At 35.3% G+C, this 57,671-nt stretch carries 52 protein-coding genes, 1 pseudogene, 1 riboswitch and 1 other annotated feature (1 of these 55 running past the window's edge); of the genes and pseudogenes, 39 read left to right on the forward strand and 14 right to left on the reverse strand.

The annotated features are described in order from the left end of the window. Window positions 1-149: 149 nt before the first annotated feature. Together ACFHWD_RS12685 and ACFHWD_RS12690 are read left to right on the forward strand one after the other, a co-directional pair. Window positions 150-1,562, forward strand: coding sequence for an amino acid permease (locus tag ACFHWD_RS12685; protein ID WP_179977516.1), 1,413 nt, complete (start codon window positions 150-152; stop codon window positions 1,560-1,562). A gap of 133 nt (window positions 1,563-1,695) precedes the next feature. After that, window positions 1,696-2,133 carry a hypothetical protein gene (locus tag ACFHWD_RS12690; RefSeq protein WP_150355837.1) on the forward strand — a complete coding sequence of 146 codons (438 nt, stop codon included), beginning with the start codon at window positions 1,696-1,698 and terminating at the stop codon, window positions 2,131-2,133. A gap of 119 nt (window positions 2,134-2,252) precedes the next feature. Here ACFHWD_RS12690 and ACFHWD_RS12695 read toward each other — a convergent pair whose 3' ends face one another. Then, window positions 2,253-2,453 (reverse strand): alpha/beta-type small acid-soluble spore protein, encoded by a 201-nt coding sequence (locus ACFHWD_RS12695; protein WP_150355836.1) that lies wholly within the window; start codon window positions 2,451-2,453, stop codon window positions 2,253-2,255. Window positions 2,454-2,658: 205 nt separating this feature from the next. Here ACFHWD_RS12695 and ACFHWD_RS12700 point away from each other — a divergent pair, with 205 nt between their 5' ends. From ACFHWD_RS12700 to ACFHWD_RS12710, 3 genes are all read left to right on the forward strand, one after another. Then, window positions 2,659-2,862 carry a hypothetical protein gene (locus tag ACFHWD_RS12700; protein ID WP_378062167.1) on the forward strand — a complete coding sequence of 68 codons (204 nt, stop codon included), beginning with the start codon at window positions 2,659-2,661 and terminating at the stop codon, window positions 2,860-2,862. Between the two features lie 165 nt (window positions 2,863-3,027). Then, the gene (locus tag ACFHWD_RS12705) at window positions 3,028-3,363 is read left to right on the forward strand and encodes a PadR family transcriptional regulator (protein ID WP_378062169.1); all 336 of its coding nucleotides are present in this window, start codon (window positions 3,028-3,030) and stop codon (window positions 3,361-3,363) included. A gap of 3 nt (window positions 3,364-3,366) precedes the next feature. Beyond that, window positions 3,367-4,263: a permease prefix domain 1-containing protein gene (locus tag ACFHWD_RS12710; protein ID WP_378062171.1), complete on the forward strand. Its 897-nt coding sequence runs from the start codon at window positions 3,367-3,369 to the stop codon at window positions 4,261-4,263. A 140-nt stretch (window positions 4,264-4,403) separates the two neighbouring features. Here the strand turns inward: ACFHWD_RS12710 and ACFHWD_RS12715 are convergent, their stop codons facing one another. After that, window positions 4,404-6,566, reverse strand: coding sequence for a YhgE/Pip family protein (locus ACFHWD_RS12715; RefSeq protein WP_378062173.1), 2,163 nt, complete (start codon window positions 6,564-6,566; stop codon window positions 4,404-4,406). Between the two features lie 26 nt (window positions 6,567-6,592). Further along, window positions 6,593-8,758, reverse strand: a complete 2,166-nt coding sequence (locus tag ACFHWD_RS12720; protein ID WP_179977513.1) for a YhgE/Pip domain-containing protein — start codon at window positions 8,756-8,758, stop codon at window positions 6,593-6,595. A 429-nt stretch (window positions 8,759-9,187) separates the two neighbouring features. Between ACFHWD_RS12720 and ACFHWD_RS12725 the strand changes: the two genes are divergently transcribed. Both ACFHWD_RS12725 and ACFHWD_RS12730 read left to right on the forward strand, forming a co-directional pair. Further along, window positions 9,188-10,369, forward strand: a complete 1,182-nt coding sequence (locus ACFHWD_RS12725) for a DUF362 domain-containing protein (RefSeq protein WP_229981698.1) — start codon at window positions 9,188-9,190, stop codon at window positions 10,367-10,369. Window positions 10,370-10,432: 63 nt separating this feature from the next. Beyond that, window positions 10,433-11,236, forward strand: a complete 804-nt coding sequence (locus tag ACFHWD_RS12730) for a hypothetical protein (protein WP_378062175.1) — start codon at window positions 10,433-10,435, stop codon at window positions 11,234-11,236. Between the two features lie 115 nt (window positions 11,237-11,351). Here ACFHWD_RS12730 and proB read toward each other — a convergent pair whose 3' ends face one another. Further along, the gene (gene proB / locus ACFHWD_RS12735) at window positions 11,352-12,200 is read right to left on the reverse strand and encodes a glutamate 5-kinase (RefSeq protein ID WP_378062177.1); all 849 of its coding nucleotides are present in this window, start codon (window positions 12,198-12,200) and stop codon (window positions 11,352-11,354) included. 160 nt (window positions 12,201-12,360) lie between these two features. Continuing rightward, window positions 12,361-12,603: a binding site (T-box leader), on the reverse strand. 216 nt (window positions 12,604-12,819) lie between these two features. On the opposite strand from proB, the gene ACFHWD_RS12740 reads away from it, so the two are divergent. The 14 genes from ACFHWD_RS12740 to ACFHWD_RS12805 all read left to right on the forward strand — a co-directional run bounded on the left by ACFHWD_RS12740 (window position 12,820) and on the right by ACFHWD_RS12805 (window position 29,616). Beyond that, a complete protein-coding gene (locus tag ACFHWD_RS12740; protein WP_106010450.1) occupies window positions 12,820-13,506 on the forward strand; it encodes an ABC transporter ATP-binding protein in 687 nt (228 codons plus the stop codon). Window positions 13,507-13,527: 21 nt separating this feature from the next. Beyond that, window positions 13,528-16,083 carry an ABC transporter permease gene (locus tag ACFHWD_RS12745; RefSeq protein WP_229981696.1) on the forward strand — a complete coding sequence of 852 codons (2,556 nt, stop codon included), beginning with the start codon at window positions 13,528-13,530 and terminating at the stop codon, window positions 16,081-16,083. A gap of 183 nt (window positions 16,084-16,266) precedes the next feature. Then, the gene (locus ACFHWD_RS12750) at window positions 16,267-16,938 is read left to right on the forward strand and encodes a GntR family transcriptional regulator (protein WP_150355825.1); all 672 of its coding nucleotides are present in this window, start codon (window positions 16,267-16,269) and stop codon (window positions 16,936-16,938) included. A gap of 218 nt (window positions 16,939-17,156) precedes the next feature. After that, window positions 17,157-18,770, forward strand: a complete 1,614-nt coding sequence (locus ACFHWD_RS12755) for a mannitol dehydrogenase family protein (RefSeq protein ID WP_268253891.1) — start codon at window positions 17,157-17,159, stop codon at window positions 18,768-18,770. A 24-nt stretch (window positions 18,771-18,794) separates the two neighbouring features. Then, window positions 18,795-19,874 (forward strand): mannonate dehydratase, encoded by a 1,080-nt coding sequence (gene uxuA, locus ACFHWD_RS12760; protein WP_229981695.1) that lies wholly within the window; start codon window positions 18,795-18,797, stop codon window positions 19,872-19,874. Window positions 19,875-20,012: 138 nt separating this feature from the next. After that, entirely contained in the window at window positions 20,013-21,035 is a 1,023-nt protein-coding gene (locus tag ACFHWD_RS12765) for a zinc-binding alcohol dehydrogenase family protein (protein WP_229981694.1), read from the forward strand. An 86-nt stretch (window positions 21,036-21,121) separates the two neighbouring features. Continuing rightward, entirely contained in the window at window positions 21,122-22,465 is a 1,344-nt protein-coding gene (locus tag ACFHWD_RS12770; protein WP_229981693.1) for an MFS transporter, read from the forward strand. Between the two features lie 264 nt (window positions 22,466-22,729). Next, complete coding sequence (locus ACFHWD_RS12775; RefSeq protein WP_229981692.1) at window positions 22,730-23,233, forward strand: RNA polymerase sigma factor; 504 nt, start codon at window positions 22,730-22,732, stop codon at window positions 23,231-23,233. 69 nt (window positions 23,234-23,302) lie between these two features. After that, a complete protein-coding gene (locus ACFHWD_RS12780) occupies window positions 23,303-24,073 on the forward strand; it encodes a hypothetical protein (protein ID WP_229981691.1) in 771 nt (256 codons plus the stop codon). A 58-nt stretch (window positions 24,074-24,131) separates the two neighbouring features. Continuing rightward, window positions 24,132-25,019, forward strand: coding sequence for an ABC transporter ATP-binding protein (locus ACFHWD_RS12785; RefSeq protein ID WP_347562615.1), 888 nt, complete (start codon window positions 24,132-24,134; stop codon window positions 25,017-25,019). 1 nt (window position 25,020) lies between these two features. Beyond that, a complete protein-coding gene (locus ACFHWD_RS12790) occupies window positions 25,021-26,250 on the forward strand; it encodes an ABC transporter permease (protein ID WP_150355817.1) in 1,230 nt (409 codons plus the stop codon). A gap of 115 nt (window positions 26,251-26,365) precedes the next feature. Beyond that, a riboswitch (cobalamin riboswitch) is annotated at window positions 26,366-26,550 on the forward strand. Window positions 26,551-26,722: 172 nt separating this feature from the next. After that, window positions 26,723-27,754: an ABC transporter substrate-binding protein gene (locus ACFHWD_RS12795; protein WP_150355816.1), complete on the forward strand. Its 1,032-nt coding sequence runs from the start codon at window positions 26,723-26,725 to the stop codon at window positions 27,752-27,754. Window positions 27,755-27,827: 73 nt separating this feature from the next. Beyond that, window positions 27,828-28,832 carry an iron ABC transporter permease gene (locus ACFHWD_RS12800; RefSeq protein WP_150355815.1) on the forward strand — a complete coding sequence of 335 codons (1,005 nt, stop codon included), beginning with the start codon at window positions 27,828-27,830 and terminating at the stop codon, window positions 28,830-28,832. A 1-nt stretch (window position 28,833) separates the two neighbouring features. Further along, complete coding sequence (locus ACFHWD_RS12805; protein ID WP_150355814.1) at window positions 28,834-29,616, forward strand: ABC transporter ATP-binding protein; 783 nt, start codon at window positions 28,834-28,836, stop codon at window positions 29,614-29,616. Here the strand turns inward: ACFHWD_RS12805 and ACFHWD_RS12810 are convergent. Then, on the reverse strand, window positions 29,613-30,803 hold the full coding sequence (locus ACFHWD_RS12810) for a multidrug efflux MFS transporter (RefSeq protein WP_150355813.1): 1,191 nt from the start codon (window positions 30,801-30,803) through the stop codon (window positions 29,613-29,615). The two genes, ACFHWD_RS12805 and ACFHWD_RS12810, sit on opposite strands and share 4 nt — an antisense overlap. Window positions 30,804-31,020: 217 nt before the next feature. Here ACFHWD_RS12810 and ACFHWD_RS12815 point away from each other — a divergent pair, with 217 nt between their 5' ends. From ACFHWD_RS12815 to ACFHWD_RS12825, 3 genes are all read left to right on the forward strand, one after another. Continuing rightward, a complete protein-coding gene (locus tag ACFHWD_RS12815) occupies window positions 31,021-31,605 on the forward strand; it encodes a TetR/AcrR family transcriptional regulator (RefSeq protein ID WP_150355812.1) in 585 nt (194 codons plus the stop codon). Window positions 31,606-31,702: 97 nt separating this feature from the next. Further along, entirely contained in the window at window positions 31,703-32,398 is a 696-nt protein-coding gene (locus tag ACFHWD_RS12820; RefSeq protein WP_378062185.1) for a response regulator transcription factor, read from the forward strand. Window positions 32,399-32,403: 5 nt separating this feature from the next. Continuing rightward, window positions 32,404-33,645: an ATP-binding protein gene (locus ACFHWD_RS12825; protein ID WP_378062187.1), complete on the forward strand. Its 1,242-nt coding sequence runs from the start codon at window positions 32,404-32,406 to the stop codon at window positions 33,643-33,645. Here the strand turns inward: ACFHWD_RS12825 and ACFHWD_RS12830 are convergent. Further along, the gene (locus tag ACFHWD_RS12830; RefSeq protein WP_229981690.1) at window positions 33,642-35,579 is read right to left on the reverse strand and encodes an ABC-F family ATP-binding cassette domain-containing protein; all 1,938 of its coding nucleotides are present in this window, start codon (window positions 35,577-35,579) and stop codon (window positions 33,642-33,644) included. The two genes, ACFHWD_RS12825 and ACFHWD_RS12830, sit on opposite strands and share 4 nt — an antisense overlap. A gap of 101 nt (window positions 35,580-35,680) precedes the next feature. On the opposite strand from ACFHWD_RS12830, the gene ACFHWD_RS12835 reads away from it, so the two are divergent. Beyond that, window positions 35,681-36,538 carry a thermonuclease family protein gene (locus ACFHWD_RS12835; protein ID WP_378062189.1) on the forward strand — a complete coding sequence of 286 codons (858 nt, stop codon included), beginning with the start codon at window positions 35,681-35,683 and terminating at the stop codon, window positions 36,536-36,538. A gap of 128 nt (window positions 36,539-36,666) precedes the next feature. Here the strand turns inward: ACFHWD_RS12835 and ACFHWD_RS12840 are convergent, their stop codons facing one another. Continuing rightward, window positions 36,667-36,918 (reverse strand): hypothetical protein, encoded by a 252-nt coding sequence (locus ACFHWD_RS12840; RefSeq protein WP_150355807.1) that lies wholly within the window; start codon window positions 36,916-36,918, stop codon window positions 36,667-36,669. A 250-nt stretch (window positions 36,919-37,168) separates the two neighbouring features. Continuing rightward, window positions 37,169-37,669 (reverse strand): amidase domain-containing protein, encoded by a 501-nt coding sequence (locus ACFHWD_RS12845; protein WP_378062191.1) that lies wholly within the window; start codon window positions 37,667-37,669, stop codon window positions 37,169-37,171. 140 nt (window positions 37,670-37,809) lie between these two features. On the opposite strand from ACFHWD_RS12845, the gene ACFHWD_RS12850 reads away from it, so the two are divergent. The 4 genes from ACFHWD_RS12850 to ACFHWD_RS12865 all read left to right on the forward strand — a co-directional run bounded on the left by ACFHWD_RS12850 (window position 37,810) and on the right by ACFHWD_RS12865 (window position 44,142). After that, window positions 37,810-41,061 (forward strand): DEAD/DEAH box helicase, encoded by a 3,252-nt coding sequence (locus ACFHWD_RS12850; RefSeq protein WP_378062194.1) that lies wholly within the window; start codon window positions 37,810-37,812, stop codon window positions 41,059-41,061. Window positions 41,062-41,188: 127 nt separating this feature from the next. Then, window positions 41,189-42,397, forward strand: coding sequence for an S-methyl-5-thioribose kinase (gene mtnK, locus ACFHWD_RS12855; RefSeq protein WP_378062196.1), 1,209 nt, complete (start codon window positions 41,189-41,191; stop codon window positions 42,395-42,397). A gap of 19 nt (window positions 42,398-42,416) precedes the next feature. After that, entirely contained in the window at window positions 42,417-43,460 is a 1,044-nt protein-coding gene (mtnA, locus tag ACFHWD_RS12860) for an S-methyl-5-thioribose-1-phosphate isomerase (RefSeq protein WP_378062198.1), read from the forward strand. Window positions 43,461-43,491: 31 nt separating this feature from the next. Beyond that, entirely contained in the window at window positions 43,492-44,142 is a 651-nt protein-coding gene (locus ACFHWD_RS12865) for a class II aldolase/adducin family protein (protein WP_378062200.1), read from the forward strand. Between the two features lie 137 nt (window positions 44,143-44,279). On the opposite strand, the gene ACFHWD_RS12870 is transcribed toward ACFHWD_RS12865, so the two are convergent. The 5 genes from ACFHWD_RS12870 to ACFHWD_RS12890 form a co-directional block, all read right to left on the reverse strand. Further along, entirely contained in the window at window positions 44,280-45,437 is a 1,158-nt protein-coding gene (locus ACFHWD_RS12870) for an aldo/keto reductase (RefSeq protein ID WP_229981685.1), read from the reverse strand. Window positions 45,438-45,621: 184 nt separating this feature from the next. Further along, window positions 45,622-46,260 (reverse strand): ABC-2 transporter permease, encoded by a 639-nt coding sequence (locus ACFHWD_RS12875; RefSeq protein WP_378062202.1) that lies wholly within the window; start codon window positions 46,258-46,260, stop codon window positions 45,622-45,624. Further along, window positions 46,260-47,120 carry an ABC transporter ATP-binding protein gene (locus ACFHWD_RS12880; protein WP_150355799.1) on the reverse strand — a complete coding sequence of 287 codons (861 nt, stop codon included), beginning with the start codon at window positions 47,118-47,120 and terminating at the stop codon, window positions 46,260-46,262. The genes ACFHWD_RS12875 and ACFHWD_RS12880 overlap by 1 nt, the downstream gene beginning before the upstream one ends. A 15-nt stretch (window positions 47,121-47,135) precedes the next feature. Then, window positions 47,136-47,510, reverse strand: a complete 375-nt coding sequence (locus ACFHWD_RS12885; RefSeq protein ID WP_150355798.1) for a GntR family transcriptional regulator — start codon at window positions 47,508-47,510, stop codon at window positions 47,136-47,138. A gap of 132 nt (window positions 47,511-47,642) precedes the next feature. Continuing rightward, entirely contained in the window at window positions 47,643-48,545 is a 903-nt protein-coding gene (locus ACFHWD_RS12890; protein WP_378062205.1) for a LysR family transcriptional regulator, read from the reverse strand. Between the two features lie 215 nt (window positions 48,546-48,760). On the opposite strand from ACFHWD_RS12890, the gene asrA reads away from it, so the two are divergent. The 9 genes and pseudogenes from asrA (at window position 48,761) to ACFHWD_RS12935 (ending at window position 55,952) form a co-directional block, all read left to right on the forward strand. Then, window positions 48,761-49,819, forward strand: a complete 1,059-nt coding sequence (gene asrA, locus ACFHWD_RS12895; protein ID WP_378062207.1) for an anaerobic sulfite reductase subunit AsrA — start codon at window positions 48,761-48,763, stop codon at window positions 49,817-49,819. Next, entirely contained in the window at window positions 49,809-50,609 is an 801-nt protein-coding gene (gene asrB, locus ACFHWD_RS12900) for an anaerobic sulfite reductase subunit AsrB (RefSeq protein WP_150355840.1), read from the forward strand. The genes asrA and asrB overlap by 11 nt, the downstream gene beginning before the upstream one ends. Window positions 50,610-50,621: 12 nt before the next feature. After that, window positions 50,622-51,647 (forward strand): sulfite reductase subunit C, encoded by a 1,026-nt coding sequence (asrC, locus tag ACFHWD_RS12905; protein ID WP_378062209.1) that lies wholly within the window; start codon window positions 50,622-50,624, stop codon window positions 51,645-51,647. 92 nt (window positions 51,648-51,739) lie between these two features. Beyond that, a complete protein-coding gene (locus tag ACFHWD_RS12910; RefSeq protein ID WP_179977499.1) occupies window positions 51,740-52,213 on the forward strand; it encodes a methylated-DNA--[protein]-cysteine S-methyltransferase in 474 nt (157 codons plus the stop codon). Window positions 52,214-52,227: 14 nt separating this feature from the next. Then, window positions 52,228-53,064: a deoxyribonuclease IV gene (locus ACFHWD_RS12915; RefSeq protein ID WP_150355793.1), complete on the forward strand. Its 837-nt coding sequence runs from the start codon at window positions 52,228-52,230 to the stop codon at window positions 53,062-53,064. 42 nt (window positions 53,065-53,106) lie between these two features. Beyond that, a complete protein-coding gene (locus ACFHWD_RS12920; RefSeq protein WP_150355792.1) occupies window positions 53,107-53,760 on the forward strand; it encodes an HAD family hydrolase in 654 nt (217 codons plus the stop codon). 115 nt (window positions 53,761-53,875) lie between these two features. Beyond that, complete coding sequence (locus ACFHWD_RS12925) at window positions 53,876-54,481, forward strand: viroplasmin family protein (protein WP_150355791.1); 606 nt, start codon at window positions 53,876-53,878, stop codon at window positions 54,479-54,481. Window positions 54,482-54,581: 100 nt separating this feature from the next. Continuing rightward, window positions 54,582-55,400, forward strand: a complete 819-nt coding sequence (locus ACFHWD_RS12930; RefSeq protein WP_150355790.1) for a sulfite exporter TauE/SafE family protein — start codon at window positions 54,582-54,584, stop codon at window positions 55,398-55,400. A gap of 124 nt (window positions 55,401-55,524) precedes the next feature. After that, window positions 55,525-55,952 (forward strand): annotated as a pseudogene (locus tag ACFHWD_RS12935) (DUF134 domain-containing protein). 204 nt (window positions 55,953-56,156) lie between these two features. Here ACFHWD_RS12935 and ACFHWD_RS12940 read toward each other — a convergent pair. Beyond that, window positions 56,157-56,822, reverse strand: coding sequence for a TetR/AcrR family transcriptional regulator (locus ACFHWD_RS12940; RefSeq protein ID WP_229981682.1), 666 nt, complete (start codon window positions 56,820-56,822; stop codon window positions 56,157-56,159). Window positions 56,823-57,114: 292 nt separating this feature from the next. Between ACFHWD_RS12940 and ACFHWD_RS12945 the strand changes: the two genes are divergently transcribed. Then, window positions 57,115-57,671, forward strand: partial view of a glycine/sarcosine/betaine reductase component B subunit gene (locus ACFHWD_RS12945; RefSeq protein ID WP_150355788.1) — the 5' end (the start) only. 769 nt of this gene lie beyond the right edge of the window; 557 of the gene's 1,326 nt are visible here — the first part of the coding sequence; its start codon is at window positions 57,115-57,117; its stop codon lies beyond the right edge, outside the window.

The raw sequence follows: 57,671 nt of genomic DNA on the forward strand, positions 1-57,671 counted from the left end.
TGACTAAGAAGCCATCCACTTCTATAAGTGGTGGTAGTTCACAATCCAATTTACAAATATTTCATTAGCTATTTATATGAAAGACAGAATGTTTTTCATATTTTAAGAAATACTATACTCAAGATTATATAAACTTGAGGTGGTATTAAGTGGAAAACAAACGCAAAGGTCTGTCTGCATGGCAGGTCACTATGATGGCACTGGGTACCATAATTGGAGGATCTTTTTTTATCGGATCATCAGTTGCTATTCATGCTGCAGGACCTGCTATTATGATATCCTATGTAGTAGCAGGAATTTTAGTCTATTTTATACTTTCCGCACTCTCGGATATGACGGAAAAATATCCATCATCAGGATCTTTCAGGTCATTTGCTGCGAAAGCTTTTGGATCAGGTGCTGGGTTCACCTTGGGATGGGTTTACTGGACTGGCATGATCCTGGCTATGTCCAGTGAGGCAGCTGCTATTTCCATTTTAGTGCGCAGCTGGTTTCCGGGAGTGCCCATTGGACTATTTGGAAGTGCTGTAATTGTTGTGGTTACACTGCTTAATTTACTTGGAGCCGATAAATTGAGCAAGTTTGAAAGTGGATTGGTTGCATTTAAATTATTGGCTATAGTGTCATTTATAATTATCGGTCTGCTTTTAATTATGGGACTTATTGGAAGAAATTCTCCGGTGGGTGTAGGTGAATTGAGATATGAACCACTGCTTTCGGGTGGTATAAAAGGTATACTGGGAAGTATGATTACAGTTATGTTTGCCTATGCAGGATTTGAAATAATAGGCCTGGCTGCTGCAGATACCGACAATCCTAAAAAAACAATTCCAAGAGCCATCAATTATACTGTTTTGAGCTTATTGGGACTTTACATAGTTTCTGTAGCTGTGCTTCTTCCGTTGATACCTACAGGAATACTTACTGAAAATGCAAGTCCTATGGTTGTGGCTCTGGATAGGTGGGGAATAAGCTGGGCCGGGAATGCAATAAATATAGTTATGTTTACTGCCATACTTTCGACTATGCTGGCAGCTATGTTTGGCCTGGGGAGAATGATTCGTTCTCTTGCAGAGGAAGGTCTTGCACCTAAATTATTGAAGGACAAAAGAGATGTCCCCTATAGGGGGATGATTTTTTCAGGTGCTGCAATGCTTTTGGGATTGATGCTGGGACTTTTATTTCCAAAAGTTTATTTATTTTTAGTGAGTTCGGGAGGATTTGCACTGCTTTTTACCTATGTCATGATTCTGGCTTCAGAAATTAAACTTTCTAAAAGAAGAAAGATAAAAAATAGATATGCATATTGGTTCACAATGGCAGCCCTTGTTGCTGTTATTTTTAGTATGCCTTTTGTTCCGGGGCAATCTCAGGGACTTATAGCAGGAATAATAATAATTTTATTTTATTCGCTGATCTATTCAGGAATAAAATATTATGAAAATATAAAAAAATTCAAGTATCAAAATGTAAAGAGAAATACTGCAGGACTATCTACTGAGTTTTCTGAAGAGTTGATGGAGGATGAGAAAAACCCAAAACAAAATATGGATGATAAATAATAATTATGAGAATGAGAGAGTTGAAATAAAAGGTGCTGCTGCATTAGCGATTTTTTAAATCGCTGTGAACAGCACTTTTATTATGATATAATATTATAATAATGTATGTTAAATTTAAAATGAGGTGACCAATATGTTTATAAATGAATTTAATAAAAGAGAATCCATTATCTTTATTAACTTAGTTCAGGCTCTAGCTAATGCAGATGAAGTGTTTGCTCATAGTGAGCAAATATTGATAGATGACTATATCAAAGAACTTTCTTTAAACAATGAAACTATAGAAAAACTAACATATGAATCAGCTATTGAAGAATTAGCATCATCTACAGACAGAATTAAAAATATACTTTATTTTGAATTACTTGGATTGGCTTTAGCAGATGGATCATATGATGAGAAAGAAATAAAATTTTTAGATAATATTGCATATAAACTTAATATAGATAATGCTAAGCAGCAGGATTTTATAAATTATTTTAAAATGACCAAGAATATCAATGACTTTATAACTATGAATCCTGAATGCAAAATAAAATTATTAAAAGAGACAGCTATGGATTTAATATAATATGGAATTAATATCAGAAGTGAACTGTATCATAGATAAACTGGGATCTTTAAATTTAAAATCGTATCTTATTGTCTACAATCTGAAAAGTCCATGCTCAAATTGAGTATGGACTTTTATTACTTAAATCTGTTTTTGTAAGACTGGACCATTTTTTTGACCATCTGTCCGCCAATAGTGCCGCCTGATTTTCCAGCATCTTTTGAGGTTAAGCCTGCAATATATTTTTTGTTCAAATCAATCCCCAATTGATTTGCTGTTTCCATTTTAAGCTTGTTTAATCTTTCTTTTGCCTCTGGAACCAAAGGTTTATTTGACATGAACAAAAGCCTCCTTTAATTTGTAATATATTTTTGGTGACATTTTAGTTTTTGTATATATGAGTAAGTTAGTCTATGAAATTGGAGAAATATTTAGCAGATATTTGCAAGAACAAAAACAGATAAACATGGAAAATTTATATACATTAGAGTATAATGGTTATTATAAAATAATTGATTTTAATTAGTGCGAGAAGGTGTTCATATGTCAAAAATTAAAGTGTGCAAGCATACCCTGAATTACAAGGATTTAATCAGGATTCTAAAGGATAATGAAATTGAATTCAAAACAAAAGATTGTCTCCACAAATGCTCAAAATGTCATGAGAAAGTTCTAGTTAAAAAGGGTGATAAATATATATCTGCAAAAAATGTTGAAAGTTTAATAGAGAAATTATCCAAAGTTTAGAGCTTAAAATTCAGTATTGTTTATCTTACAGGTTTTAAAAGAGCTGGTCAAAATTATACTTAAATGATTTTGACCAATTTTTTCATCAAAGTATATTGACAATCATAATAATATGATATACATTATAATTGGATGGTCAAAGAAATATACCGGGGAGGTGATGAGATGGTTTTAAAAACACCGTCAGATCTGCTTAGGGGACATACAGATACCATTGTGTTGGCCATTTTGAGAAAAGGTGACAGCTATGGATATGAAATTCACAAATCTATCATGGAAAAAACTCAAAATCAATTTGAAATGAAAGAAGCGACCCTTTATTCAAGCTATAGGAGGCTGGAGGAGAGTGGATACATTACTTCCTACTGGGGAGATGAATCTCAGGGAGGGAGGCGTAAATACTATAAAATTACTGAAAAGGGAAAAGAACTTTACAGGCAAAATAAGGAAGATTGGGAATTCTCTCAGAGGATACTCAATAAATTGTTGGAGGAGGAATGAAAAATGGATGTGAAAGTTCAGGTTTATATAGATAGACTTTTCCGGGATTATGAAGATACTCCCGAGCTCAAGGATTTCAAGGAAGAAATTGCAATCAATCTGCAGGAGAGAATTAAAGAGTTTAAAAATCAGAGCGAGTCTGATGAAAAAGCCTTTGAAAAGGCAGCAGCTGAACTAGGTGATATTACTAAAATTGCAGATCAGATAAGCCGGCAGAAGAGGAAGGAGGTCATTGACCAAATGTATGTACATTCAAGAATACAGGTTGACAAAAAGCATGCTGTTGGTTATGCAGCTGCAGGTGCCATTGCGCTGTTTGCTATAATATCAGCATTCACAACTTATTTTAGCACAGGTGAAATATCCACGGGGGTATCTACTCTAACGGTATTTATTTCAATTTCCACAGCCATGTTTGTATTTTTGGGCCTTACTCAGGAAACAAACACCGATTTCCCTATGGAATGGAAACGTGCCCTGATATATGGCATTTCATCTGCTGTGATTGTGTTTGGAGTTTGTGTTTCGGCCATGCTGTATTTTATGGAGGGAATGGGGCTTGAATCCGTATCTGGAAGTCTTATGCCTTTTGTAATTCCAGGTCTCTGTGTGCTTGTATTTTTACTGCTCACTGAAAAAGAAAGACATAAACCCTGGGTATTGGAGAGAGAAAGAATGTTTAAGGAGAATTATGCTACTGCATGTGGAGATGCAAAAACCCTGGAGCAGAGAGGGCTTTTATCCGGAGCACTTTGGCTGTTTTCGGCGGCGCTTTTTGTATTATTGGGTTTTATAATTGGTTTTAAATATTCCTGGGTTGTATTTTTATTTGCAGTTGCCTGTGAAGTACTTATAGAACTCTGGATGAGTTCAAAGATCAAAATGAAAAATAGATCCTGATTGTAGAAGAAATATGCTGGCAAAACTGTAATGCCAGCGGGAATTACAACTGTAATATTTGCTGATAAATATGGGTGTGATGCTGCCGTGGAATGTATGATTATAAATATTTTTTTGTTGTAGGCACAAATAAACTCACATTATAGCTGTGATTTTTTAAAGTCATTTTCCATCTGCTGTATCTGTCTTTGAAATACCTTTTTAAGGGGGGCAATCAGAAGAAATGTTCCTGTAAAACAGCCAAGCATTCCAAATATTTTAAGAAGATGATCCCAGTTGGGGCCTCCAATTGCCTCCCTGAAACCATTTATGGAATAGGTAAATGGTAAAAATGGCGCCATGTTGGCAAGCCTTGCTGAAATAATTTCAAGAGGGTATATGCCGCCTGTTCCAAAAATCTGGAATATCATAAGAACTGTAACCAGGGCCTTTCCTACATTTCCCAATATAAATATACATGTAAATATTATTATGGAAAATGTTATGCTTACCACAAATGCAACTTCTATCATGGCAGGTGTATTCACAGGTCTTATTCCCAGAAGCAAAAATTCTCCAAGCAGGGTTATAGATGTCTGTATTAAAGAAAGTCCCGTGAAAAGAAACAGTTTTCCACAATATTCCTGAATCATGCTGACCTTTGTTCCATCTCCAAATTTTTTGCATTTCAGCGTAAGTATAATTGAAAGAAGAAGTATACCTACCCATATTGACAGCGTAGTATAAAAAGGAGTGACTCCATATCCAAATAATCCGAGATTATAGAGCTGAACATTTTTCAACTCTACCGGAGATGACAATAGGCTTGAAATTTCAGGGCTTTTTTCCAGTATTTCTATTATATGATCAATATTCTTTTCATTTATCATATTCGTATCTTCGCTTAGCTGGTTTAATCTGTTCTGAATATCTCCAAGCCTTTTGTTTATCTGGTTTACATGTGATATTGATATTTCGCTGATAGAGGCACCTGCGTTTGCCAGTGAATTGAGCTGAGGAATAATCGTTCTTGTAGATTGAAGTATACCCTCATAAATTTCCAGACTCCTATCAATATTACTGCTCATGTCGTTCAGAGTCTGGCTGGTATTTGAATAAAAAACATTGGATATATTCACTGCATCTGATGACAATTCATTTCTCATTTTAGAGAGCTGAGCTATAATTGAATCTCTACTTTCGTTTGAACCATTACTGTTCACAAGCTGCTTCAATTGTGCAAGATAACCTTTTTCCATCTGTACGGAGTTCTTCATTCTAGCTAGGGCATTTATGAGTTCCACTGCACCATTGTTTGGCAGTACATCATCTATGGCATTGAGTATTTTGAGACTGCTGTCAATTTTTTCAGTCATCGAATCATTTAGATTATCTAGCTGATCTATAGTATTGTTTATGACAGCAGGATTTACAAATTCACTGCCCGTATTTTCAAGACTTGACAAACGGGATTGAAGCTGAGTGTTTTGGTTCTGAAGTTCATTTATCCCGCCTGACAGATTATTCTGTGCTGAACTTATAGCCTTTTTTGAGAACTGTACAAGGGATTTGCCATGATTTACAATATCTTGAAGGTTTTCAATTTGTCTGGAAAGTCTTGGGGTGTCATTTTTAAGCTTATTTAAATAATCCTGTATCTCCCTTGAATTTTCGTTTACCTCCGACAGATATTTTTTTGCTTTATCTATAGCTGTGATGGAATCCTCCAGCGAATCTTTAATTTGTAAAATTTCAGGTTTATAATTGTTTAACTTTTTGCCGATAGAATTCATCTGTTTGAGAGCTTCTCTGCTGCTTATCTTTACAAAGTTTGATTTAATCTGATCTGCCAGTACATCTTTTGCCTGGCTTGTAATTTCAGTAGCCGCTGCATTCAATTTCTCATTGGCTCTGTATACTATATTTGGCTTTTGAGGCTCCGAGGTGGCAAGCGTGAGAAGTCTACTTGAAAAATCTTCAGGAATTTCTATCAATGAATAGTACTTTCCAGTATTGAGCCCGTAATTTCCCTGCCATTCATCTATGATAACCCAGTTGATACTCCTGTCTTTTTTTAACTCGTTTATAATCTCATTTCCTACATTTATAGTCCTTTCATTAATGCTGCCGCCCTCATCTTTGTTGACAACTGCAATGGGAAGTCTGCTGGTATTGGCCTTTGAGTAGGGATCCCAGGACGCTTTTATATTTACAAGTGCATAGGAGGATGGGAGAAAGCAGAATACTATAATCGTTATGAGCACAGCAAAATTTTTTGTTATGTTTTTAAGATCCCTCTTTAATATTTTAAATACAGTATTCATGCTGGTGTCACTCCTATTATCAATATTTATATTCCAATACCTGACTCTATAAATTTACTATGAAATCTATTCATTATCCCATAGAGAGGCTTTTTCAAGAACAATCCCACCAATACGGCAATTACAGACATAAGAACAAGTATTGAAAAATCTATGACTACAGTACTTATAAGAGGCCCTCCAATCGATTCTCTAAATCCGCTTAGGCTGTAGGTAAACGGAAAGAAAGGCTGAAATATTCTAAAAATTAATGGGTTAAGCTGTATAGGATAAGTAGCACCGCTCCCTGCAAGCTGTACTACAACTAATAAGACAGCAATTGCCTTTCCAAGATTTCCAAATATGGACACCATACTGTATACTATTGTCGAAAATGCCAGGGATGAAATCAATCCAAAAATTATCATAAGGAAGAAATTTTCAGTATAAACATGGAGTATAAATTTAGTGGTAAATACAATTATAAGAGATTGTATTATAGAAATTGAAACGAAAAGCAGCATCTTTCCAAAATACTCCTCTTTCAATGATAGATTTTCAGATCCTTCAAATTTGGCTGCAGTTGTTTTAAGCATTGCTGCAAGCATGGTACATCCAACCCATATGGAAATTGTCATATAAGTAGGTGCAAATGCTGATCCGAAGTTTGGAATTGTATAAATATTTTCCTCCTTTATATTAAATGGATTGGCCATAAAATTTCCCATTATTTCAGGATCGTTTTGAAGTATGGTTATTATTTTCACTATATCCTTGTTATTTGTAAGTTTTAGTTTGTTACTGGCATTTATAATAGGCTTTTTAAATTGAAGAAGCTGATTCTCAAGTTTTCCAGAGGAATCAGCTATAAGTCTGCTTCCATCTATCAAGGTATTTATAGATTTGATGCCCCGCTTATTCATAAATTCTGCAGTCTTTAAAATATCGGCAGAATTATTTGAGGATGCTATTAAATCATCAGTTATTGCATCTAACTCTCCTTTTACTTCATTATTGTACTGGTTGACAGAATCAATGAGCTTCAAACTCACATTCCATGTATTGTGAACTATAGAATTATTCAAGCTGCTGTTTATCTGATTTGTATTGTTTAAACTCTGCTGAAGATTATTTATATTATTCCTCTCAATATTCAAAAGACTTTTTACATCATTTAAGGAATTTAAAAGATTTGATATTCTGCTGTTGTGTGCAAACCCGTTTACTGTCTGCAAAAAATCTATTATGGAGTCAACTTCTCCATTTAACATATCTATCTGATAATTCATCTTGTCCGCTGTGGAGTTTATGTTAGAGAAATTTACATCTTCAATTGATGAATTCAAATTGTCCGCAAGGGTCTGAAGTCTATAAATATCTGCTTTGGCATTGTTGAAGTTTACTTGAATGTTGTCAAAGGAATTGTTTAGGGAAGATTTTATTGATTTTATAAGTTCTTTATTGCCGACAGGTACTTGATTTGTTATATTTATATTTCCGGCCGTAGAAATAATGGGTTTTAATTGAGTAAGAATCAGTGCAATATCACTGGCATTGTCATTTATGCCTCCAAGTACAGCTGTAACGAGGTCCATATTGTCACCTAGAGCTATTATTGAATTCTTTAGGTCTATTATCTGAAATTTATTTTTTTCTGCTTTTTTCCCTATAATATTCAGAGAAGAAAATATAGCTTTGTTTACTGAATATACAAAATTGGATTTTATGGAGCTCACAAGGGAGTTAACTGCACCTTCGGTGATTTTGCTTCCCATAGGACTGGTCTTTGTATTTGATTTATAAAATATCTGAGCCTTTCTTGGATTATCCGTAATTATACTTGAAAGATCGTAGGAAAAATCTTCAGGTATCTCAATTTCAGCATAGTATTTTCCATCCATCATTCCCTGATCGGCTTCTTTTGAGTCGACAAATTTCCATCCAATATTATGATTTTTTTTTAGATTATTTACAATTTCATCTCCCATGTTGATATTTCTATCCTGAAATAGAGCACCCTGATCCCTGTTTACCACGGCTATAGAAATATTACTCAATTTGGCACTGGAGTAAGGATTCCAGATTGCCCTCACATTTACCAGTGTATATAAACAGGGCATTATACATAATCCTAGTACAGTTGCTAGTGCCGCTTTATTTTTTATGATGGTTTTTATATCTCTTTTAAATATACTTATGATATTCTTTATCATCTCATATCACTCCTATAAAATAACTGGAAAATGTGTTTCTTAAATGTTTTAATTGAAATTGATGTTGTTATAAAAACGGCTAAAGTTACCTAAAATAATTATTTTTATACCGGTAAATTTTTTGAGTATTTATATGGTATCCTTATTTACTAATCTGTATTCTAATTTTGGATGAGCTCAAAGATCAAGATGAAAAATAGCTTTTAATTCTGGAAAGAGAAGTCTTAAGGTGTCTTTTTTATGTCTGATTTTCCATAGAAATAATGTTATAATTACATTATATAGTTATGGTGTAATGTCTAACAAAAGGACATCTATCCGAAGAATACATTGTTAATATTCCCAACTTCATAAGGTGGGGGACAAGTACTGTTATGCACCTGGATAAGTTTGCCTTATGAGAAAATGAAGAAAAGGAGGGATTGTAATTTGAAAAAAAGTAGAGTTATACTACTTGAATGTACTGACTATGATGAAGATAAAGTATATAGAACCGTTAAAAGAGGGCTGGAGCTTCTAGGTGGAATAGAAAATTTTATGAGAAAAGATGAAAAAATTCTTTTAAAACCCAATCTTTTAAAAAGGGCAGTGCCGGATCAAGCTATAACAACTCATCCGTCGGTTTTTAAAGCTGTGGCAAGAGTTCTGAAGGAAAGTGGATATAATAAGATTTCATATGGTGATTCACCGGGAAATGGCAATCCTACGAAAATATCAAATACTGCTGGAATTGCCAGAGCAGCTGAAGAATTGGGAATTGAGGAAGCTGATTTTAGGCAGGGAGAAAAAGTTGATTTTCCACAGGGAAAAGTTGCAAAAAATTTTGTAATAAGCAGGGGGGCTTTAGATGCTGAGGCAGTTATAAATGTCTGTAAAATGAAAACCCATGCCCTAGAACGTGTTACTGGAGCTGTGAAAAATATATTTGGTTGCATATATGGTTTCAACAAGGGGCTGAGTCATGCAAAGTATCAGAATGCAGACAGATTTGCAAAAATGCTCTGTGATCTGCATGTAATGATAAAGCCAAGACTCCATATTATGGATGGAATTGTGGCCATGGAGGGAAATGGACCTTCGTCGGGAAGACCTGTAAAGATGAATATTATCCTCATGTCCGGGGATCCGGTGGCTCTTGACAGCGTCTTCTGCAGGCTCATCAATCTTGACCCAGAATCAGTGCCCACCAATGTAAACGGAGAAGTATGGGGACTTGGAAACTGGCATGATGAGAATATAGAGATTTTAACTCCTCAAGGAGAAAAACCAATAGAGGAGATTGTCAAGAAATATGGAAAAATGAATTTTGATGTCTATCGTGGAGATATAAAAAAAGCGGGTTTTCATAGAGTTGAATGGCTTATGAAGCTCATAAGGCAGAGACCCTATGTAGTAGAGGAAAGGTGTATCCGCTGTGGAATATGTGTAAATAGCTGTCCTGTAGAAGGAAAGGCCATAAAACTTGATAAGGACATGGGAACGATTCCCCAGTACGATTATGACAAATGTATCCGATGTTACTGCTGTCAGGAAATGTGCCCTCAAAAGGCAATTGAGGTAAAAACTCCATTTTTGAGAAAAATCCTTGATAAATTAGCCTGTTCCCGCTGATGAATACATTGGCTGTTTTTTATTTATACAGGTATGAAGAAGTAGAAAGAAAGATGATGAGATTTGAAGCTTTTAATACAACTGTTCATTAAGACTTGTGTAGAAACTGCCAATTTGACAGGTATGATGATATTTGTAGGTTTTCTTTTGGGCATGCTCAGAAATTATTCACTGATAAATTTTCAAAGAAGTCTTGGCAACAAGGCAGTAATGGTAACTGGTTTTATTGGAGTACCCATACATGAACTCAGCCATGGAATAGCTGCACTGCTGTTTGGGCATAGAATTACTGCCATCAAATTGCTTCAAAAGCCGGATGCCAACGGTGTCATGGGATATGTAGAGCACAGTTATGATCAAAACAGTATTTATGAGCAAATAGGAAATTTTTTTATAGGGATAGCCCCCATTTTTGGGGGCATTGCCTGCATGGTTGCTCTGATGTATGTGAGTATTCCGCAAACTTATAATAATTTTATGAATATCTTAATGAGAAATATTCATGTGGAGACAATAGATAAATCCACAGTTATGGGAATAGCACATTCCTATCTAGGACTCGTAAAGGATATTTTCTCAACTGGAAATTTTCAAAATCCTTATTTTTATGTATTTCTGTTTATATCCATATGCATATCTTCTCATATATCGCTGAGCTTGGCCGATATAAGAGGTGCTTCAATAGGATTGACAGCTATATTTTTCATACTGTTTATATTGAATATTTTTGGATTGTCGAAATATATTCAGGAGGTTAATTTGATAAAATATAATATTTTAGTAACGAGTTTTTTAGTTGTGGCAGTGATATTCTCTATGATAACCTTTTTGGTAAGCCTATTTTTTGTAGCTGTTAGAAGAAATTGAAATGACATTGATAGAAATTACAAACATAATACAGCTGCAGCATGATATGTTATATTTGCTGCAGCTGTATTATATCTTAGTGTTGTTCCCAGTTTATAAATTTTAATTTTGACGGTCATATGTGAATAGGAGCTGTCAAAACACGGTGCTTTGTGTGAAGAATGTCTTTGTTTTTTCCAACAAATAAAGTTCCTATGTGTTTACCTTCAATAATACTGTATAAATTCTCTGGTCTTTGACCCTGGGTTATAATCATATCAATGCCATGTGAAGTGGCAATTTGGGCTGCATCAAGCTTTGTGATCATTCCACCGGTACCACGGTTTGAACTAGAACCTTTTGCCAGTTTACGGATATTTTCATCAATATTACTAACTTGTTGGATAAGTCTTGCGTTGGGGTTTAACCTTGGATCACTTTCATAGAGCCCATCTATATCTGACATAAGAATTAATTTCTTTGCCCTGCAAAGTACGGCTACTATTGCGGAAAGTGTATCATTGTCACCAAATATTTTTTGGCTGGATTCAATTTCCCGATGGCTTACAGAATCATTTTCATTTACAATAGGAATAATATTTCTCTCTAAAAGGGAATCGAATGTGTTTATCAGATTGCGATTTTTTTCTTCCTGGTATACATCTTCTTCACTTAGAAGTATCTGGGCAACAATCTTACCGTATTCGCTGAAGAATTTATCGTAAATATGCATGAGTTCGCATTGCCCTACAGCAGCAGCAGCTTGTTTTATTCTGAGTTCTTTGGGACGCTCAATCAACCCCATTTTATTTGTTCCCACGGCAATGGCTCCGGATGAAACGAGGATGATCTCATAGCCTGAATTCTGGACACCGGATAAGACTTGAGCTAGCTTATCAATGTGCTGAAAATTTATTCCATAATTTTTACTTGTAATAGAAGATGTACCCACTTTTATGACTATACGATTTTTTATAAGTTTCATAATAAGCCAATCCTTTCTGTATTTTAGTTTTTATAGAATATAATTGAATATTGGTCTCATTTAAATATGATAAAATGATTATGTTGTTTAATTATCTAATTTAGATATCTTTTTTAAAAACTTACTTTATAATAAGAAAGCCCTAAGTTGATTAAAATCAACTTAGGGCGAATATACTTTTCCGTGTTGCCACCTAAATTCAGTAAGAACTGCACTCAACCAGTACGAAGACATATCTTGATACTGTTTTCCTGATAGCGGTGGAATTTCCGATGAAGCCTACTGGATGTTCTTTCGGTTCATAGCTCCAAGACTGGTTCAATATTTTTTCATTAAAGTTTCACACCGGCCAACTTCTCTCTTAAAATCTAAAATACTTACTATTTCTTTTCACAGCATTTATAATATTTATTTTTTAAAAGTATAACACTAATTGAAAAAAATATCAAGTAAAGAATTATTGATGTGTATAATGGATATCTGTGAAAACAGACAAACTGGATGGAGCCATATAAAGATTACAAAATTGTAAGATGGCATTTTATTTTGTAAGGCAGCAGACATGGAGCTGGAGATGGAATTCATCTATAATTTAGATAGATAGGAGGGAAAGTATAAAATGGAAATATTAAAGGTGGAGAATTTGACTAAGATATATGGGAAAGGTGAAAACAAAGTAGAAGCACTGAAAGACATAAACTTATCCGTAAATAAAGGAGAATTTGTAGCAATTGTAGGTGCTTCAGGTTCCGGCAAGAGCACGCTTTTGCATCTTCTGGGAGGTCTTGACAGGCCTACTGCAGGTAAAGTGATAATTGAAGGAGAAAATATTTATGGTTACAAGGAGAACAGGCTTGCTGTATTCAGGCGGAGGAAAATAGGATTTGTGTTTCAATTTTTCAATCTGATACCTGTTCTGGATGTAGAAGAAAATATATCACTTCCGGCACTTTTAGACAATGACAGGGTGGATGAAAAATATTTGGAGGAAATTATAAAATTATTGGGACTTGAGGAAAGAAAAAAGCACCTTCCTTCTGAACTGTCAGGAGGTCAGCAGCAAAGGGTGTCCATTGGAAGAGCTCTTTTAAACAAGCCTTCCATGGTTCTTGCAGATGAGCCTACGGGAAATCTTGACAGCAAAAATTCAAAGGAGGTCATTGAACTTTTAAAATATACAGCTAAAAAATACAATCAAACCCTTGTACTGATTACTCATGATATAAATATAGCGTCTATGGCAGACAGGATAGTTACTATTGAAGATGGACATATAATTTCAGATAAACGTCTGCAAAATGACTAGATAAAGAAGGAGGTGATTAATATGATTACAAGTTACAAGGAACTTACAGGAAAATATCTCAGTTCAAATAAAAAGAGAAGCATACTCACTATTATAGGGATAGTATTGTCTGCTGCACTTATATGTACAATAGGTTTCTTTATCATGAGCATGCAAAATGCAGAAATTGAAAGGGTAAAAAGTGCCTATGGCTCCTGGCATGTGTCCTATACAGCTCCAGATAAAGAGCTTGCTGCAAAAGTCACAGGAAACCCCAAGGTTTCACGCAGCGGTTTTTGTCAACAAGGTGAGAATATAAAGATAAATGAGGATGTAAGTGTGAGTCCCGTTATAGCTTCGGACAGTGCCCTGGAACTTCTCCCCTATAAGATAAAGACAGGGAGATTTCCAGAAAATGACCATGAGGCAGCTGTGGAAAACTGGGCACTCAGATACGTGAAAAAAGATGCAAAATTAGGTGACAAGATAAAATTAAATGGCAGGGAGTATACCCTGGCTGGAATACTCCAGGATAACTTAGACAGTCAAGTTAATAAAACAGGCATTTTTTTATCCAAAGACAGTAGTATTGATATGCAGAGATCACTACTTATTGCGGAGATAAGCTCAAAGACAAATTTAAGAAGGGCAGTTTCAGAACTGGATGGTCTGCCAAAAAATAAAACAGTAGAAATAAACGGCAAAAATACCCCATCTGTTGTGAATAATTCTCCTCTTATAGATATAGAAGGGGGAGGAGACGGCAAATCAGGATTGTCCGGGCTGTACTCTACAGTGGCGATTATAATAGGAATAGTGCTTGTAGCAGCAATTGCGGTAATATACAATTCTTTTCAGATAAGTGTAGTGGAGAGAATGAGACAGTTCGGTCTCTTGAGGGCAATTGGAGCAACTCCGGCACAGATAAGGAAAATAGTGCTCAGGGAGGCGTCGGTGCTTTCGATCATAGGTGTACCACTGGGACTCATATGCGGTATTATAGCTATTTTTGCCATAAATCTTATATTCAGGATGATTGGTAAAGATATGGTTTCCATGATGATGAAAGTATCTATATCACCTGTAGTCATGCTTATAAGTGCTGCAGTTTCAATAGCGGCCATATATATATCTGCGCTGCTGCCTGCACTGTTTGCGGGGAGAATTTCTCCACTGTCTGCCATAAGCGGAAGGACAGCCATTGTAAAGGAAAAAATAAAAAGAAGAAAAAATATAATTATAAGCAAGCTGTTTAAATTTGAAGGAAATATGGCCTATAAGAATATAAAGAGGAACAGGAAGAGATACAGGATAACTGTTTTTTCCATAGCCATAAGCGTGCTGCTGTTTGTTACCTTCAAATCCTTTATGGATATGACTTTGAATTTATCGGGAAGTGTGAACGAGTCCAAAAATATACATTTTTCCATTCAGCCAAATATAAAAAGCGGTTTTATAAAGGATGACACCATAAAAGGTATAAGTGCTTTGAATTCAGTGAGCAGGATATACAAAATGTACAATGAATACAATTTTGTTGAATTTATAGACAAGAGCAGGGAAATAGAGGCAGTAAAATCCATAGATGGAGTATACGGCAAAAACGTGGAGGTAGAGGGCGAAAAGAAAGTACCCATGAATGGAATTGTCACCGTCTATGATGAAAATGCCCTGGATGCTTCAAAAAAGTATCTGCAGTCCGGAAATATAGACATGAATAAGTTAAATGAGGAAAATGGTGTTATTCTGATAAATAAAAACTTGGTGTACAATAAAAAGGAAAAGAAAAGCTATGTCGGTCCAGTAGCGAACATAAAAGCAGGGGATGAGATAGAGCTTAAATACAGCGGAGAGACGAAGACTACTTCAATAGATGATGGAAATATTACAAATAGTTATAAAGAATCAGCTCAAAACAGTGGCGATATCAAAAAAGTAAAAGTGCTGGCAGTTCTTAAAGATGAACCTTTTGATCTAAATGGACAGAATGGACCAAAACTTATAACTACCAGGGAAGTGGCGGAGAAACTTACAGGAATAAATGATATCAAACCAGTGGTACTGAATATTGCTATCAAAGATGTCAAAAATGAAAACAGCGCAAAAGATCAGATAGAAAATATTATAAAATCCGATCCTTCACTTAGTTTGATAAATCATCTTGATAAAAACAGAAGCACAAGATCGGTGATTTTAATGATTGAAATACTGGTATATGGATTTGTAGTGGTAGTGTCACTTATTGGAAGTGTGAACATCATAAATACCCTCACCACAAATATAATACTCAGAAGAAGGGAATTTGCCATTTTAAAGGCCATAGGCCTCACTCAAAAGGGACTGAAAAAAATGATAGTGCTGGAAGGTTTTCTCTATGCGGTTATTGGAACCATATACGGCTCCATAATAGCATGTGGTCTTTCCTATATGATGTATCAGGGAACGGTGAGTGTAAGAGAATCCAGCTGGCAGATCCCATGGATCGGAATAGCTATTGCAGCTGCTGCAGCTGTAATCATAGGATATATTTCCGTGCTTTCACCTCTTTCCAGAATAAACAGGGAAAATCTGATTGACACAATAAGAGAAGACTATTAACAATTAACAATGTACAATTCACAATTTATGGTGATTGTACATTGTTTGTGATTTTGCTGTACAATCCGTTTTTGTTTTAAATTCTAAAAAGATATTGAATTTGTAAAAAGATGTGCTATAATTTACTTATAGCTACCATACAAGTATACTTGTATGGTACAAAGACAATGAAGGTGATGAATTATGACTCTTGTAACAGGCAAAAATTTAACCAGTAAAAAATTATATCAAATTTTAAAGGAAGATATTATACATCTTGATCTTAAACCCGGCCTCAGTATTTCTGAAAAGGGTATTTCTGAAAAATTCAATATAAGCAGAACTCCTGTAAGGGAAGCATTTTTACTTTTATCCCAGGAAGGACTGCTTGATATTTATCCGCAGAAAGGTACATTTGTATCATTGATTGATCTGGATGCAGTAGAAGAAGCAAGGTTTTTGAGGGAACATGTTGAAAGAGCTGTGGTAAGGCTTGCGTGTAAACAATTTCCTGAAGAAAAGCTTATATTTCTGAAGATGAATTTAGAAATGCAGAAGATGTCCATTAAAAAAAATGATTATACAAGGGCGTTTAAATTGGATGAGCAATTTCATAAAACTATTTTTGAGGGGTGCAATAAGGAGAGAACCTGGGATACTATATGTCAGGTGGAAATGGATTTTCAGCGCATACGTGTGCTTACACTTTCCTCTAATTTGAAAATTGATGATGTATATTCTCAACATAAAATTATAATTGAAGCAATAAAGAATGAGAAACCCGAGAAGGCTGATGAAATTATGAAAAATCACCTGACTATGGTCAATTATAATTTAAAAGATGTAAAAGAGAGATATCCTCAATATTTTAAATGATGTCTGCATAAAATGAGGGTGTAACTTGACATATTCCGGCAAGAATATATCAAGCTCAAAAACCCTCTGATGAAATATATAACTATTATAATTTTAACATAATGTTTATTGTTATACCATAGTCTATTGAAAGTGAAATTCAGAGAGGTGAAAACTTTTGGAAAAGGTTTAATCTAACCTTAGTATCTAATGGATTGATAAGGCGGCAGTATGAAAGTATGATTGAATTGAAGAAGGATTGTATGAAGAATATAACGGCATGGAAAGCAGCTGAAATCAAATTACCGGATTTCAACTATGAGGAAATGTGCAGAAATACCAGGAAAAACCCGGTATGGGTGCACTTTGGTTCAGGAAACATATTTAGAGGATTTATAGCGGCACTCCAACAGAAGCTTCTGGATTCAGGTAAAATAAAGACAGGGATAACTGCGGTGGAGACCTATGACTATGAAATCATAGATAAAGTATACAAACCTCACGACAACTTGAGTCTTCAGGTAATTATGAGGCCGGACGGTAGTTTTGACAATACAGTTATTGCAAGTATTGGAGAAAGCATAGCTGCAGACAGGGAAAGAGAAGAAAACTGGAAGAGATTGAAGGAGATATTTTCAAAACCTTCACTTCAAATTGCCAGCTTTACTATAACTGAAAAAGGATATAATTTGAAAAAATTATCCGGTGAATTTATAGATGAAGTCAGCAGAGACATAGTGAATGGTCCAGATAAGGCAAGCAATGTGATGGCAAAAGTTGCATCACTTCTATATATCAGGTTTAAAGCAGGAGAACTTCCAATTGCAGTGGTTAGCATGGATAATTGTTCACACAATGGGGAAAAATTGTCTAATTCAATAAATACAATTGCAGCTAAGTGGGTTGAAAATGGACTTGTGGAAAAAGAATTTTTAAATTATATAGGCAATACCGATGAAGTTACATTTCCATGGAGTATGATAGACAAGATAACTCCAAGGCCTTCCAAATCTGTAGAGGAAAAACTTGAGGAACTGGGAATTAAGGGCATGAAACCAATAATAACAGTTAAGAACACCTATATAGCACCATTTGTCAACGCTGAGGGGCCTCAGTATCTTGTAATTGAAGATGCTTTTCCAAATGGAAGAGTACCCCTTGAAGAGGCAGGAGTGTATTTTACAGACAGGGAAACTGTTGAGAAAGTTGAAAAAATGAAAGTATGTACATGCCTTAATCCGCTTCACACGACAATGGCCGTATTTGGATGCATGCTTGGTTACAATCTAATTGCGGATGAAATGAAGGATGATGACATAGTCAGGCTTATAAATAAAATAGGATATGAAGAAGGCATGCCTGTGGTTTCAAATCCAGGGATAATAGCACCGGAGGATTTCATAAGGGAGGTTATAGAAGTACGACTTCCCAATCCATATATACCGGATACACCCCAGAGAATTGCAACGGATACATCCCAGAAGGTCGGCATAAGATTTGGAGAGACTATAAAAGCATATGTTGAAAGAGAGGATTTGAACGTAAGATCTTTAAAATATATACCTCTGGTTATTGCAGGGTGGTGCAGGTATATGCTGGGAATAGATGATCGGGGAAAAGAATTTGAATTAAGTCCCGATCCGCTTCTGGACAGCTTGAGAAAGCACCTTTCAAAGGTGAAGCTAGGAGGGAAATATGAGAGAGGCACTCTGAAGCCCATACTTTCCAACAGTGAAATATTTGGAATGGATTTGTACAAAATAGGAATTGGAGATAGAATAGAAAGTTATTTTTCTGAAATGGTAGCGGGAAAGAATTCAGTTAGAAATACACTTGAAAAGTATTTAAAATAAATATTATTGGGAAGGAATGTTTTTATGAAGATGACATTTAGGTGGTTTGGCGAAAATGATGACAGTGTTACATTGGATCAAATACGTCAAATACCGGGAGTTAAAGGAATCGTAGGATTTTTATCTGATATTCAGGCAGGAGAAGTATGGCCGCTGGACAGGATATTAGATTACAAGAAGAATATAGAGGATCATGGATTGGAGCTTGAAGTGATAGAGAGTGTAAATGTTCATGAGGACATAAAACTTGGACTGCCATCAAGGGATAGGTATATAGAGAATTACAGGGAAACAATTAAAAATTTAGGACAAACTGGTATAAAGGTTATATGTTATAATTTTATGCCTGTATTTGACTGGCTCAGAACTGACCTTGCATATAAGCTTCCAGATGGATCTGAGGTGTTGTACTACGATGATGACAAGTTGAAAGGGCTGGATCCTATAAAGCTTGTAGAGGACACTGAAAAAAGTTCAAATGGATTTTCGCTTCCAGGCTGGGAACCTGAAAGACTTAAAGAGCTGAAGAAAATTTTTGATTTATACAAGGGAGTAAATGAAGAAAAACTTTTTGAAAACTACAGATATTTTCTTGAAGCAATAATGCCAGTGTGTGAAAAATATGATGTTAAGATGGCCGTTCATCCTGACGATCCTGCATGGAATGTATTTGGACTTCCAAGAATAGTACATTCAAAGGAAAATCTGGATAAGATAATAAACCTTGTGGACAGTGCTTACAACGGAATTACACTTTGCAGCGGATCACTGGGATCCAGTACTAAAAACAATATACCCGAGCTCATAAGATATTTTGGTGCTAAAAAAAGAATATATTTTGCACATGTAAGAAATATAAAAATATTGTCCGAGAAGCATTTTCATGAAGTCTCTCATCTTTCCAGTGATGGAAGTTTCGACATGTTTGAAATAATGAAGGCATTTTACGATGTGGGATTTGATGGATACGTAAGGCCTGACCATGGAAGAATGATCTGGGGTGAAAAGGCAAGACCCGGATATGGACTGTATGACAGAGCTCTCGGAGCAACATATTTAAATGGACTCTGGGAAGCCATTGGAAAAATGGACAATAAAAAATAGACATTTTTTTACTCATAATTGATCATATAGAATTCCGACTATTCAATATGATCAATTATGAAAAAATGTCCAATAAAAATTATATACAAATTTAATTATAACATCAACTATTATGATTAACAATTAGGAGGAAATGTTATGAAAATTGCAAGAGTCTATGGAAAAGATGATTTAAGATTGGAGGAAGAAGAGATACCTAAAATTGCAAACGCCAATGATGTTTTGATAAAGACAAAAAGAGTTGGTATTTGTGGATCAGATGTTCATCTATATCATGGTGAAAATCCGTTAGCTGTATTACCGAGGGTTATGGGACATGAAGTTGTTGGAGAAGTTGTTGAAATTGGTAGTAACGTAAAAAATTTAAAAAAAGAAGACCATGTTGTAGTTGAACCAATTAGATATTGCGGCAAATGTTATGCATGTCGTCATGGGATGCCCAATGTTTGTAAGGAATTAAGTGTATTTGGTGTTCATGAAGATGGCGGTATGAGAGAATATTTTACAGTACCTGAGAAACAATGTTACATACTGGATAAAAAATTGGATTGGGATACAGCAGTACTTGCAGAACCGTACACTATAGGGGCAAATGCAACATTTAGAGGCAATGTGGGAATTGGTGACAAGATTCTTGTTCAAGGAGCAGGTCCTATTGGAATATGTATTCTTAAATTAGCTAAAATCAAGGGTGCAGAAGTAATGATAAGTGATATAGTATCCGAAAAACTGAAATTTGCCAAACAAAATGGAGCAGATAGAATTGTCAATGTATTAAATGAAGATATAAAGGAAGCGGTAAAAGATTGGACAGGCAATGAAGGGGTAAATAAAGTTATAGATGCTGTAGGCACTACAAAGACATTTGAACTTGGCTTTGATGTAACTTCACCGGCAGGAACTATTGTCGTACTTGGGTTTTCAGAGGATGATGCTCAAATTAAACAGCTTCCAATTACTAAAAAACAACTGACTGTTGTTGGAAGCAGACTTCAGGCTTATCAATTTGCAAATGTTATTAGGTTGATGGAAAGTGGAAATTTAAAATCTGACGGGTTAATTACGCATAAGTTCAAATTTAAAGAAGTTCAAAAAGCGTTTGATTTTGTTGATGAACATGCTGAGAAAGTTAAAAAAATGATTCTTACTTTTGGTGACTAGTTAAGATTAAGGCAGCTTGGAAATTAGGGATAGGTATTAAAAAATAAAGTTTAATTTTCATAAATAGCAAGGAAGGTGTAGTAAAAATGGAAAAAAATGATAATGCTACTTATCAGATTGAAACGAGAGAATTGGTTAAAGTTGCTGTAAGTGGTTGGCTTGGAACTGCGATGGAATTTATGGATTTTCAATTATATTCTCTTGCGGCAGCTATTGTTTTTAATGAAGTGTTTTTCCCCAATTCAAGTCCTGCCATGGGTTTAATAATGTCTATGGGAACGTATGGTGCTGGATATGTTGCTAGGTTGATTGGAGCATATATATTTGGAAGAATTGGTGACAAAATGGGACGTAGAACTGTTCTTTTTGTTACTATAACTCTTATGGGACTTGCGTCAACATTGATAGGTTTCTTGCCTACTTATCAAAAAGTTGGTATATTAGCGCCGATTGGATTAGTTGTATTACGAATCTTTCAGGGTCTAGGTGCTGGAGCAGAAATAAGCGGTGCTGGTGTTATGGTTGCTGAGTTTTCTAAAGTGAAAAACAGAGGTTTAATTGGTAGCTTAGTTTGTTTAGGAACTTCATCTGGAACATTATTAGCCAATTTAGTTTGGTCGATTATTTTAATGAATGTTAACGAAAACGATTTACTTACGTGGGGATGGAGAATTCCGTTTTTTGCTTCCTTTGTTGTCATGATTGCAGCAATTTTAATTAGAATTTTTGTTAAAGAGAGTCCGGTTATGGCGGAGAAGAAAAAGCTGCTTTTAAAAGAAAGAGAAGAAAAAGAAAAAAATAGTAAACCAGTTAAGGTTAAGAGAAAAGGAAAGAAGAGTTTTGCAATTGCCTTGGGATTACGTTTTGGACAAGCTGGCAATAGTGGTATTTTGCAAACATATCTAGCAGGTTTTATTGTCACTGTTCTTTTAATGCAAAAAACTGTTGCAACTAATGCCAATATTATTTCATCTTTAATATCTTTTATGACTATTCCTGTAGTTGGATATCTTGGTGATAAGTTTGGAAGAAGAAAGCTGTATATGATTTTATCATTTGCTATGGCAGTTTATGCGATTCCAATGATGATGATGATTAATTCAAAGAATGTTGTTGTACTGACTATTGCACTGGTAATTGGTTTGAATGTTGGTTGTCAAGGAATATTTGCTTTAGAAAATGTAATGCTCAGTGAATTATTTGGATCAAAAAATAGAGTGACTTTAGTATCTCTTGCTAAAGAAATAGCAGGTGTTATAGCTACTGGTTTTGGTCCTTTAATTGCAGCTAGCTGGGTGTCAGCAGTTTCAGGAAGTTGGCTTCCAGTTGCTATAATGCTTATTGTTTTCTCTTTAAGTACATTTTTTAGTTCTTATGCTTCTGAAGATGTTACCGGAAGAGATTTAAATGATTTAGATGATGCAATGTAGTTTTGTGTTTAAAGTTTATTAATCAAATGTGGGTTTAATTGCATGCTTGTTGTTAAGTCTTCTTATATAGTGAAACCTTTACATAATAAAATGGTATAGTCACAATTAAGTCATCCTTTACTGATATTTTTCGACTTTTTAGCGAAAATAGTCGGGCAAAGTGATGGCTTATTTTTGATATTGATAATTTTTAAATCATTTTGCTGTTTATAAACGTTATATAATATAGAAAAGGTTTTTGCAGGTTGTTTAGGAGGATACAGGATGGTTCGTGAGACCAGGTTACTACAAAAAATTGAAAATGAAGATATGGCTTATATGGATAAGCTGATTGCTCTTTATTATCCGGACATATTCCGATACTGTCTCTGGCATACGCCAAATCGCCAGACAGCAGAGGATGCCGCACAGGAAACATTTTTAAAGATGGCCCGTTATTTCAAAAAGTACGTACATAATGGAAAATTCAGAGCTTATATCTATAAGGTAGCTTCCAATGTGTGTATAGATATCTGGCGAAAAAAGAAAACAGAATCCCTGACTGAAGATCTGTCCTACAGGGAGCAGGGATTTGAAAAAGTGGAGGCTGATCTGGACTTGAAAGATTTAGTGCAGAAACTTCCTGAAAAACACAGAGAAATTGTACTTCTGCGTTTTGCACAGGATTTATCCTTGAGAGAGATTGCAGAGATAGAAAACATTCCACTTCGAACGGTACAGTCCCGATTGAGATCGGCACTGAAGCAAATTGAAAAAAATATAAAGTGATTCTTAGGCTCAGATGGAATTTGCTAATAAGGAATACTAGCCTTCGGATAAAGAAAGGAGAAAATGATCATGAATAAAAAATTGTGCTTGGATTTAAAAAAAGCCCTGAATGTACCTGTTGTGTATCATGGTGAACAGCTTGAGAAAGCCATCAGTCTGGCAAATAGTGAATATGAAAAGCACAGGTCAAGGGAGAGAATTGGATATGTGGAGTTTTTATTTCAACAGATTCCGTTTATGGGGAGGAGAATATGGATTTTCCAGGGTTCAATATTGATTCTTATGTGGCTGCTGCTCACTACTATTTTTCAGGAAGACTTTAAATATATTGCAGCCCGACACCTGCCGGATTTGCTCTGTCTATTTGCAATTTTCATAACTATGACCGGCTTGCCATTTTTGTGCAGATCTTATAGATACAAGATGCAGGAAGTGGAGACAGCTTCATTTATGTCAATGTCCGGATTATTATCAGCAAGACTCATTGTAATTGGTCTGGGTGACGGTATTTTCCTGCTGGCTGTTTCTCTTGTAACATTTAGCAAAGTGAGTATTTCCACTGCTTTAGTAATTTTTTATCTGCTGCTGCCTTTTCTGGTGTCCTGCTGCGGATGCATTTTCATCCTTCGGAGCAACCGCAGTCAGTACAATGTGTTTGCCTGTGAGTTTTTCTGTCTGCTCATATTATCGCTGCAGTTTCTGTTTCACACATTGGTGCCTCAAGCTTACCATCGGGCAGCTTTAACCGGATGGGTTGTGCTAAGTGTTTTTTTTGCAGCAGTTCTTGCCTTTCAGATATATAAGTTGATAGTGAAATTCAACAGGATCTGCGTTTGTTAAAATATCAAAGTATAGAGTTTAGATGTTAAATACTAAAAAAATCAAAGGGGTGATAAAAATAGAACTTGAGATATGTAATTTAACCAAGCAATATAAGGACAAAACTGCTGTGGACTGTGTGAACTTGAATGTATCACCTGGTGTATGGGGACTTCTCGGTGCAAACGGTGCAGGAAAGACCAGCTTGATAAAAATGATGGTAGGCATTACCGGTCCCACTTCAGGGAAGATACTATATGACGGAATTGAAATCGAGGTACTAAAAGAAGCCTATCGTGACATTTTGGGTTATCTGCCCCAGGATTTTGGTTTTTACCCTGAATTTACAGTGGTGGATTATCTGAAATATGTTGCAGCTTTGAAAGGACTCACCAAAAACCATACAAAAATAAAAATAGATGAACTGCTTCAGATTCTTACTCTAGCCGAAGTGAGGAAAAAGAAAATCTCCAAGCTCTCCGGAGGTATGAAAAGACGTGTAGGTATTGCACAGGCTCTTTTGAATGATCCGGAGGTGCTGATTCTGGATGAACCCACCAGCGGTCTTGATCCGGGAGAACGTGTGAAATTCCGCAAATTTATTTCTGAATTTTCCAGGGATCGAATTGTACTTATTTCCACCCATATTGTCTCCGATGTGGAATACATTGCCACCTGCAATGCCATCATGAAAGATGGAAAGATAATTTCAAAGGGAACTACGGATGAACTTGTGAAAACTGTTGAAGGCAAAGTATGGGAGAGCATAATACCTCCTGAACGACTTCCCTATTATGAAGGAGCTGTCCGTATTGTAAATATATTAAATGAAAAAGATGGAAATCTTTTCATCAGGTATTTGTCGGATGCCCCGGATATACCTGATTCAAAACAGGCCGTACCGCGGCTGGAGGATCTGTATCTATGGCTGTTTCCACAAGAGGAAACAAGAAAGGAGAAGATTTGACATGAGTATTTTTTATTTGGAATTGAAAAGGGTTCTGAAAACCCGTTCCACCTGGATTTTGCTGATAGCGGCCATTTTAATTTCTGGAGCCCTGGCCTATTTTCCCATATCCTTTGTCAATTACAATTATGTAAACGAGAATGGAAACAATGTTACAGTTTCAGGAATAAAAGCCGTACAGCTTATGAAGAAAACTACAGTTGAAGGGGATATCACACCGGATAAAATACAGAAGGCAGTTAAAAATTACCAGGAGGTTGCAAAGAAGTACGGAAGTATTTATAAGGATAATATTCCCCAGGACGTCCTTAATAAAAAAATACTTCCATTTCAACATATAATAAACAGGTTAGAGAATGTATATGCAGATCCACAGACCAAGACACCTGTGGATTTAAGCAAAATTTCTCCCGGGGAAGCGGCAGAAAATTTCTATAAAAAATACACCTGGCAAATAAAAAATAGAGCCATTCAGCCTTCAGCCCAGAAAAAAGCTCTTGCCCTCTATGAAAAAGTGGATAAGCCCTTCAAATTCACCTATGGTTTTGGCAGCAGCGATGCGGGAAGTTACCTCATCATCTTGCTCTTCTTGCTGGTGTTTTTATGTACGTTTATTACTGCCCCTATATTTTCTGCAGAATATCAGACAGGAGCGGACAATATACTCAGGTGTACCAAATACGGAAGGACGAAACTTGCTGTATCCAAGATAATTTCTGTTGTTCTGATCTGCGGCATAACCTCTGCGGTATGTATTTCCATTTTCCTTTTGGTTGAAAACAGTGTATTTGGGTGGGAAAGTTTAAAAACTTCAATTCAAAGTGTGGAAACCATCTGCCTTCCTGCTATAAATGTAGGTCAATTTGAGATGATCACTGCAGCTGCAGGTCTGCTTACACTTCTTGCCACTGTCAGCTTTACACTGTTTCTGTCTGCAAAATGTAGAAATACAGTGAATTCCATGATAATAGCCATTGTGTTCTGTCTGCTGCCTCTCATACTTTCCTCTATTTCAGGAAGCAATGCAGTGAACTGGCTGAGGATGATTCTGCCCTCTGGAGGAGTAGGTCTTGGAAACAGTTTCGGCATTAGCCTTGTAGAACTTAAATTTCTCACATTGGGATCTTACAGTTTTTGGTCGCCCTATGTAATGATCACCGCATCGGCTGCTGCCGTTCCGTTGTTTTTAATTCTTACAGTTTTATCCTATTGCAGGCATGAAGTGGCTTGAATTGAAGAAAAGGCTTTCTTGTAAAATTGATATTTTTGTTACTGCAAATATAAAGATATATGTGTTATAATTAAAAATATTAATAGATATTTAAAGAGATGATTTTTTACAATTAAAAAGGTTAAAAGTTACAGGTTTTAAAAAATTAATAGGGAAAGCGGTAAAAATCCGCTGCAGCCCCCGCTACTGTAAATAGGGATGAAATCATATATATTTGCCACTGGAAATATTTTTCCGGGAAGGTATTGAGATTAAAATGAACTATGAGCCAGGAGACCTGCCTGTAAATTTTTTGATAAATAAGCCTTCGGAGGGAAGTGGTTGTTTATATATGAATTTTGTTTGTATATAACCATAGCAGAAAAGGCTATGGTTTTTTGCTTTGGATTGCAGCAAGATTCTGACAAGAAGGCATCAAGGAAAACTAGATAACACCAGCTATCAAAAGTCAATAGGAAGAGAGGAATGGAATATGAAAAAGACAAAAATATTTTTATTGGTATTGGTTATTGTAATGGTTACATCTGTATTTGCCGGATGCGGCAAAAGTGTTAATAGTGAAAATGGCAGCAGCAATCAAGTCGATACGGAACAGAAAAAAATTAAATCGGCGTCTGAATATGGCGTGACACTTAATAAAACCAGTGTAGTATTTACAGATGCCAGAGGGAAAAAAGTAACTATAAAAAAGAATCCCAAAAGAGTTGTCTGCCTGTATAATTCTTATCTTGATATTTGGGACAGCTGCGGTGGAAAAGTAATAGGAAGAGTTCAAGAAGCTGAAGAAAAGCCTGTTAAAAATGCCGAATCTGCCCAGGTTGTTGGAACTCCAGGGTCTCCAAGTTTGGAGAAGATATTGGCACTGAAGCCGGATTTGGTCATAGCAACTGACGAGTTCAAAAATCAGGCAGCAATGGTACCGGTGTTGGAACAAAATAATATTCAAGTTATCGCTTTAGCTAATACCTATTTAAAGGATTATTATATGACACTGAGACTTTTTAGTGGAATTACCGGAAGAGAGGATTTGTATAAAGAACATATTGATGAGGTAAAGAAAAATGTAGATAAAATAATAACAGAAACTCCAAAGGATAAAAAATATAAGGTTTTAATAATATTTGCCACGGCCAAAGATATTACAGTCAGAAACTCCCATTCAATGTTGGGGGAAATGCTTAAAGATCTGCATACAGTGAACATATCGGATGCAGAGGCAAATTCATCTGAGGCAAAGGTATTTAGCATGGAAAAGATAATACAGGAGAATCCGGATTTTATATTTGTACAGACTATGGGAAGTGACAAAGAAAAGATAATGGAAAAGCTAAAGGAAGATGTGGAGGATAATCCGGCATGGAATTCTCTTTCTGCTGTGAAGAACAAAAGGTATATAATTCTTCCTAAAGATTTATATTTGTACAAGCCAAATGCAAGGTATGCCGAAGCTTATGAAGGATTGGCAAAGATACTTTATCCCCATGTATTCAACAAAACAAATTAAAAAAGCCCGCAGTTTTGATATGAAGGATATAAGGCTTTTTGACTGGAACAATTAATACTGAGGAGAATAGAAAATGGTTAAGGGCAATATAACAACTCAAAGGATTGGAAAAAGATTTATTTTATTGATTTTTATAGTTGTATCTATTATCAGTTTTTTTGTAAGTGTAGGGAATGGAGCCGTAAATATAGGTCCCAAAGAAATAGTGAATGCGGTATTCTTTGAAAAATCCACAGTAAATTATCAGATAATATGGAATGTCAGACTGCCCAGAACCATAGTGGCTGCTCTTGTTGGAACCTGCCTTGCACTGTCGGGATCCATACTGCAGGGTGTTATGAGAAATCCATTGGCGGGACCGAATATTATAGGAGTTTCCTCCGGAGCAGGACTTATGACACTGATAATTCTCATACTTTTTCCGGATTTTTATCATCTGGCACCTTTGGGGGCATTTGCAGGTGCACTGATGGCTACTCTTTTTATATATTTTTTAGCCTGGAGAGAAGGAGTAGCACCAACAAGACTGATATTAGCCGGAGTTGCCGTCTCTTCTCTGTTGGGAGCAGGGACAAATGCACTTATGACATTTTATCCAAACAAAGTGGCGGGAATTATAGGGTTTATGGTAGGAGGGCTTTCGTCAACTACATGGAAGCAGGTAAATACCTTATTTCCCTATGCCTCTGTGGGTATTATTCTACTTTTACTGATGCCCAACAAATTGAACATATTGATGATGGGGGATGAAGTAGCTACAAGTCTTGGATTGAATGTAGAAAGAACCAGGTTTGTCTTTATCGTGATCTCCTCCCTGCTGGCCGGAAGTGCAGTAAGTGTTGTAGGCCTTCTTGGATTTGTAGGACTTATAGTACCGCATATGACGAGGCTGTTTATTGGTTCGGATTACAGATATTTGCTTCCATCGGTTATTTTTACAGGGGCTGCTATGGTCATGCTGTGTGACACCCTTGCGAGAGTGATGTTTGCACCTATGGAGATACCTGTGGGAATTATAATGTCAGCTCTGGGAGCTCCTTTTTTTCTGTATTTGCTTAGAAGAAAGAGAGGGTATTGATATGGAATTGAAAGTTGAAAATCTAAAAGTGAATTATGGAAATAAGATAGTTGTAAAAGACATCAGTTTTGATATACATTCTGGAGAAATAGTTACAATTATAGGGCCCAATGGCTCCGGAAAATCAACTTTAATTAAGGCTGTAGGCAGATGTTTAAAACCTGCAGGAGGTAATGTATATTTAGATGGAACTGATATCAGAAATATGAATACCAGGGCCGTTGCACAGAAGTTGTCCATACTTCCGCAGATGAAAAACATAGCCTCAGATATATCTGTGGAAGAACTGGTGTCCTACGGCAGATATCCGCATTTGAAATTCAGAAGAAGACTTGACAGAGAAGATATGGATATAATAGATTGGGCACTGGAGAAAACCGGACTTGTCCCCTTGAGACAGAGGTTTGTTACAACCTTGTCCGGAGGAGAAGAGCAGAGAGCGTGGCTGGCCATGTGTCTGGCTCAGAGGCCTGAAGTACTTTTGCTGGATGAACCCACTACATTTCTTGATATATCCTATCAGATGGAAATTCTGGAATTAATAAAGGAATTAAACGAGACACTGGGCTTAACTGTGATCATGGTTCTGCATGATTTGAACCAAGCTGCAAGATATTCAGATACAATTGTTGTTATAAAGGATGGTAAGCTGTGGGACATGGGAATGCCGTATAAAATAATAAAAAAGGAATTGCTAAGAAAAGTTTTTGGAATAGAAGCTGACATATATGAGGATAAGATAAATAAATGTCCATTTTTTATTCCTAAAAATGTTATTATTTAAGTTGGAATGAGCCTTTTATACACTTTTAAATAAACCCATAGGGCATTTATTAAAAGCAATGTTCCTGTAATGAAAAATACATATCTGATGCCTAAACAGGCAGATACTTGTCCTCCTAAAATCGAACCTCCAAACACTCCCAGGTATTGGGCAGAAATATTAAATCCGAAAATTCTACCAGTGAGAAAGTCTGGAGTGATTTTTTTGATCATTACATTTACAGAAGGATTAAGCCCTCCCATTACCAATCCAAGTAAAAACCTGAGTCCCATAAGCTGCCAGGGATCTTTTACAAATGCCTGTGGTATGAAAATCAATCCAGCGGCTATAAGTGATGTCAACATGATCTTATGGGTTCCAATTTTATCTGAAAGTTTTCCAAGCCTTGGGGCAGCGATTATATTTGCAAGACCTGAGGCTGAAAATGCCATTCCGGCAATCAATGCCACATGATTCATATTATGGGATAATTGAGTGACATATATCGTTATAATTGGCTCAGCAGAATATAACGACATAGTTAATATAAAAGATGTCACAAACATTATAGCAGTTAAATTTTTGTAGGGTATGCTGTCCCATACTTCCTTGATCTTCAATATTTTATTATTTTGACGGGTGAAAGATTCCTTTACAAATAAAGCCGTTATAATGAATGCAATCAGAAGTAGTGCACCTGTTATAAAAAATACATTTTTAGGGCCAAAGTTTTCTTCTATGAAACCGCCGATTACCGGTCCAAGTAAGGAACCTGCTATATTCGCCGTTGAAAGTGTACCTAGAGCCCAACCTGCATGTTCATTGTCCGTCTGAGTTGCAATCAATGTAGTGCAAGCCGTACTATAACCAGTTATAACGCCTTGCAGCAGCCTCAATCCTATAAGTTCATATACATTATGCACAAATCCCATGCTTCCTATAACTATTGCCATGCCGAGACTTGCGCGAAGGAGCATTGGTTTTCGACCGAATTTATCGGCAGCATGACCCCAGATTGGTGAAAAAATAGCTGATATTATAAAAGTAGCACCAAATGCAATTCCTGAAAACTGTTCAATTAAAGAGGTATTGTAAATACCCAAATTTCCTATATATAGAGGTAATACAGGAGCAATTTGACTCATTCCTATACCTGTCACAAACATTCCAAACCAGCAGACAACCAGATTTTTTTTCCACAATTCCATATAAATATTACCCTTTCTTTTCGTACTATATGATATAATAATAAACTATAATTTATAATTTATCAAATAGTAGTATAGTTTAAAGTTGATAAACCTTCATAGTAATGCTAAACTATGCTTATCCAGACGTGTAACAAGTATCTATCTCCGATTTTAAGAAGTTGGAGTATTAGCAATGGTAGCGTTCGGATAAATAAACGTATGGGGAGAGATATTTATGCAAAAAAGGAACCTAACCGGCGAAAAGATAATTAAGGCTGCTTTTGCATTGGCTGAGGAGATCGGCTTTGATAGAGTTACTTTTCAAAAAATTGCAGATAAACTGCATATAAAATATCCATCTTTATATAATCATTTTGATAATATGGATGCTCTTAAAACAGAGATGACAGTATATGTTATTCGCATATTGAATTTTAAATTAATGCAGGGACTGGTAGGTAAAAGTGGAGAGGATGCAATCAGGCAATTTGCCCATATTTATCGGGATTTTGCTTTTGAAAACAGGGAGGCTTATAAACTTTTCATGAATATTCCCAGCACGAAAAATAAAGAAATAAATTGTATGGCAAGAGAAACCATGAGCATTATTAAAAGCATTTTAAATTTTTATATAGATGATAGGGTGATTTTAGTCCATAAAAGTCGTGAATTAAGAAGTATTTTGCATGGATTTGTATCATTGACTTTTCTTGGATATTTTCAGCATAAACCTGATGTAGAAGTAGAAGACAGCTTTGAATTTATGATAGATGATTTTATTTTTTCTATCGAAAACGGCAAATCACCAGATTGTAATTGATGGTATCATTTGGATTTATGACACTGAATGGTATAATTAATTTAGAACAGTAAAATTATTATGTTTTACATTCAATATTGATGGTGAGGTAAAGTCAATGTACAGATTATTGCTGGTAGAGGATGACAGTGCCCTTGCAGCGGGAATAGAGTTTACTTTAAAAGATGAAGGATATGAAGTCCTAACAGTGTCAACAATTAAAGATACAAAGAAAATAATGGAGGATAAAGAGATCCATCTTATTATTCTAGATATAAATCTGCCTGATGGAAGCGGGTATGATCTGTGTAAATACATAAGGAGCAAAAGTGACGTTCCCATAGTGTTTCTGACTGCTCTTGACGAGGAAGTAAATATTGTGCTTGGTTTGGAAATTGGTGGAGATGACTATATAACCAAACCATTTGGGGTGAGAGAGCTTTTGTCTAGAATAAAGGCTATAATAAGAAGAAATTATAAAAGGGAACCTTCAGGCAGCATGTTTCAGAGCGGAAATATAACAGTGGACACTACAAGCGCTCTGGTGAAAAAGGGAGACAAAAAGGTGATGCTTACAGCACAGGAGTATAAGCTGCTTCTTATATTTTTAAATAACCCTGAAGTTCTCATGAAGAGGGATGAGATATTAAACGGCCTTATTGAAGGTGAAAAATCCTTTTTTGACGAGAATACACTGTCAGTCTATATAAGGAGAATAAGAGAAAAAATAGAAGATAATCCAAGGGAACCCCAGTATATAGTTACACAGAGAGGTATGGGTTATATATGGAATAAAAAGGTCAACAAGGAGTAATTGATATGAGAAGATATTTTATAAATCCCGAGCTCAGGAGAAGTGCGACAATTCTCTTGATTTTAAATGTGTTTTTTATGACGGCTGTGCTTTTAAATTTAAAAATGTATCATTATAATCTCAAGCAGGATTATGTACTAACTTTTGGAGCCGTAACCGAAAGGATATACAGGAATAATCCTGAAATTGCCAGGGAAATAATACCTGTTATTACAGCTGGGGCGGATGAAGAAGAGGCTCAAAAGGGGAAACATATATTAGAACAATATGGATTAAGCGAAAAATTGGAAAATGAACTTTTCCCATATATTAATAAATCTGCACTCAGGGAAAATTTAAATATAATCCTGATATTTATAAGTATGCTGATTATATTTTTTTTGCTTAACTATATTCAGTATGGATATTTTTATGAGAGAATAAGAAGGTTAAATTTTGGTGCAAAGAAAATAGTGGAAGGGGATTATGACATATCAATAGGTGAAGATAGAGAAGGGGATTTTTCAAAACTTTCCGTTTCATTCAATTCAATGAGGGAAATTATAAGAAATAATCTGAATGAGCTTAAAAAAGAGAAACAATTTTTGGTTGAACTTCTGTCTGATATATCCCACCAGCTTAAGACACCTCTTTCTTCTATGATAGTTTACAATGATATTTTGCTTAACAAACAGCTTTCAAAAGAGCAGTCGAGAAACTTCCTCATAAGCAGCAGGAACCAGCTTTACAGGATGAACTGGCTTATTAAGAGCATATTGAAACTGGCAAGGCTTGATGCTAGGGCAATAGAATTTCATATGAAGGGGCAGAGTCTGAACGAAACAATAAAATATTCTATAGAGGCTCTTGAAGAGAAAATAGTATCGGCAGGTGTACAGGTGAAATTCCATGAAGAGGGAGAAATAGTATTTTACCATGACAGACACTGGCTTTGTGAGGCTCTTATAAATATAGTTAAAAACTGTGTAGAACATACTCAAAGAGGAGGTAAAGTAGATGTATGTGTGATGGAAAATCCAATTTATAAGAGAATCACCATATCGGATAATGGGGAGGGCATAGGTGAAAAAGATCTTCCCAACATATTCAAGAGATTTTATAAAGCCAGAACCTCAAAAAGCAGTGATTCCATAGGAATAGGTCTGGCACTTTCAAAATCTATATTGGAAGCCCATGATGGAATTATAAACGTTCAGAGCAAACTTGGAGCAGGAACTACTTTTAGGATCACGTTTTTGAAGTACTAATGGGGGTATTGATATACCCCATGTGTTTTGCTTTCCTGAATTTTTTCATTGAGTTCATTTAGATAAGTCCACCTGTCAATTTTTTTATCCAGCTCTTTTTTCAAAGTCTCTTTTTCAGCTGTGAGTTTTTCGAGAAGTATATAATCAGAAGATGCCTCCTCCATTTCCCGTTCTTTTTCAGATATGGCATTTTCCAGATTTTCGATTATGCCGTCTATTTCATTGAATTCCAGTTGCTCTTTATAGGTAAACTTTAACTTCTTTTCTCGAGTATGGGTGTGAATTTTTTTCGCCTTATTTTCTTTAATATTTCCACCTGAAATTTCATTTTGCTTTTTTCTCTGCATCTGGCGAAAATAGGAATAGCTGCTGGTATACTGGGAGATCCTGCCGTGACCTTCGAAAACAAACAGCTTGTTGACTATTTTATCGAGGAAATATCTATCGTGGGATACGGACACAACAGCTCCTTTGAAATTCTGAAGGTAGTCCTCCAAAATAGTCAGGGTTTCTATATCAAGATCGTTTGTGGGTTCGTCTAGAAGAAGCAGATTGGGATATTCCATGAGCACTTTTAAAAGATAGATACGTCTTCTCTCCCCGCCGGAAAGTTTCCCAAGAGGAGTCCACTGAACCGAAGGTTCAAAGAGAAATTTTTCCAGTATCGCCGAAGCACTTATTTTTTCACCGCTTTCAGTATCGGCATATCCCGAGGTATTTTTTATATACTCGATGACCCTTTGATTCATATCCATGTCGGGTATTTCCTGGGAAAAATATCCTATTTTAATTGTCTCACCTATATCTATACTCCCGCTGTCAGGCAAGATCTTTTCACTCAATATATTCATCAGAGTGGATTTACCGCAGCCGTTTGGCCCTAGTATACCTATTCTATCATTATTCAGTATATTATATGAAAAATTCTTGACAATTATTTTATCTCCGAAACTCTTGCTTATATTATCTATGTTTATCACTTTTTTGCCTATCCTCGAACTTTTGATGTCTATGTCCAGTTTTGGATCTGATGTTATATGTTTCTCTGATGTTAGATTTTCAAATCTTTCTATCCTTGCTTTTTGCTTTGTACTCCTTGCTTTCGCACCTCTCCTTATCCAGGCAAGTTCCTTTTTAATAAGGCTTTTTCTCTTTCTGTCATCTGCATTTTCCCTTTCCAGTCTCTCTGCCTTTTTCTCCAGAAAGGTGCTGTAATTTCCCGTATAGCTGTATAAATTTCCATGGCTAAGTTCAAATATCCTGTTCGTGATTTTGTCCAGAAAAAATCTGTCATGGGTCACCATGACAAGTGCACCATTAAATTTATCCAAAAGATCTTCCAGCCATTCTATGGTTTCATCATCAAGGTGATTTGTAGGTTCATCAAGTATCAAGATATTTGAAGGAGTTATGAGCGTGGAAGCCAGAGCTATTCTCTTTTTTTGCCCTCCTGAAAGTGTGGATACTTTTGCGTCAAAATCAACAATACCCAATTTTGTAAGTATGGTTTTGGCCTTGTTTTCAATCCCCCAGGCATTTTCTGACTCCATTTTGGAGTTGAGATCAAAGATACTGTTTTGAAGCTCTGTATTGTCCGGATCTTTTTTAATTAGACCCAGGACGGCCCTGTATTTTCTTAAAAGTTTCATTACCGAGGAATTTCCTCTGAAAATCTGTTCCAGTACTGTGGCATCACTGCTGCTGAAATCGCAATTTTGAGGAAGGTAACCCAGGTCACATTTATTTGCCCTTGTAATTCTGCCCCTGTCAGGTATTTCAAATCCGGAAAGAATTTTTAAAAGAGTGGATTTACCCGTGCCGTTGACACCTATTATACCTATTTTGTCCCCCTCATTTATTCCAAGACATATATTTTCAAGCAGTATTTTTTCACTGTAGTTTTTACATATATTTTCTGCAGTCAATAGATTCATTATTACACATCCTTTGCCCTATTATTATAACATGAGTTGATGACAAATGTGGTATAATCATTATGGTTGCGTAAAAATTGCTGAAAGATGGTGATAATAAAATGAAAAACGAAAAAATTGTAGAAAAATTTTTAAGTATTTGTGTTATTGCAATTATATTGTTTTCAGCAGTAGGATGTTCGGATTTCAGCAGTGATAACAAAAATGAGGATAAATCCAGGCAAGTACTTGTTTCTGGGGACAGTGATGATCACAATAGTACAAGCTATGAATCCAAGACTTCGGTGCAGCTGGAAAAAGCAGTGGTGAGCAGGCATATAGATGGAGATACGGTATATGTGAGGTTGGAGAGCGGGCAAAATGCAAAAGTAAGACTTATAGGTGTCAATACTCCTGAGAGCACAACTAAGCATGAGCAGTATGGTGAAGAGGCAAGCAGCTATACAAAATCAAATCTTTTAGGGAAAACCGTATATTTGGAAAAGGATGCAGGGGATACGGATAAATATGGAAGACTTTTAAGGTATGTATGGCTGTCTCAGCCGGAGAAAATAAATGAAAGTGAGATTAGAAATAAAATGTTTAATGCTATACTGGCTGTGAATGGATATGCGCAGCAGATGACCATTCAGCCCAATGTAAAATATGCAGATTACTTTAGAAAATTTTGCAGGGAAGCCAGAGAAAACGACAGGGGTCTGTGGTCTGTAAATTCCGGTGGGACTACACGGGGAGACAGTGTAGGGGATACAAAAGGTAAAAGTATTTCATCAGAGAGGAGCTCAAGTGTAAAAGACAGTGATTCTTCTGGCCACGGATCCATAAAGGGCAATATCAATTCAAAGGGTGAAAAAATATATCATATGCCAGGAGATAGTTATTATGACAAAACCAATCCTGAAGCATGGTTTAATACGGAAGAAGAGGCACAAGCTGCAGGATATAGAAGGTCAAAATAATAATATTTTAGAGTGAATTAAGGCATATGTGTTTAATAGGACATTGTGAAAGAATATGCGAGAAAAGGATAGAACTCCAACTTCATGAGTTGGAGTTCTATCTTAATATGAATGTATTTTTAAATATACTATTTTGTACAATTATATGATGTTGAATCAACACCTGAGCAGATGGATTGAATAAGTTTTGAACAATCATATTTTACGCCATCGATAGTTACACAATTATTTGAATCTGCTGATTTACAGACTGTTTCGTAATTTTTACAGGAATTATTGTTTACAGGACTGGCGTGAACTGTTGTAGCCACCCCAGCGTTTACTAATAATGGTGCTGCAACTATTAAAGATGAAAATATTTTATGCTTGATTTTTAACATTTTAAATCCTCCTAAATTTTGTTATATTGTATTTTTTAGTTCACTTTTCAATTGAAGTGCTGTTAAAGTGATTTTAGAAATTACAACTAATAACTTATGCTGATCAGCTCCTTAATCAATATTTTTGGGAATTTAGGCTTGTCTATATTCTAACAGTCTTTTCAAACTATATCATTATTAAATTGATGGCTATAATAGTAAAAAAATAATTGAGAACAAATTTGATCATTTTATAGAATAAAATAGTAAACTAAGAATATATTTTTAAAAAATACATTCTTATAGCCCAATCTTTTTCATAAGGTATGTTTAAAACATTTGGAGTATGCTGGGATATCAGAGGATAACTTCTGTTAAATGAAGTTATCATTACAGAATGTTGTATTCTACCTTTTCTATTTTCATAGAATATTAAATCGCCTGGTTCCAGCATTGATACAGAGTCGACCTGCATACCCTTGACACCATATAAATTTTTTGTGGCGTTGGTTTTTAGATACCAGTAAAGAGAACCGGCTACAGCCCAGGAAACTGACCAGTTCTTGCTGGTATACCACCACCTGTTTTTACCTGAAAATACCATTGGAGCACCTCCAGCTCTGAGACATTGTGATATAAAGTTTGTACAGTCACCTCCATTGTCGCCTTGTACAAGAAAATATTTATAAGATGGATTTGGTGATTGGGCATATTTTACGGCATAATTTACGGCTTTAGCCCTGGAATAAAATAAGTTATTTCTATAGTTCATGATTGCTCCACAAAATTATTTACGGTATAGTTTATGTGAATATGACCTAGAAAATTACCTGTTCTATATGATTTTATCCTGGAAGTTTATTTGTGGTATAATTAAAGTCTGTATAAAATATAGGATATCAGGGTGGTAGGATGAATAAAGACAGATTACTGCAGTTATTTAATGAACAGATAAGCGGAAAAAATCATGCCAAGGGAATGAGAATTATAGACAATGATCTGGTTTCTTCTATAGAGATCACAAACAGGGAGACACTTGTGTATATAAAGGGCAGAGTCATTTCGGAAAGCCTTGTAAGTGAATACAATACGGAAATTGAATTGGATGCGGAGAATAAAAACATAGTATCAACTTACTGCAGTTGTCGAGATTATGAAAATAATGAATTCCGAAGGGAAAACTATTGCTGCAAGCATCTGATAGCTACTTTTTACAGGGCTGCTGACAAATTAAAAGATTTTTCTCTTTTGTGTGAATCAGAATCTGAGAATATTTTTCAATCTAAATATAAGAATTTGGATACTTTATCTGTGCTTTTAGGTGATGAGAAAAATAAGAAGGAGATAAAAATAGAAGTTTATGTGGATAGAAATCAATGGGAGAATAAGATCTCCGCTCAGTTTAAAATAGGGCTTACTTCAATGAGTTCAGGAAATCTCTATGTACTTAAAGATATAGATCAATTTTTGCTGGCAATTTACAATAATATACCTGTAGTCTATGGAAAAAATTTCACTCTTGATATGAAAAAAGATAAATTCAGCACGAGGGATAAATGTCTTGTGGATTTTATTCAGATGCTGAAAAGTGTAGAGGGAAGCTCCACATATCGGGGAAGAGTAAAGAAGTCAAATATAGATGGGAAATATATACATATACCAGATTATCTGGTGAGAGAATTTTTTAAAGTAATAGAAAAACACAGGGTATATTTAAATGAAGGATTTTTATATAGGTGTGTTGAAACTGAAATACTTGATAGCCCTCCACCACTGGAATTTGATTTGAAAATGGTAAAGGAGGATTATGTTTTAAGGGTTCTAAATGGAATGCCCATGGTTTTGGGATCTAGAAACAATGTGTTTTTCTACGGTTCAACCATATATCTTCCAGACAGGGAATACTGTTTTAGAATAAAGCCTTTTCTTGATGTATTCAGTGGAAACAATTCAGTTGCATTTCAGGGAGATGAGGAAGATGTCATACTTAGAGAACTGATTCCAAGGCTTAATTTATTGTCGGATAATATTGTTTTGTCAAAAGCTATAAAGAACAAGGTGGTAAATGAAAAATGCGAGTTTAAATTTTACTTTGATAAAGAGGGCACCAGGATTATACTTATTGTCAAAGTAAAATATGGTGCTTTTGAGTTTAATATATTTGAAGACTATACCGGAAAGATCGTATATAGAGATTCCAAAAAAGAGGAAGCTGTTTTGAAGACATTAGGATCACTTGGATTTGAAAGAGTTGAAAATAAATTCCATTTTATGAGGGGAGATGACTATGCGTTCAGATTTTTTAAAGAGGAAGTAGGAAAACTTCAAGAAATGGGAGATGTGTTTTATTCTGAAAACTTCAGGGGTATAAAATTTATAAAAAGTAAAGACATAAGTGGAGAGATTAAATCAGGGAAATATGACTATTTTGAGATGGGGTTTAAACTTGGGGATATACCTTCAGAGGAAACAGCTTCAATACTCAGAGCTTTTAGAGACAATTTAAAATATTACAAATTGAAAACTGGAGAATATCTGGATTTGGAGGAGCTAGAACTTAGAAAGTTTTTAAAACTTCTGGATGTGGTTTCTCAGAGAAATATAAGGGATAATCACATTGAGATAGATAAAAATAAGAGCGTTTATATAAATAACTATATGAAAAAGAATCATATAAGATATATAAAGGGAACAGCTGAACTTAAAAGAATAGTTGATAAATTCAAGAATGTAAAAGATCTTGAATTCAAGGAACCTGAAAATTTAAGAGGTACTTTGAGAGAATATCAAAAAATAGGATATAATTGGCTTAAGACACTGGATTATCTTGGATTTGGAGGAATACTGGGAGATGAAATGGGACTCGGGAAAACTCTGCAGGTTATTGTTTTTCTGCTGTCAAGTACAGGAAGCAGGTCATTAATTGTTGTGCCTACATCCCTGGTGTATAACTGGATTCATGAATTTGAAAAGTTTGCCCCGGATATGAAGATAGCAGCGGTGAATGGCTCAAAAAGCTGTAGGGAAAAACAGATAAAATATATAGATGAGTATGATGTGATTATAACTACCTATGGTCTTTTAAAAAGAGATCTTAAGATCTATAAGAATATAAAATTTGACTATTGTCTGCTGGATGAGGCCCAGTATATAAAGAACCCCCATTCTCAAAATGCTGAAGCTGTAAAGAACATAAATGCAAGAAGAAGGTTTGCTATTACAGGTACTCCTGTAGAGAACTCCGTCATGGAGCTCTGGTCCATATTTGACTTTATAATGCCGGGATATCTGTATGATGAGAAGAGATTTAGTGTGAGGTATTACAAGAGATTCAAAGAAGAACCTGTGGTAATTGAAGATCTGAAGAAACTTGTAAAACCATTTATCTTGAGGAGAAGAAAGAAAGATGTCGTAGGGGAACTGCCGGATAAAATAGAAAGAACTGTCATGGTAAACATGGGAGATAAGCAAAAAAAAGTTTATGGAACCTATGCAAGACATGCCATTGAGCTCATTGAGAAGAAAGTAAAGGAGGATGAATTTAAAAACAGTAAAATTGAGATACTGGCATACATTACAAAATTGAGACAGCTTTGTCTTGATCCATCTGTAATAATGGAAAATTATAATGGGAAGAGTGCAAAAATTGAGGCACTTGTGGAGCTTTTAATTCAGAGTACGGAGGAAGGACATAAAGTACTGGTGTTTTCACAATTTACTTCCATACTTAAAAATATTGGAAACAGGATGAAAATAGAGGGTATAGATTACAGTTATCTGGATGGATCTGTATCGTCCAAAGATAGAATGACATTGGTAGATGAGTTCAATACCGGCAGTAATTTGGTATTCTTAATAAGTTTAAAAGCAGGTGGAACAGGATTGAATTTAACTTCTGCGGATGTAGTAATTCATTTTGATCCATGGTGGAACCCTGCAGTAGAACAGCAGGCTACAGACAGAGCACATAGAATAGGTCAGAAACATGTAGTAGAGGTTATAAAGCTTGTGACCAAAGGTACTATCGAGGAGAAGGTAATACAGCTGCAAGATGAAAAGAAGAAACTTATAGACAGCCTGCTTGGCGGAGAGCTTTCAGGAGGCCAGGGAATTGCTTCGCTGACAGAGGAAGAGATTTTAAAATTATTTGAGCAAAAAGTATAGCTGCCGGGTAAAGTGCGTTTGTGTTATACTATTTTAAGAAGTTGTTCATATTTGGCCTATAATGGATAAAAATATATAGGGGAAAGAAGAGGTGAAAAGACCTGATTGCTGAAAATCAGGCTTAAAAATGAGCGGGTATAAAGAAATGACATTAAGCACCATAGGTGATTATTTGAAAAGCGTAGGTATATTTCCAGAGGATCATGAAATTGAGAGCAGGGAAATAGGGGATGGCAATTTAAATTATGTTTTCAGGGTGGTGGATCTAAATGATAATAGGAAAGTTGTTGTAAAACAAGCGCTTCCCTATTTGAAAATTGCAGGAGAAGGATGGAAATTGACTTTAGACAGAAACAGAATAGAAGCTGAGACACTTAAACTTCAGGACAAAGTTTGTCCAGGCAGCGTTCCAAAAATATACTACCACAGTAATGAATATGCATTGACTGTGATGGAAGATCTAGGTGATATGGAAATCCTGAGAAAAGCCATGATGGAGATGAAAACCTTTAAAAATTTTCCTCAGCAGATAGGGAGGTTTATGGCAAGGAATTTATTCCTGACATCGGATATGGGAATGAGTCCTATGGAAAAGAAGAAAATTGTAGGAAAATTTATAAACCCTGAATTATGTGATATAACTGAAAAGCTTGTTTTAAATGATCCTTACATGGATGCTGGATCCAATGAAATTAATAAATATATAAGAGATTATGTCAAAGAGGAAATCTGGGAAAATGAAAAAATATGTCTTGAAGTTTCAAAATTGAAGAATATATTCATGACAAAAGCCGAGTCACTGCTTCATGGAGATTTGCATACAGGTTCTATATTTATAAACAGTGAAAAGACTATTGTGTTTGACTGCGAGTTTGCATTTTATGGATCTTATGGATACGATATGGGACTGCTGTTTGCTAATTTTATTTTGAATTATGTTTCCTGGGAGGGAAGAAGAGATAAGTCTAAAGTGGAAATTGAACGTTATAGGGTCTATCTTTTAACTTCAATAGAAGATATATGGAGGGAATTTTTAAAGGAGTTTAATTATCTTTGGCAAAATAAATCAAAAGATATAATAACAAAAATAGCTGGTTACAGGAAATATTATGTGAGAAATCTGATTCATGAAACCGTTGGGTTTTGCGCCTGTGAGATAATGAGAAGAATTATTGGAATGGCCCATGTACCTGACATAGATGCAGTAAAGGACCTTAGGGAAAGAGCCAAAGCTCAGATAATGGGATTAAAAGTTGGACAATCTATTCTCCTAAATAGAGACGATGTTGATTCCATTGATGAATTTATAAAATTAATTAGAAATTCTGCAAAATAAAATTTGGGGAGGTAAGAAAATGTCTGAATTATTTGCTATTAAGTGGGAAGATGGAGAAGATAAGCTTGTACTTTTGGATCAGACAAAATTGCCAGACTACATAGAGTATAAAACTTATGGTACGGTTGAAGGAATTTATGATGCTATAAAGACGATGATAGTAAGAGGTGCACCTGCTATAGGGGTGACAGCAGGTTATGGACTGTATTTTGGAATTAGAAGTGCGCCTGAGGATTCTTTTGAAAAATTTTATAACTATGTAGAAGAGAAAGCGCAGTATTTGAATTCAAGTAGACCTACTGCTGTCAACCTTTCCTGGGCATTGAAGAGAATGCTTAGAAAAATTAAAGATGAAAGTGATAGACCAATTCCTGAAATAAAGAAAATACTTAGGGATGAAGCCAAAAGAATTCACAGTGAAGATATCAAGATATGCAGGAGCATAGGAGAAAATTTGATTACACTGCTCAAGGATAATATGGGAATATTAACTCACTGCAATGCAGGACAGCTGGCCACATCAAAATATGGAACGGCTACGGCACCTATGTACATTGCAAAGGAGAGGGGATGGCATCTTAAAATATATTCAGATGAGACAAGGCCTAGGCTTCAGGGCTCTACCCTTACAGCACTGGAGCTCTACATGGCGGGAATAGATGTGACAACCATCACGGACAATATGGCAGCTGTGGTTATGTCTCAGCACAAGGTTGATGCTGTAATAGTGGGATGCGACAGGATAGCTGCCAATGGCGATACGGCAAATAAAATAGGAACTTTTGGAGTTTCAATTTTGGCGAGGTATTTCAATATACCGATGTATATAGCGGCACCTACACCGAGTATAGATTTAAATACTTTAACTGGAAAGGATATACCTATAGAGGAGAGGGATCCTGAGGAAGTCACCTGCAGATTTGGAGTCAGAACTGTACCTAGTGGAGTGAAGGTATATAATCCATCTTTTGATGTAACACCTCACGAAAATATAACTGCCATAGTAACGGAAAAGGGTATAGTATATCCGCCCTTTGGAGAAAATTTAAAAAAGATAATCTAAACTGAAAATGGAAGGTAGAAAGGGGAGTATTATGCTTGAAGATAAAAAAGAAGAATTGGCTGCAGTGGCAAGAGAAGCAGAAGAAGAGGAACTGTGCAAACATAAATCTGGAAATTTTAGTATTAAGGATAGAGATACAGGATGCGTATTGATAACTCCCTCGGGAGTAGACAGGAAGAATTTAACTGGCAGGGACATATGTGTACTGGATCAGGATTTGAATGTAATAGAAAACAAAAAAGATTATAAACCAAGCAGTGAAGTACTGATGCACATTTATGCCTATAATTCAAGAAAGGATATTAATGCTGTAGTACACACTCACTCACGATTTGCAACATCTTTTGCAGTTTTGAAAAAAGAAATTCCACCAATTGTATATGAATCTGTATACTATGGAGGAACTGTATATGTGGCACATTATGAAAGGCCTGGCACAAAAGAATTGGCTCAGTCCATAGTTGGGCCGCTTAAAAAATCGGATGCATGTTTATTGGAAAGCCATGGAGTTGTAACCGTAGGTAAAGATATAGAAAGTGCCTATCTTAAAGCAAGATATGTAGAGGAAATAGCGGAAATATATTATAGAGCTTTGCTGCTGAACAGCAATAAGGAGCCTAATGTTCTGCCTAAGGAAGAGTTGAAAAAATGGAAATATCCTTCCTACGTGAAATTTAAATGAAGTGGAAAGATATTTTTAAAAATAGAGTATTTTTTGGACAATGACGGTAAGAGGCACAAAAGGCAGGAGTTTTGAAATGAAAGAGGTTTGTGCCATTACCTGTCAATGTCTATAACGTCAGTTTGTAAAAAATAAAATTAAAGTGCAGGTACTTTTTCGAGCAGATACCTGACGTCTTTTAATTTACTGCGTATTGAAATGCCTTGAGGACATAGAGATTCACATCTGCCGCATTCTTTGCATTTTGAAGCCCTGTGTTCAGATGAAATGGAATTGTAGGTATCGTCACCTTTTCCAAAAATACTGTAATTGTTATAGGCACTGAAACATCCTGGAATATTTACGCCAGATGGACATGGCATACAGTATTCACAGCCGGTACAGTTGACTTTCATCTTTGAATTAAAGACATCCTTAACTTGATCAATTATTTTCAATTCTTTTTCTGTCAATAAATTTGCCTCAACCTTGCTTGCTGTCTTTATGTTTTCCTTGACTTGTTCCATGGAGTTCATTCCACTTAGGACAACTTTCACTTCTGGGTGATTCCATACCCATCTCAATCCCCATTCAGCTGGTGTCCTCTTAAAGCCCGATCTATCAAAAATAGCTCTGGCTTCTTTAGGCAGGCTGTTGACAAGTTTTCCTCCTCTAAGTGGTTCCATAATTGTAACTCCAAGTCCCCTTTGGGCGGCATATTTTAATCCCCTTGTTCCAGCTTGAAAGTTTTCATCTGAATAGTTGTACTGTATTTGACAAAATGACCAATCATAATAATCTACTATTTCTTTAAAGAGTTTTAATTTATCATGAAAGGAAAATCCGGCATATCTTATTCTGCCATCTTTTATAGCAGAGTCTAGGAATTCATCAACACCATTTTCCTTTACTCTTTTCCAGTTGTCACGGTTAAGTGAATGTATCAAATAAAAGTCTATATGATCTGTTTCTAAACGCTTTAATTGTTCATTTAAATATTTGTCCATGTCACTTCCTTGATTTATTAACCAACTGGGAAGCTTTGTGGCCAAATTGACTTTTTCCCTGTAACCGTCTTTTAATGCTTTTGCTACAAGAGGCTCACCTTCACCCCCTTTTGTTGAACTGTTCCCGTGGTAGGTATATGCGGTGTCCACGTAATTTACACCATTGTCGATTGCATAACGAATTAGTTCTATGGCCTTTTTCTCATCAATTTTACTGGAGTCGCCTCCAGGAAGCAGTGGAAGCCTCATACATCCAAAACCTAAAATTGAAACCTTTTCATTTGTTTTACCGAAACTTCGATATAACATTTGCCATCCTCCCTTTTATTAATAATTGTAACAGATTGAGCATACAAATATTATAAATTTTAGAGTAAGCTCAGTATATACATAAGTAATATTATGTATACATAATATTATATACATAATGGTGAATTTTGCAAGGGGGGGGTCTGACCCCATTCCATTTTTTGGAATGAGGTCAGACCCCCTTTTACAGCTCCTTGTTTTTATATGCTCTATAGGACAGAAAAAACGACAGCAAAAGTACGATTAGGCATATGGTCAGAATAATAAACCTCATTGTGATTTCAGAAATACCGCTCAAATAGATGATAAAAGGCTGAATTTTTTCACCGAATATTTTTGCAAATGCCATAAAAACAAAGTATGTACCTAAGAACAATATCATCACCACATATCTTGTTTTTAAATATCCGTATTTAAAATATATGGGGATAAGTATACTGCTGAAAAGCAGAATACTTATAAGGGCTACTATTATATCTTCAGTATTTACACTTGCAGGGGGTTGTACTATGCCTGTATATTTTGTAAAGATAAAAACTAAAGACAAAACTACTGTGCTGATAATCAAAACTATAAACAGAGACAGGTATCTTGATATAACTATATTTATTCTATTGATAGGAAGGCTGTTCAGCATCATTTCAGTTCTTTCGTCGCGATAGAAACTGTTACTTAAAAATGCGTAGCCCGTAAAAACAGCGGTAGATGTATAGATAACACTGGTATTATCTTTAAAACTAATGGTAAATAATATTGAAATTAAGACAAGTATAACAAAGGTTCTTTTTTGTAAAAGTATATCTTTTAAAACCAAATTCCACATTATTTGTTCCCCCTTATAGTGTATACCATGATATCGTCCAGAGTGGCTTTCTCAATTATAACCTTGTCCTTGAACAGCTTTTTTATTTCAGAGCTGTTGTCGGTCAAACCTTCAAATCCAAAGGAATTTTCTCTTATACCTACGAGTTTTTTCCTGATATCGGGCTGCAGCAGATTTTTATCACCTTTTACAATGCCGTAACTGTCTAAAATATTATCTTTTGTGTCTGAAAAAACTATCCTGCCTGAATTTAAAAAAGTGATGTAATCCGCTATTTTTTCAAGATCCGTGGTTATGTGGGTGGAAAACAATATTGCTTTGTTTTCATCCTGGATTATGGAGTAGAGTATATCCAGCATTTCACTTCTGAAGACCGGATCCAGTCCTGAAGTGGGTTCATCCATTATGATGAATTCGGCATTGTGGGAAAGGGCAATGGCAAGAGAATATTTCATCATCATTCCCTTGGAAAGCTGTTTTATTTTTTTGTTCCCGGGGAGATTGAATTCGTCCATATATCTATTGAAAGTTTTATCGTCCCAATCTTTATAAAAACGGGATATGATATTTTTCATAGCTGTTGTAGTCAGATCCTCGTAAAAATAATTTGCATCATATACGAAGCCTATCCTTTGTTTTATCTGCTTTTCGTATTTTAAATTGTCCAGGCCAAAAACCTTTATAATCCCTGAATCCTTTTTTACAAGATTCATTATGAGCTTTATGGTAGTGCTTTTACCTGCACCATTTGGACCTATGAGCCCCATAATGTATCCTCTGGGCAAATTGAAACTTATATTGTGCAGGGTAAAATCCTTGTAGGTTTTACCTAAATTTATAATCTCCAGAATGTTATCCATTATCTCTCCTCCAATTTACATATTGTCATATAGAATATCCAGCATTTCTTCCAGATCTTTTTTTGTAAGGTCAATGATTTTGCTCTCTTCTATGGCTTCCATCAATTTGTCTTCAATCGATTTGATCTTTTTTTCTCTTAAAAGATCCTTGTTCTGTGATGATACATAAGAGCCTTTTCCAGGAACTGTTTCTATAAAACCTTCCCTTTCCAGTTCTTCGTAGGCTCTTTTAGTCGTTATGACACTTATTTTAAGTTCTCTGGCAAGATTTCTTATTGAAGGCAGAAGTTCACCCTCGGAAATGCTGCCTTTTATTATGTTGTCTTTTATCTGCTTTGTAATCTGTTCATAAATAGGATCCTTTGATATATTGGAAATAATTATGTTCATTGGTAGTACTCCTTTGAAGATCATATATACTGTATATATTAATATATACACAGTATATACAATATTTATATTTCTGTCAATGGAAAAAAATGATCTTCTTGATTGACTTTTGAAAATGGCTCAACAAATATTTTACTGATTGAATTCATTGTTTTTTGAAGAAGCAGAATTGAATAACTTTTTTATTTCTGCAATCAATTTTTTAAGGGCAGAAGAAATGTATTTATCTTTATGATAAATTATTTTAAAACTCCTATATAGTGAAAGATCCTCTATGGGAATCTGTACTACATTATCTTGATGAATTAATAGACTCTTGGATAAAACTGATACACCCTGTCCAGCGGCTACTATGTTGATTATGGAATCTGAACTATGGCAAACCCATTTTTTTATAATGGGTATTCCCCTGCCTTCTGTTAGGTTAATCAGAAAATCTCTGGTACCGGAACCTTCTTCACGCAATACGCAGTCTCTATTTTTCAAATCGGATAGATGAATGGATTTTTTTGAAGCAAAGGGGTGATTTTTGCCGCAGATCAAAACCATTTCATCTTGGTAAACCTCGTCGGCTATAATGTCTTTTGAATTTACAAATCCCTCTATTACAGCTATATCAAGAGTTCCGTCAAAGATCTTTTGTATTATGTTTTTAGAGTTGTCTATGTATACACGAATACGAATTTTAGGATATTTTTCTTCAAATTTGGAGATGATATCACCTAGAAAAAAGCTCCCAACAGTAAGTGAGGCACCTATATGAAGACATATTTGTTCGGAAGCGTGATGTAGATAATTCTCCATTGCGTGAAAATTTGCAAGGATATGTCTTGCGTAGTTTAAAAATTCTTTTCCCACTTCTGTAATATATAATTTTCTAGAAAGCCTATCGAATAGTTTTACATGATATTCTTTCTCAATTTGGGAGATAACGTGGCTGACAGTGGGCTGAGATATATAAAGTTTTTTTGCAGCCGATCCTATTTTCCCACTTTCTGCTACGGCAACAAAAATTTCCAGATCTCTTATTGTCATAGATGTTCCTCCCTTTTTGTACAAAAATACATAGATAAAAAGATATGAAATTATAATAAGTTTAGCATTTTACAAAAGAAATAGCAAGGAATATAATTTTCATATAGGGAATTGGCCAATACCTGTTTTGTAATGTTTATAAAATAATTTAGTTAAAGAAAATCAATCCATGTAGCATATGCTACACGAGATATTAAAGAAAGGATGTAATTAAAATGAAAACCTCAAAAACTTACCGGCTCAAAGCAGAGGACATGGATGAATTATTTACTGAATTGGAACAAAAATATATTATCTATGCCCCGGTACGAGTTCGCGGAGGAGGAAGATATGCAAAACAGGATTTAATTTTATATAGGCCGGTATATAGATATGAAGAAATAGAATATGCTGAGCGTTCTACCTATCCTATGAAGGAAGTCCTCACTCCAATCACGCAGACTTTGTTTTATTTTACAGAAGATGAATACAGGGAGAGTAAGATGAAGGGTGAAAAGGACATTTTGGTCTTTGGTAGGGCATGTGATATAAATTCAATAAAAATTCAGGATCAGATCTATTTGAAAAATGGTGATATAGAAGATTATTTTTACAAGAGAAAAAGGGATAGAATAAAGTTTGCATTGATGGAGTGCAAAGATCAATTTGATGGCTGCTTTTGCTGCAGTGTAGGTGCAAATATAACTGACATGCACTCTATTGCAGTATCCTTCGGTGAGAATGTCTATGTTGAGGTAGTAGATGATGATTTTAACGCATATTTTAAAAATTGCCAATTATCTGACTACGAGATTAAGTTTCCCAAGGAAAATGAACTCAAAATAAACTATCCTGTAATTGATAATATTGTTATTGCAAATAAATTAAAGAAGCATCCAATGTGGGATGAGTTTGATGACAGATGTATTGCCTGTGGTTCTTGCACGGTTGCCTGCAGTACCTGTACGTGCTTTGAAACCACGGATATAGTTTATTCACAAAATGAACAGGTGGGAGAGAGAAGAAGAACTTGTTCCTCCTGTATGCTGGATGAATTTGACAAGGTAGCCGGCGGGCATTCCTTCAGGACTAAAACTTCTGAGAAATATCGCTATAAAATTCTACACAAGGTATATGGGCATGGTGCCAGATTTCATACAGGACCTATGTGTGTAGGGTGTGGAAGATGTTCAGCTAGATGCCCTGAACTTATAAGCTATCCTGAAACATTGAACAAGTTGTCCAAGGCTATAGAAGAAATAAAGCAAGAGGAGGGAATTGATGATGTTAAATAATCCAATTAGGCCGGAAGCACATAAGATATTGAGAATACTGCCCCAGACAGAAAGCGAGTGGACTTTTCGTGTGGAAAACCATATGCCCATTCAGCATGGACAGTTTATGCAGATCTCAATTCCTAAATTTGGAGAAGCTCCAATTTCCATAAGTGGTTTTGGAGAGAGTTATGCGGATTTTACTATCAGAAAAGTTGGAAAGGTAACTGATGAACTTTTCAATTTGAAAGAGGGAGATTATGTTTTCCTCAGGGGATGTTATGGCAATGGATGGCCTGTAGGTTGTCTTAAAGATAAAAATGTTGTGATTATAGCCGGAGGAACAGGAGTTTCGCCAGTTAAAAGCTTGATCAATGCTCTATATGATGACCAGAATTATGCCGAAGAAGTTTACTTGATCCTCGGGTTTAAAAATTCACAGAGCGTTTTGTTTGCAGATGAATTGAAAAAATGGAAGGCTGAAAAATACTTTCATACTTTTTATACTCTGGATGGTGAAGACTATAAAGACTGGAACAAGGGGATGGTAACTGATCTTATCGAGGAAATACCTTTTCAACAATTTGCTGGAAATTATGAATGTCTGGTAGTGGGACCTCCTGTTATGATGAAGTTTGTTGGAAAAAAACTGCTGAAAAATGGAATACCGGAAGATAAAATTTGGATGTCCTTTGAGAGAAAAATGTCTTGTGCCATTGGAAAATGTGGACATTGTAGGATTGATGAAACATATGTGTGTTTGGATGGGCCTATTTTCAATTATACGATAGGCAAAAAGCTCGTTGATTAGGAGGTAAGAATTGTGGTAGAAGATTGTAATGTAAATAAGTTAAGGAATAACTGTTTTCGCCAGTCAAAAGTACCTGGAGAGTTTATGCTTCAATTGCGTGTGCCTGGTGGACTTATAGACTCAAAATGGTTGGATGTCATTCAACATGTATGTAAAACCTGGGGGAATGGTTATTTTCATTTGGGAGTGAGGCAGACTCTAAATGCTCCGGGAATAAAGGCAAAAGATGTTCCTGCTGTAAACAGATTTATACAGCCTTATTTAGATGCAATAGAACATGAAATGTGCGGTGTGAATATAGAAACCGGCAAAGGTTATCCTTATATTGCACCTAGAAATATAATGGCTTGTATTGGGGAAACACATTGTATCAAAGCCAATGTCAATACCCAGAAACTGGCGCAGAAACTGGAGAAGATAATTTATCCCAATCCATATCATATCAAGATATCAGTATCAGGATGTCCTAATGATTGCGGTAAAGCACATTTTCAGGATTTTGGCATAATAGGATGCACCAAACCCATTTACGATATGGACAGGTGTATTGGCTGCGGAGCCTGTATGAGAAAATGTGAAAAAGCTGCGACCCGGGTACTGTCACTTAACGACAGAGGTAAAATAGACAAGGATACATGCTGTTGTGTAGGGTGCGGGGAATGTGTCATTGCATGTCCAACAGGGGCATGGCGCAGGCCGGATAATGACTTTTATAAGATAATTCTCGGTGGGAGGACAGGGAAACAGTATCCAAGGATGGGAAAGATGTTTGCAAACTGGCTGACTGAAGAAAGTGTACTGGCAATAATGTCGAATTGGCCCAGGTTTTCAGAATGGGTACTTGGTGGAAAGCCTGTTTATATTCACGGAGGCCATTTGATAGACAGAGCAGGATATGAAAAATTTAAGGAGTTTATGCTTGAAGGCGTTACATTGAATCCGGAAGCTTTCATTGCCGAGCATATCAATTGGACTGAAACAGAATACAGAAGCAACATCCATGTGAAACCTCTTGAAAAACATTTAACTGTAAAATAGATCAATAATTAAATTTGAATTTATGAAAAAATACAGATTTGTGATATACTGTGTTTAGAAAAAACGCAAATTTATTAAAATGGAGAAAAAATATGAGTAATATATTTTATTATGATATTGCAATAGGCAGAATAGGAATTGCCGAAAATAAAAAGGCCATTACAAATCTGTATTTTGAAAATAGTTTTAGCGAAAAATATGATATTGTTGAAGAAACACCTCTGTTGAAAAAAGCATATCTGGAGCTTGAGGAGTATTTTAATGGGAATAGGAAATTGTTTGATCTGCCCCTGGCACCTACAGGTACGGAATTTCAAAAAAAAGTGTGGAAGGCACTTGAGGAAATTCCCTATGGTGAAACTCGCAGCTACAAGGAAATAGCTACGTATATAGGTAATGAAAAAGCTTGCAGGGCGGTGGGAATGGCAAATAACAGGAATCCTATTCCAATTTTTATTCCCTGCCACCGTGTTATAGGTTCCAATGGAGATTTAACAGGTTATGCCGGAGGATTGGATTTAAAAAAGAAACTTCTAAAAATAGAAAATGTAAATGCAGCACTTTAATGGAGGTAGTAATTATGTTGAATATAGGTTGTCATTTATCAGCTGCCAAGGGTTATGAAGCAATGGGAAAAACAGCACTTGAGATAGGGGCCAATACATTTCAATTTTTTACCCGCAATCCAAGGGGAGGAAAGGCTAAAAAAATTGATCCTGAAGATATAAATGAACTTTTAAAAATTATGCAGGAGAATAAAATCTCTGTGGTTATGGCTCATGCACCTTACACTTTAAATGCTTGTTCTGCAAATGAAAAAACTAGGGAATTTGCATCTGAAACTATGAAGGATGATTTGAAAAGAATGGAGTATTTGCCCCATAATCTATATAATTTTCACCCAGGGAGTCATGTGAAGCAGGGGGTTCAGGTTGGAATAAAGTACATTGTAGATATGCTTAATTCCATATTGATACCTGAGCAGACTACCACTGTTCTACTTGAAACAATGGCAGGAAAGGGCACAGAAATTGGGAGGAGTTTTGAAGAATTAAAGTGTATATTAGATAGAGTTGCACTTTCTGATAAAATGGGTGTATGTCTTGATACCTGCCATGTCTACGATGCGGGATATGACGTTGTAAATAATTTGGATGGTATTATAGATGAATTTGACAGAATAATCGGATTGGATAAACTCAAGGCAATACATTTAAATGACAGTAAAAACTCATTTTCAAGTCATAAGGATCGCCATGAGAAAATTGGGCAGGGTTTTATCGGGAAAGAGGCCATTGTAAGAATTATAAATCACCCAAGGTTGTGCCATCTTCCATTCTTTTTAGAAACTCCCAATGAACTGCCGGGTTATGCAAGAGAAATTAAAATGCTGAGAGAATCTTACACATGGCAGTGACTGGTGATTATGAGCAAAATGTAAATAAAAGGAGAGCTGATTATGAGTTATTCTGGAGTTATCTTTGATCTTGATGGTACGCTTTTAAATACACTTGATGATATGGCTAATTCAATGAATACTGTATTGATTAAGCATGGATTTCCTGTACATGACGTGGAAAAATATAAATATTTTGTTGGAAATGGTATTGAGAAATTGGTATTGAGGGCTCTGCCAGAAAATAATTCAAATGATGAAATGGTGAAACTGTGCTTGGCAGAATTTATAGATGAATATAATAAAAGGTGGCATGAACTGACAAAACCGTACAGCGGAATAAACGAACTATTGGACGAGCTTTATTTTTTGAAAATTAACATGTCGGTACTTTCAAATAAACCTGATAATTTTACAAAGATAATAATTGACAAATTTTTCGGAATGAAAAAATTTAACTATGTTCTCGGTTCACGGGCAGGTATTCCTAAGAAGCCGGATCCTTCTGCAGCACTGGAGATATCCAGACTTTCAAAGATTTCACCTCCGAGCTATCTTTATCTTGGGGATTCAGGTGTGGATATGAAAACAGCTAATGGTGCTGGTATGTATGCCATAGGTATTACCTGGGGATTTAGAAAAGCTGATGAACTGTTAAAAAATGGAGCAAAGGCTCTTATTGGAAGGCCTATGGAACTTATTGATTTTATCAAATAATTTCTGTTTCTGAGTTTTTTTATTGTTAAATAGTATGCATTTAGATGCAATTAAAATATATGATATAATGGTTTCATGAATTTACACAAGCAAGAGAAAAGGAGGTATCTGTTGAATGCCAAATTTTTATGCCGTAAAACAGGGAAAAAATACGGGTATATTTGATAATTGGGAAGATTGTGAAATACAGATCAAAGGTTTTTCCGGAGCTGTATACAAGAAATTTAAGGATTATGATTCTGCACTTAAATTTTTAAATCAGGATAGGGCTGATTTACCTCGAAATACATGTGAAGAAGATGTTCTCTATGCGTATGTGGATGGTTCCTATAATGATAGTAAGAAGATAGCTGGGTATGGCGTGGTTATGGTAAAAAATGATGCTGTACTCTTTAAGGATCTGGGAGCATTTAGAATCAGCGATATGATTGAAAGTAGAAATGTATTTGGTGAGATAAGGGGAGCTTTGAAAGCTGTTGAACTGGCATTGGCAAATGATTTTACAAGTGTAGTTATTGCATATGATTACAAGGGCATTGAATGTTGGGCCACAGGCGAGTGGAAGGCCAATAAGATTCTTACTAAGGACTACAGGGATTTTATGCAAAAATATATGAAAAGGATAGAGATAAAATTTAAGAAAATCAAGGCTCATTCAGGCGAAGATAAGTATAATGATCTAGCTGATTCACTGGCAAAAAAAGCTGTTGAAATATTATAATGAGTCTTTGGTTATTTTAGTGTCCGAATTTCTAGGGGTACATTCTTATATTTCAAATAATAGGTCTTAATAATTATGGCAGAAAGAAGGGTTTTTTAAATTGATACAATTCTTATGGCTAACTCCTCTGGGATTCCTCGTTGGAGCATTTGGAACTTTAATTGGTGCTGGTGGAGGTTTCATACTTGTACCTATATTGTTGTTGTTGTATCCTGACAAAAGCCCAGATACTATAACTAGCATTTCTTTGGCAGTTGTATTTTTTAATGCATTATCTGGTTCTTTTGCTTACTCTAGGATGAAACGTATAGATTATAAATCCGGGATAATGTTTGCAATTGCAGCGCTTCCGGGATCAATAATAGGATCAATTATAACATCATATGTACAAAGGCGCATTTTCAATGGAATATTTGGTGTGATATTGGTTATTGTGTCAGTGTTCTTAATGGTGAGAACGAAAAAGGAAGCAATGAAAAGCAATATAGTAGTTAAGAAGGGATATGTTACAAGAACAGTAATAGATATTGAAGGAGTAAAACATACATTTTCATATAATCCTATTGTTGGGATTATTTTAAGTGTTTTTGTAGGCCTTATATCTAGTTTTTTAGGAATAGGAGGTGGAATAATACATGTTCCAATACTTATTAACGTATTAAATTATCCGGTTCATATTGCAACCGCCACATCACATTTTGTCCTGGCAGCGATGTCACTATCAGGAACGATAGTTCATATAGTAGACGGAGCACTTCAATCTGGCGTAATTCAAACTGTTGCGTTATCAATTGGTGTATTATTCGGAGCACAATTAGGCGCTAGAATTTCACAAAAAATTCATGGAGTGACAATAATTAGAAGCCTTGCAGCTGCTTTAGCTCTTGTAGGAGTAAGGATATTTTTTATGGCTCTCTAAATTAATGAGTACAATATTTAATACAAATTTTCTCTTTTCTTTAATTTCTTGAAGTTTTTTTCAAATTCTAAAGCGTTCATTTTATCGAAATTATTTATTATGGTTTGCACTCCTTTATAAAAGAATGGAAAAGTTACCAGAATATAATTATTTTATACCAGCAGGTAGAAAAAATGCTAAATAAAAGATATAGTAATAAAAGTTGAGGAACTTGAAGCAATGAGACTGAAAGATATTGAAAAATTAAATCAAGAAGAATGTGCTGAAAGAATGCATGTGTCCAGACAGACTTTTCAAAATATAATAGATAGTGCAAGAGAAAAAACAGCTGTTGCTTTGACACAGGGAAATTCAATAAGGATAAGTGGAGGAAACTACAGGCCTGTATTCTGCAAATTTAAATGTTTTAATTGTGGCAACGTATATGAAATAAAAAAAGAAGAAGACAAATATGTCTGCCCTTCCTGCGGTTTGGATAAAGTTATTTGTAATAAAAAAGCTAATCTCTGCAAAAGATGGTGTAAATTAGGTAGAAAAGATGATAAATTCTGATAAAATATTAAATTAAATAAAAAAGATAAAGACTAAAAATACGTAAAAAGTTTTTTTGCAAATGATATGCCGGTATTTGTGGATTTTTGGACTCCATATGTATGAAGAAAAAATTGAATAATAGAAGAATGTATGTGCCAAAAATATTCTGTTTGGAGATATTTTTGGCACATAGGAAATTGTAATTAATTTGAACATAGAGTTTTAGTTTTCTTTCTTTATTATAAAAGAGTTTAAGATCTGTTTAATATATCTAAGGGTTTTTGGTAATATATCTTCTATTTTTAGTTGGTTTTCTGAATTTAAAACTTTTATCAGCATCCCATGATATAGCAGTATTGTCATTTCATTAACGTCATCTAAATCTGACTCATTTAGATAGCCATCTGACTGAATTTTTGATAATAATACTAAATTTCTTGTATATAAATCACTGCCCAAAAGCATTGGCAGGAGTTCTTTCGAATTTCCACTCAGTTCCTCAGGAAAAATGGAATAATATTCTTGAATTATATGCGGTATGAAGTCGTTGTGTTTTCCAAAAAAAATATTGTTATATATTTGAGGGTTTAAAAAAGAGTATTTACAAAAACATTCCCATATTTTATAGTATATTTCTATACTGCCCTTTGCTGATTCTATATATTTTTCTAAGTTTAAGGTATATTCTTTAAGATGTTTTATTGAAGCAAATAATATAAGTTCATCCAGGTTTTTAAAGTAGTGGTAAATGGTAGCACTATTGTATCCCGCCAAATCTGAAACCTTCCTTATGGTAACAAATTCAATTCCCTCCTCATCAATAATACGTGCAGCAGCATCAATAAAATAACTCATGTTTCTATACTTTTTTATATCTTTTTTGTTCATTTTGCCCTCCAAAAATGTTTGATTCATATAACCTATTATAACATAGTGCAAGTGTATTACTCAATGTTATAAGATGTATTTTAAATTTTTATAGATGTATAGGTTAAAATGTAGATATTGTAATCATTTTCAGCTTTATTGAAATTTATGATAAAACCAATTTGATATTTCTATAACTTTCAATCATGATTATTTATCAATCATGATTGATAAATCAAACATGATATGTTAAAATTTATACAAGTAAAATTGTTTAGACAATTTTAATAATTTTAATAGAGGAGGTAGAATAATGAAACTTGAAATTGGAAACTTCCATGTAAAGGACATTTTTTTTGGCGAATCAACAAATTATAAAGATGGTATTTTGACAATTAACAAAAAAGAAGCCTTAGATTATGTACTGGAAGACGAACACATTACAGAGGCAGATCTTTTAATTGTGAAGCCTGGGGATGAAGTTCGCCTTGTTCCTGTAAAAGAAGCTATTGAATGCAGGGTTAAGGTTGATGGGACTACATTATTTCCTGGGGTAACTGGAGATGTAGCTCCGGTTGGAAACGGTTGCACGCATGCGCTTAAGGACTGCAGCTTGCTTGTGGTTGGAAAACACTGGGGTGGATTTCAGGATGGTTTAATTGATATGAGTGGTGAAGGAGCCAAGTACACTTATTTTTCACAGATTAAAAACATTGTTCTTGTTGGGGATACAGACGAAGGTTTTGAGAAAAATGAACAGCAGAAGAAAAATAAGGCTTTAAGGTGGGCAGGACATAAACTAGCGGAATATATAGGAAGCTGTGTTAAGGATTTAGAGCCTGAAGATGTTGAAACTTTCGAATTGGATCC

It is taken from the genome of Clostridium sp. MT-14, from assembly GCF_042436595.1.
Classification (GTDB): Bacteria; Bacillota; Clostridia; order Clostridiales; family Clostridiaceae; genus Clostridium_B; species Clostridium_B aromativorans.

Excerpts from the sequence above, each read along its gene's own strand:
- ACFHWD_RS12690 (WP_150355837.1), top strand. The coding sequence starts at position 1,696 with ATGTTTATAAATGAATTTAATAAAAGAGAATCCATTATCTTTATTAAC.
- ACFHWD_RS12695 (WP_150355836.1), bottom strand. The coding sequence starts at position 2,453 with ATGTCAAATAAACCTTTGGTTCCAGAGGCAAAAGAAAGATTAAACAAG.
- ACFHWD_RS12700 (WP_378062167.1), top strand. The coding sequence starts at position 2,659 with ATGTCAAAAATTAAAGTGTGCAAGCATACCCTGAATTACAAGGATTTA.
- ACFHWD_RS12705 (WP_378062169.1), top strand. The coding sequence starts at position 3,028 with ATGGTTTTAAAAACACCGTCAGATCTGCTTAGGGGACATACAGATACC.
- ACFHWD_RS12710 (WP_378062171.1), top strand. The coding sequence starts at position 3,367 with ATGGATGTGAAAGTTCAGGTTTATATAGATAGACTTTTCCGGGATTAT.
- ACFHWD_RS12715 (WP_378062173.1), bottom strand. The coding sequence starts at position 6,566 with ATGAATACTGTATTTAAAATATTAAAGAGGGATCTTAAAAACATAACA.
- ACFHWD_RS12720 (WP_179977513.1), bottom strand. The coding sequence starts at position 8,758 with ATGATAAAGAATATCATAAGTATATTTAAAAGAGATATAAAAACCATC.
- proB (WP_378062177.1), bottom strand. The coding sequence starts at position 12,200 with ATGAAACTTATAAAAAATCGTATAGTCATAAAAGTGGGTACATCTTCT.
- ACFHWD_RS12740 (WP_106010450.1), top strand. The coding sequence starts at position 12,820 with ATGGAAATATTAAAGGTGGAGAATTTGACTAAGATATATGGGAAAGGT.
- ACFHWD_RS12745 (WP_229981696.1), top strand. The coding sequence starts at position 13,528 with ATGATTACAAGTTACAAGGAACTTACAGGAAAATATCTCAGTTCAAAT.
- ACFHWD_RS12750 (WP_150355825.1), top strand. The coding sequence starts at position 16,267 with ATGACTCTTGTAACAGGCAAAAATTTAACCAGTAAAAAATTATATCAA.
- ACFHWD_RS12755 (WP_268253891.1), top strand. The coding sequence starts at position 17,157 with ATGATTGAATTGAAGAAGGATTGTATGAAGAATATAACGGCATGGAAA.
- uxuA (WP_229981695.1), top strand. The coding sequence starts at position 18,795 with ATGAAGATGACATTTAGGTGGTTTGGCGAAAATGATGACAGTGTTACA.
- ACFHWD_RS12765 (WP_229981694.1), top strand. The coding sequence starts at position 20,013 with ATGAAAATTGCAAGAGTCTATGGAAAAGATGATTTAAGATTGGAGGAA.
- ACFHWD_RS12770 (WP_229981693.1), top strand. The coding sequence starts at position 21,122 with ATGGAAAAAAATGATAATGCTACTTATCAGATTGAAACGAGAGAATTG.
- ACFHWD_RS12775 (WP_229981692.1), top strand. The coding sequence starts at position 22,730 with ATGGTTCGTGAGACCAGGTTACTACAAAAAATTGAAAATGAAGATATG.
- ACFHWD_RS12780 (WP_229981691.1), top strand. The coding sequence starts at position 23,303 with ATGAATAAAAAATTGTGCTTGGATTTAAAAAAAGCCCTGAATGTACCT.
- ACFHWD_RS12790 (WP_150355817.1), top strand. The coding sequence starts at position 25,021 with ATGAGTATTTTTTATTTGGAATTGAAAAGGGTTCTGAAAACCCGTTCC.
- ACFHWD_RS12795 (WP_150355816.1), top strand. The coding sequence starts at position 26,723 with ATGAAAAAGACAAAAATATTTTTATTGGTATTGGTTATTGTAATGGTT.
- ACFHWD_RS12800 (WP_150355815.1), top strand. The coding sequence starts at position 27,828 with ATGGTTAAGGGCAATATAACAACTCAAAGGATTGGAAAAAGATTTATT.
- ACFHWD_RS12805 (WP_150355814.1), top strand. The coding sequence starts at position 28,834 with ATGGAATTGAAAGTTGAAAATCTAAAAGTGAATTATGGAAATAAGATA.
- ACFHWD_RS12810 (WP_150355813.1), bottom strand. The coding sequence starts at position 30,803 with ATGGAATTGTGGAAAAAAAATCTGGTTGTCTGCTGGTTTGGAATGTTT.
- ACFHWD_RS12815 (WP_150355812.1), top strand. The coding sequence starts at position 31,021 with ATGCAAAAAAGGAACCTAACCGGCGAAAAGATAATTAAGGCTGCTTTT.
- ACFHWD_RS12820 (WP_378062185.1), top strand. The coding sequence starts at position 31,703 with ATGTACAGATTATTGCTGGTAGAGGATGACAGTGCCCTTGCAGCGGGA.
- ACFHWD_RS12825 (WP_378062187.1), top strand. The coding sequence starts at position 32,404 with ATGAGAAGATATTTTATAAATCCCGAGCTCAGGAGAAGTGCGACAATT.
- ACFHWD_RS12830 (WP_229981690.1), bottom strand. The coding sequence starts at position 35,579 with ATGAATCTATTGACTGCAGAAAATATATGTAAAAACTACAGTGAAAAA.
- ACFHWD_RS12835 (WP_378062189.1), top strand. The coding sequence starts at position 35,681 with ATGAAAAACGAAAAAATTGTAGAAAAATTTTTAAGTATTTGTGTTATT.
- ACFHWD_RS12840 (WP_150355807.1), bottom strand. The coding sequence starts at position 36,918 with ATGTTAAAAATCAAGCATAAAATATTTTCATCTTTAATAGTTGCAGCA.
- ACFHWD_RS12845 (WP_378062191.1), bottom strand. The coding sequence starts at position 37,669 with ATGAACTATAGAAATAACTTATTTTATTCCAGGGCTAAAGCCGTAAAT.
- ACFHWD_RS12850 (WP_378062194.1), top strand. The coding sequence starts at position 37,810 with ATGAATAAAGACAGATTACTGCAGTTATTTAATGAACAGATAAGCGGA.
- mtnK (WP_378062196.1), top strand. The coding sequence starts at position 41,189 with ATGAGCGGGTATAAAGAAATGACATTAAGCACCATAGGTGATTATTTG.
- mtnA (WP_378062198.1), top strand. The coding sequence starts at position 42,417 with ATGTCTGAATTATTTGCTATTAAGTGGGAAGATGGAGAAGATAAGCTT.
- ACFHWD_RS12865 (WP_378062200.1), top strand. The coding sequence starts at position 43,492 with ATGCTTGAAGATAAAAAAGAAGAATTGGCTGCAGTGGCAAGAGAAGCA.
- ACFHWD_RS12870 (WP_229981685.1), bottom strand. The coding sequence starts at position 45,437 with ATGTTATATCGAAGTTTCGGTAAAACAAATGAAAAGGTTTCAATTTTA.
- ACFHWD_RS12875 (WP_378062202.1), bottom strand. The coding sequence starts at position 46,260 with ATGTGGAATTTGGTTTTAAAAGATATACTTTTACAAAAAAGAACCTTT.
- ACFHWD_RS12880 (WP_150355799.1), bottom strand. The coding sequence starts at position 47,120 with ATGGATAACATTCTGGAGATTATAAATTTAGGTAAAACCTACAAGGAT.
- ACFHWD_RS12885 (WP_150355798.1), bottom strand. The coding sequence starts at position 47,510 with ATGAACATAATTATTTCCAATATATCAAAGGATCCTATTTATGAACAG.
- ACFHWD_RS12890 (WP_378062205.1), bottom strand. The coding sequence starts at position 48,545 with ATGACAATAAGAGATCTGGAAATTTTTGTTGCCGTAGCAGAAAGTGGG.
- asrA (WP_378062207.1), top strand. The coding sequence starts at position 48,761 with ATGAAAACCTCAAAAACTTACCGGCTCAAAGCAGAGGACATGGATGAA.
- asrB (WP_150355840.1), top strand. The coding sequence starts at position 49,809 with ATGTTAAATAATCCAATTAGGCCGGAAGCACATAAGATATTGAGAATA.
- ACFHWD_RS12910 (WP_179977499.1), top strand. The coding sequence starts at position 51,740 with ATGAGTAATATATTTTATTATGATATTGCAATAGGCAGAATAGGAATT.
- ACFHWD_RS12915 (WP_150355793.1), top strand. The coding sequence starts at position 52,228 with ATGTTGAATATAGGTTGTCATTTATCAGCTGCCAAGGGTTATGAAGCA.
- ACFHWD_RS12920 (WP_150355792.1), top strand. The coding sequence starts at position 53,107 with ATGAGTTATTCTGGAGTTATCTTTGATCTTGATGGTACGCTTTTAAAT.
- ACFHWD_RS12925 (WP_150355791.1), top strand. The coding sequence starts at position 53,876 with ATGCCAAATTTTTATGCCGTAAAACAGGGAAAAAATACGGGTATATTT.
- ACFHWD_RS12940 (WP_229981682.1), bottom strand. The coding sequence starts at position 56,822 with ATGAACAAAAAAGATATAAAAAAGTATAGAAACATGAGTTATTTTATT.